The 57,671-nt window shown below is 54.5% G+C and carries 40 protein-coding genes and 2 pseudogenes (2 of these 42 only partly in view); 14 read left to right on the top strand and 28 right to left on the bottom strand.

Going from position 1 to position 57,671, the window contains the following annotated elements; translation table 11 throughout:
* Window positions 1-680, top strand: the 3' portion of a protein-coding gene (locus ACLD72_RS16310; RefSeq protein ID WP_410996858.1) for a phosphodiester glycosidase family protein. 466 nt of this gene lie to the left of the window's left edge; the window shows 680 of its 1,146 coding nt (coding positions 467-1,146); its start codon lies off the left edge, out of view; its stop codon occupies window positions 678-680.
* Window positions 681-1,222: 542 nt separating this feature from the next.
* On the opposite strand, the gene ACLD72_RS16305 is transcribed toward ACLD72_RS16310, so the two are convergent.
* From ACLD72_RS16305 to ACLD72_RS16275, 7 genes are all read right to left on the bottom strand, one after another.
* Window positions 1,223-2,335: a sugar ABC transporter permease gene (locus tag ACLD72_RS16305; RefSeq protein WP_410996954.1), complete on the bottom strand. Its 1,113-nt coding sequence runs from the start codon at window positions 2,333-2,335 to the stop codon at window positions 1,223-1,225.
* An 82-nt stretch (window positions 2,336-2,417) separates the two neighbouring features.
* A complete protein-coding gene (locus ACLD72_RS16300; RefSeq protein WP_410996856.1) occupies window positions 2,418-3,929 on the bottom strand; it encodes a xylose ABC transporter ATP-binding protein in 1,512 nt (503 codons plus the stop codon).
* 50 nt (window positions 3,930-3,979) lie between these two features.
* Window positions 3,980-5,110 (bottom strand): D-xylose ABC transporter substrate-binding protein, encoded by a 1,131-nt coding sequence (gene xylF / locus ACLD72_RS16295; protein WP_410996854.1) that lies wholly within the window; start codon window positions 5,108-5,110, stop codon window positions 3,980-3,982.
* Between the two features lie 244 nt (window positions 5,111-5,354).
* On the bottom strand, window positions 5,355-6,926 hold the full coding sequence (locus ACLD72_RS16290; RefSeq protein WP_410996850.1) for a helix-turn-helix domain-containing protein: 1,572 nt from the start codon (window positions 6,924-6,926) through the stop codon (window positions 5,355-5,357).
* Between the two features lie 42 nt (window positions 6,927-6,968).
* On the bottom strand, window positions 6,969-8,414 hold the full coding sequence (locus ACLD72_RS16285) for a histidine kinase (RefSeq protein ID WP_410996848.1): 1,446 nt from the start codon (window positions 8,412-8,414) through the stop codon (window positions 6,969-6,971).
* Window positions 8,411-9,400: a sugar-binding protein gene (locus ACLD72_RS16280; protein ID WP_410996846.1), complete on the bottom strand. Its 990-nt coding sequence runs from the start codon at window positions 9,398-9,400 to the stop codon at window positions 8,411-8,413. The genes ACLD72_RS16285 and ACLD72_RS16280 overlap by 4 nt, the downstream gene beginning before the upstream one ends.
* Window positions 9,401-9,904: 504 nt before the next feature.
* Window positions 9,905-10,888, bottom strand: coding sequence for a Gfo/Idh/MocA family protein (locus ACLD72_RS16275; protein ID WP_410996952.1), 984 nt, complete (start codon window positions 10,886-10,888; stop codon window positions 9,905-9,907).
* A gap of 543 nt (window positions 10,889-11,431) precedes the next feature.
* On the opposite strand from ACLD72_RS16275, the gene ACLD72_RS16270 reads away from it, so the two are divergent.
* On the top strand, window positions 11,432-12,187 hold the full coding sequence (locus ACLD72_RS16270) for an SGNH/GDSL hydrolase family protein (protein ID WP_410996844.1): 756 nt from the start codon (window positions 11,432-11,434) through the stop codon (window positions 12,185-12,187).
* A gap of 421 nt (window positions 12,188-12,608) precedes the next feature.
* On the opposite strand, the gene ACLD72_RS16265 is transcribed toward ACLD72_RS16270, so the two are convergent.
* On the bottom strand, window positions 12,609-13,115 hold the full coding sequence (locus ACLD72_RS16265) for a CYTH domain-containing protein (protein WP_410996842.1): 507 nt from the start codon (window positions 13,113-13,115) through the stop codon (window positions 12,609-12,611).
* A gap of 376 nt (window positions 13,116-13,491) precedes the next feature.
* On the opposite strand from ACLD72_RS16265, the gene ACLD72_RS16260 reads away from it, so the two are divergent.
* Window positions 13,492-14,424 carry an aldo/keto reductase gene (locus ACLD72_RS16260; RefSeq protein WP_410996840.1) on the top strand — a complete coding sequence of 311 codons (933 nt, stop codon included), beginning with the start codon at window positions 13,492-13,494 and terminating at the stop codon, window positions 14,422-14,424.
* Between the two features lie 62 nt (window positions 14,425-14,486).
* Here ACLD72_RS16260 and ACLD72_RS16255 read toward each other — a convergent pair whose 3' ends face one another.
* The 3 genes from ACLD72_RS16255 to ACLD72_RS16245 form a co-directional block, all read right to left on the bottom strand.
* The gene (locus ACLD72_RS16255) at window positions 14,487-16,145 is read right to left on the bottom strand and encodes a DUF4173 domain-containing protein (protein WP_410996838.1); all 1,659 of its coding nucleotides are present in this window, start codon (window positions 16,143-16,145) and stop codon (window positions 14,487-14,489) included.
* A gap of 141 nt (window positions 16,146-16,286) precedes the next feature.
* Window positions 16,287-17,801 carry a PH domain-containing protein gene (locus ACLD72_RS16250; RefSeq protein WP_410996836.1) on the bottom strand — a complete coding sequence of 505 codons (1,515 nt, stop codon included), beginning with the start codon at window positions 17,799-17,801 and terminating at the stop codon, window positions 16,287-16,289.
* On the bottom strand, window positions 17,798-18,280 hold the full coding sequence (locus tag ACLD72_RS16245; RefSeq protein WP_458475965.1) for a PH domain-containing protein: 483 nt from the start codon (window positions 18,278-18,280) through the stop codon (window positions 17,798-17,800). The genes ACLD72_RS16250 and ACLD72_RS16245 overlap by 4 nt, the downstream gene beginning before the upstream one ends.
* Before the next feature lie 166 nt (window positions 18,281-18,446).
* Here ACLD72_RS16245 and ACLD72_RS16240 point away from each other — a divergent pair, with 166 nt between their 5' ends.
* From ACLD72_RS16240 to ACLD72_RS16225, 4 genes are all read left to right on the top strand, one after another.
* The gene (locus ACLD72_RS16240; protein ID WP_410996832.1) at window positions 18,447-18,641 is read left to right on the top strand and encodes a helix-turn-helix domain-containing protein; all 195 of its coding nucleotides are present in this window, start codon (window positions 18,447-18,449) and stop codon (window positions 18,639-18,641) included.
* Window positions 18,607-20,319 (top strand): ABC transporter substrate-binding protein, encoded by a 1,713-nt coding sequence (locus tag ACLD72_RS16235; RefSeq protein ID WP_410996830.1) that lies wholly within the window; start codon window positions 18,607-18,609, stop codon window positions 20,317-20,319. The genes ACLD72_RS16240 and ACLD72_RS16235 overlap by 35 nt, the downstream gene beginning before the upstream one ends.
* A 730-nt stretch (window positions 20,320-21,049) precedes the next feature.
* On the top strand, window positions 21,050-21,523 hold the full coding sequence (locus tag ACLD72_RS16230; RefSeq protein ID WP_410996828.1) for a hypothetical protein: 474 nt from the start codon (window positions 21,050-21,052) through the stop codon (window positions 21,521-21,523).
* Between the two features lie 354 nt (window positions 21,524-21,877).
* The gene (locus ACLD72_RS16225; protein ID WP_410996826.1) at window positions 21,878-22,810 is read left to right on the top strand and encodes an S-layer homology domain-containing protein; all 933 of its coding nucleotides are present in this window, start codon (window positions 21,878-21,880) and stop codon (window positions 22,808-22,810) included.
* Between the two features lie 125 nt (window positions 22,811-22,935).
* Here the strand turns inward: ACLD72_RS16225 and ACLD72_RS16220 are convergent, their stop codons facing one another.
* The 3 genes from ACLD72_RS16220 to ACLD72_RS16210 all read right to left on the bottom strand — a co-directional run bounded on the left by ACLD72_RS16220 (window position 22,936) and on the right by ACLD72_RS16210 (window position 30,505).
* On the bottom strand, window positions 22,936-24,816 hold the full coding sequence (locus ACLD72_RS16220) for a cellulase family glycosylhydrolase (protein WP_410996950.1): 1,881 nt from the start codon (window positions 24,814-24,816) through the stop codon (window positions 22,936-22,938).
* 67 nt (window positions 24,817-24,883) lie between these two features.
* On the bottom strand, window positions 24,884-27,781 hold the full coding sequence (locus ACLD72_RS16215) for a glycoside hydrolase family 9 protein (protein WP_458475961.1): 2,898 nt from the start codon (window positions 27,779-27,781) through the stop codon (window positions 24,884-24,886).
* Between the two features lie 279 nt (window positions 27,782-28,060).
* Window positions 28,061-30,505 carry a glycoside hydrolase family 6 protein gene (locus tag ACLD72_RS16210; RefSeq protein WP_410996948.1) on the bottom strand — a complete coding sequence of 815 codons (2,445 nt, stop codon included), beginning with the start codon at window positions 30,503-30,505 and terminating at the stop codon, window positions 28,061-28,063.
* 879 nt (window positions 30,506-31,384) lie between these two features.
* Between ACLD72_RS16210 and ACLD72_RS16205 the strand changes: the two are divergent.
* Both ACLD72_RS16205 and ACLD72_RS16200 read left to right on the top strand, forming a co-directional pair.
* Window positions 31,385-32,038 (top strand): annotated as a pseudogene (locus ACLD72_RS16205) (oleate hydratase); the annotation flags it as partial.
* Window positions 32,021-32,416 carry an oleate hydratase gene (locus ACLD72_RS16200; RefSeq protein WP_410996946.1) on the top strand — a complete coding sequence of 132 codons (396 nt, stop codon included), beginning with the start codon at window positions 32,021-32,023 and terminating at the stop codon, window positions 32,414-32,416. The pseudogene ACLD72_RS16205 and the gene ACLD72_RS16200, both read left to right, overlap by 18 nt.
* Before the next feature lie 227 nt (window positions 32,417-32,643).
* On the opposite strand, the gene ACLD72_RS16195 is transcribed toward ACLD72_RS16200, so the two are convergent.
* Window positions 32,644-34,029, bottom strand: a complete 1,386-nt coding sequence (locus tag ACLD72_RS16195; protein WP_410996944.1) for a helix-turn-helix domain-containing protein — start codon at window positions 34,027-34,029, stop codon at window positions 32,644-32,646.
* A 715-nt stretch (window positions 34,030-34,744) separates the two neighbouring features.
* Window positions 34,745-37,504: a glycoside hydrolase family 2 protein gene (locus ACLD72_RS16190; RefSeq protein ID WP_458475958.1), complete on the bottom strand. Its 2,760-nt coding sequence runs from the start codon at window positions 37,502-37,504 to the stop codon at window positions 34,745-34,747.
* Window positions 37,505-37,680: 176 nt separating this feature from the next.
* Here ACLD72_RS16190 and ACLD72_RS16185 point away from each other — a divergent pair, with 176 nt between their 5' ends.
* Complete coding sequence (locus ACLD72_RS16185) at window positions 37,681-38,613, top strand: ArsR/SmtB family transcription factor (protein WP_458475956.1); 933 nt, start codon at window positions 37,681-37,683, stop codon at window positions 38,611-38,613.
* Window positions 38,614-38,856: 243 nt separating this feature from the next.
* On the opposite strand, the gene alr is transcribed toward ACLD72_RS16185, so the two are convergent.
* Entirely contained in the window at window positions 38,857-40,011 is a 1,155-nt protein-coding gene (gene alr, locus ACLD72_RS16180) for an alanine racemase (RefSeq protein ID WP_410996812.1), read from the bottom strand.
* 124 nt (window positions 40,012-40,135) lie between these two features.
* Between alr and ACLD72_RS16175 the strand changes: the two genes are divergently transcribed.
* A complete protein-coding gene (locus tag ACLD72_RS16175; RefSeq protein WP_410996810.1) occupies window positions 40,136-41,380 on the top strand; it encodes a PucR family transcriptional regulator in 1,245 nt (414 codons plus the stop codon).
* A 172-nt stretch (window positions 41,381-41,552) separates the two neighbouring features.
* A complete protein-coding gene (gene ald / locus ACLD72_RS16170; protein WP_410996808.1) occupies window positions 41,553-42,686 on the top strand; it encodes an alanine dehydrogenase in 1,134 nt (377 codons plus the stop codon).
* 916 nt (window positions 42,687-43,602) lie between these two features.
* Here ald and ACLD72_RS16165 read toward each other — a convergent pair.
* The 6 genes from ACLD72_RS16165 to ACLD72_RS16140 all read right to left on the bottom strand — a co-directional run bounded on the left by ACLD72_RS16165 (window position 43,603) and on the right by ACLD72_RS16140 (window position 52,204).
* A complete protein-coding gene (locus tag ACLD72_RS16165; protein ID WP_410996942.1) occupies window positions 43,603-44,787 on the bottom strand; it encodes a pyridoxal phosphate-dependent aminotransferase in 1,185 nt (394 codons plus the stop codon).
* The gene (locus ACLD72_RS16160) at window positions 44,787-45,872 is read right to left on the bottom strand and encodes a D-alanine--D-alanine ligase (protein ID WP_410996806.1); all 1,086 of its coding nucleotides are present in this window, start codon (window positions 45,870-45,872) and stop codon (window positions 44,787-44,789) included. The genes ACLD72_RS16165 and ACLD72_RS16160 overlap by 1 nt, the downstream gene beginning before the upstream one ends.
* A 265-nt stretch (window positions 45,873-46,137) precedes the next feature.
* Entirely contained in the window at window positions 46,138-47,619 is a 1,482-nt protein-coding gene (locus ACLD72_RS16155; protein ID WP_410996804.1) for a PLP-dependent aminotransferase family protein, read from the bottom strand.
* 110 nt (window positions 47,620-47,729) lie between these two features.
* Window positions 47,730-49,610, bottom strand: coding sequence for a molecular chaperone HtpG (gene htpG / locus ACLD72_RS16150; protein ID WP_410996802.1), 1,881 nt, complete (start codon window positions 49,608-49,610; stop codon window positions 47,730-47,732).
* Window positions 49,611-49,695: 85 nt separating this feature from the next.
* Entirely contained in the window at window positions 49,696-50,904 is a 1,209-nt protein-coding gene (locus tag ACLD72_RS16145) for a PstS family phosphate ABC transporter substrate-binding protein (protein ID WP_410996801.1), read from the bottom strand.
* 10 nt (window positions 50,905-50,914) lie between these two features.
* The gene (locus ACLD72_RS16140) at window positions 50,915-52,204 is read right to left on the bottom strand and encodes an ATP-binding protein (RefSeq protein ID WP_410996799.1); all 1,290 of its coding nucleotides are present in this window, start codon (window positions 52,202-52,204) and stop codon (window positions 50,915-50,917) included.
* Window positions 52,205-52,409: 205 nt separating this feature from the next.
* Here ACLD72_RS16140 and ACLD72_RS16135 point away from each other — a divergent pair, with 205 nt between their 5' ends.
* Together ACLD72_RS16135 and ACLD72_RS16130 are read left to right on the top strand one after the other, a co-directional pair.
* A complete protein-coding gene (locus ACLD72_RS16135) occupies window positions 52,410-53,063 on the top strand; it encodes a YitT family protein (RefSeq protein WP_410996797.1) in 654 nt (217 codons plus the stop codon).
* A gap of 25 nt (window positions 53,064-53,088) precedes the next feature.
* A pseudogene (locus ACLD72_RS16130) lies at window positions 53,089-54,268 on the top strand (cellulase family glycosylhydrolase); the annotation flags it as partial.
* 397 nt (window positions 54,269-54,665) lie between these two features.
* On the opposite strand, the gene ACLD72_RS16125 reads toward ACLD72_RS16130, so the two are convergent.
* From ACLD72_RS16125 to ACLD72_RS16105, 5 genes are all read right to left on the bottom strand, one after another.
* On the bottom strand, window positions 54,666-55,601 hold the full coding sequence (locus ACLD72_RS16125; protein WP_410996795.1) for a GNAT family N-acetyltransferase: 936 nt from the start codon (window positions 55,599-55,601) through the stop codon (window positions 54,666-54,668).
* Between the two features lie 72 nt (window positions 55,602-55,673).
* Window positions 55,674-56,540, bottom strand: coding sequence for a GNAT family N-acetyltransferase (locus tag ACLD72_RS16120; RefSeq protein ID WP_410996793.1), 867 nt, complete (start codon window positions 56,538-56,540; stop codon window positions 55,674-55,676).
* Between the two features lie 12 nt (window positions 56,541-56,552).
* On the bottom strand, window positions 56,553-56,906 hold the full coding sequence (locus ACLD72_RS16115; RefSeq protein ID WP_410996791.1) for a VOC family protein: 354 nt from the start codon (window positions 56,904-56,906) through the stop codon (window positions 56,553-56,555).
* 40 nt (window positions 56,907-56,946) lie between these two features.
* Window positions 56,947-57,198 (bottom strand): zinc ribbon domain-containing protein, encoded by a 252-nt coding sequence (locus tag ACLD72_RS16110; protein ID WP_410996789.1) that lies wholly within the window; start codon window positions 57,196-57,198, stop codon window positions 56,947-56,949.
* Window positions 57,199-57,240: 42 nt separating this feature from the next.
* A protein-coding gene (locus ACLD72_RS16105) for a TetR/AcrR family transcriptional regulator (RefSeq protein ID WP_410996788.1) crosses the window boundary here: on the bottom strand, window positions 57,241-57,671 show its 3' portion. Its footprint extends 169 nt past the window's final position; only the last 431 of its 600 coding nucleotides appear in the window; its start codon lies beyond the right edge, outside the window; the stop codon is at window positions 57,241-57,243.

The following is a 57,671-nucleotide window of genomic DNA, read 5'->3' as shown; positions in this document are numbered from 1 at the left end:
AACGCAAGTCGTTTAAAGTCGGCGGCAAAACGTTTAGCGTGCAGATGGTTACGATTTCGCTGATGGACCCGAAGGTCCGGCTGGACGTTGTGCTGGCGGGCGATAAAGTCGGCAAGGTCGAAGACTTAAGCAGCATCGCCAAACGTCATGAGGCCGCCGTCGCCGTGAACGGCACTTTTTTCGATGCCTATACATCAGATGCCTATAAAGCGCCGTACGGCTATATCGTCAGCGGCGGCGAAATAAAAAAGACAGCTTCCGGCGACAAGCGGACGATTTTCACCTATGACCAAAACCTGCTGGCCCAGCTTATTCCGGGCAAGGAGTTCAGCGAGCGGTATGCCGAAGGCCGGATGGAAGGCGCCTTGCAGGCCGGACCACGCTTGGTTGTAGACAGCAAAGTAGCGCTCGACGTCAAGGCGGAAGGCTTCAAGGACCCGAAAATCCTAACCGGCGGCGGCGCCCGCAGCGCCCTTGGCCTAACCCGCGACCACAAGCTGATCCTGCTGACGACCGGCGGCGCAACGATCCCGCAGCTCGCGGAAATCATGAAGCAGGCCGGCGCCTATCAAGCGATGAACCTCGACGGCGGCGCTTCCAGCGGGCTGTACTACAACGGCAAGTACTTGACAACGCCGGGCCGCAAAATCAGCAACGCGCTGATTGTGAAATATCAGTAGGGCGCGAGCGAGTGCTAATGCGGAAGCCTTGTTCTGCATAGCCATGGGCGGATGGATCTCACTTACCAGCAGGTAGATGCACCCCTTTCCGGTGGGCAAATGCAAAAGTGCATGCGAACTTCGTCGAAAGCCCCCGAAACGGACGGTTCAAATGCATAAGTGCAGTTCATTTCCGCCGTAAAATCAAAATTCGCCCCAATGGGCTCGCGGCAACTGCACTTTTGCAGGCGAACCGCCTCGGGGAGCGGAAATTCCCCTAAATCAAATGCATTTTTGCATTTCGTGCAAACCCGCATCCAATATAAACGGCACTTTCGCGCACAGGGGAATTCCCGGCGGCCGAAAGTGCCATTTTCAAAAGTGCCATTTTTCCTATGATGCCGATCGGTGCAGCGGTTCGGTGCAGTGTCTAAGTGAAGCTGCTTACTGCTTAGTCCAGCGTTGAAGCAACAACTTGGTGCAACAACTTGGTGCAATAGCTTGACACAACAACTTGATGCACTAATTTGGTGCAATAACTTGATACAACGGTTTAATGTAGCTTAGTTTACGCCCTTGCGGCGGTTTGAGATGTCTAGCCAGACGGCGAAGACGAGGATCGAGCCTTTGACGACGTACTGCCAAAACGACTCCAGCCCCATCAGCGACATCCCGTTGTCGAGCGAGGTCATGACCAGGGCGCCGATCAGCGCGCCCAGCACCGTGCCTGCGCCGCCCATGAGCGAGGTGCCGCCGATAACGCAGGCGGCGATCGCGTCCATTTCCGCCATGTTCCCGGCGGTGATCGTGGCCGAGGCCAGCCGGGACGTCAGCACGATCGCGGCGATCGACGACAACAGGCCGCTGAGCAGGAAGATCAGCATCGTTTTGCGGCGGATGTTGATCCCGGAGAGGCGGGCCGCTTCCAGGTTGCCGCCGATGGCGTAGATGTGGCGGCCAAAGGTCGTTTTTTTCGAGAGGAAATAAAAAACGGCGGCCAGCACGATCACAAAAATGATCGGGAACGGGATGCCCTTATAAGCGTTCATGACCAGCACGAACAGCACCACCAGCAGCGAAAGCGCGGCAACCTTGATGACGTCGGCGGCGAGCGATGCGACTTCAAAGCCGTATTTTTGCCGGGAGCGGCGTCTATTCAACGTGCTCCAGACAAGGAGGCCGACCGCCAGCACGCCAAGCACGATGCCGAAGCCCGGGGCAAAATACGCGTTGCCAAGCAAGGCCAGCACCGGGTCCGACACCGGGATCGTCATCGAGCCGGTGATGCCCATCAGTGCGCCGCGGAACACCATCATGCCGCCCAGGGTGACGATGAACGCCGGGACCATTTTGTAGGCGACGAGCCACCCCTGCACCAATCCCAGCACGGCCCCGGCTGCCAGTGTGGCGAGGATGACGACGATCGCTGGCAGGCCCAGCCAATTGCTGAAAATCGCTGCGATCCCGCCGGTCAGCCCGACGATCGACCCGACCGAAAGATCGATATGCCCGGCTACGATCACGAGCACCATGCCAATCGCGAGGATGGACGTGACGGACATTTGCGTAAACAAGTTGGACAAGTTCCGCGCCGTCAAAAACGTCGGGTCCAGTATGCCAAACAGCACCCAAATGAGGATCAAGGCGCCGACCATCGTGTAGGCCCGCACGTCCATTTTTCCGAATAGGCCGCTCCATAGCGCCGATTTGGCGTCAGCGCTTTCCGTGTGCGGCTGAACATTTTTTTGCAGCTCCATGCTATTTCCCTCCTGTTGCGGCTTGCATGATATTTTCCTGGGTCGCCTCGCGCCAATGAAATTCCCGGACAAACCGGCCTTCGCTCATGACCAGAATCCGATCGCTCATTCCGAGCACCTCCGGCAGCTCCGAGGAAATCATGATGATCGCCACACCTTGGCTGACCAGCCGATTCATTAAATGGTAAATCTCGTATTTTGCCCCGACGTCAATGCCCCGGGTCGGTTCGTCCATGATAAGGATTTTCGGATCGGACATCAGCCATTTGCCGATGACGACCTTCTGTTGATTGCCGCCGGACAGCGTGCCGACGGGCGTCTCCAGCGAGGCCGTCTTAGTCTTCAAATCCTGCACGTACTTCTGTCCCCATTTCATCTCTTCGTTGTCGTTGATGACGCTGAACCTGGACACTTTGCCCATCGTCGCCATCGTCGTGTTCGTTTTCACATCCATCCCCAGCACCAGGCCCTGGCGTTTGCGGTCCTCGCTGACCAGGGCGATGCCCGCTTTGATCGCGTCCGCCACAGAGCGGATTCGCACCGGCTTCCCTTCGATCCGCACCTCTCCGGTCGAGCGGCCCCCGTACGCACCAAACAAGCTGCTGACGAGCTCGGTGCGCCCGGCGCCCATCAGCCCGGCGATGCCAAGTATTTCTCCTTTACGCAGCGTAAAATGGACGTCCTTGATCACTTTTTGATGGCGTTTTTCCGGATGCCAGACGTTGTAGTCCCGTACCTCCAGCACGGTCTCCTGCGGAGTGTGCTCCACCCGGGGATACCGCTCAGTCAGCTCCCGGCCCACCATAAGCGACACGACCTGGTCATCGTTCGTCTCCTTGCGGTTAAGCGTCGCCACTGTGCGCCCGTCGCGCAGCACCGTAATCGAGTCGGCCAAAGCGAACACTTCCGGCATTTTGTGCGAAATGTACACGCAGGATACGCCTTCCCGGCGCAGCTGATGCAAAATCCCCATCAAAATCGCCACTTCGCTTTCGGTCAAAGCCGCCGTCGGCTCATCCAGAATCAAAATCCGCGTATGCTTGGACAGAGCTTTGGCGATTTCCACTAACTGCTGCTGGCCGATGCCGAGGCTGGCGATTTTCGTTTCCGGGGAAATGCGCAGCCCGACCCGGTCCAGCCAGATGGACGCGTTATGATACAGCTCATCCCACTGAATGGCGCCGCGTTTTGTCGGTTCCGTTCCCAAAAAAATATTTTCGCCGACCGTCATTTCCTTCACAAGCGCTAGCTCCTGGTGAATGATGGCGATGCCGGATTTTTCCGCGTCCGTGATGTTATGGAACTGTCTTTTCTCGCCGTCGATGATGATGTCGCCGCTGTAGGTTCCTGCTGGATACAGGCCGCTAAGCACCTTCATCAGCGTCGATTTGCCGGCCCCGTTCTCGCCGCACAAGGCGTGGATTTCGCCCTTTTGCACCTGCAAATTGACGCGGTCGAGGGCTTTGACGCCCGGAAACTCTTTGCTGATATTCACCATTTCCAACACATGCATAGGCGTTTGCACTCCTTTTTTAGCCAATACCAAAGGCGGGTTCACACCTTTTACTGCTGCGGCCATTGATCCTTCGGCACGTTTTTGTACACGTCCTCCAGCTTGTGGAACCCGTCCTCAATGACCGTGTTCAGGCTGCTTTTGTCGACCGGGATCGGGTCCAGCAGCACCGACGGAACGTCGATTTTGCCGTTGTTCACCGTTTTGTCCGCGCTGATGTTCTCGCCTTTGGCGGCCGATACGGCCATTTCCGCGGCTTTGGTGGCAATCGATTTGATCGGCTTGTAGACCGTCATCAGCTGTGTGCCCTCGGCGATCCGCTGCACGGCGGCCAAGTCGGCGTCCTGCCCGGAAACCGGAACTTTGCCGGCCATGCCCTGCGCGGTCAACGCCTGGATCGCCCCGCCGGCGGTGGCGTCGTTGGCGGCAACTACACCCTGAACGTCATTTTTGTTTGCGGTCAGCGCGTTCTCCATGTTTTTCAGCGCTTCCTCCGGCTTCCAGTCCTTGGAGAACTGGTCGTAGACGATCTTGATGTCGCCCTTTTCCTCCAGCGGCTTAAGCACGTTCATCGCGCCTTCCTTGAACATGTGCGCGTTGTTGTCGGTGTCCGCCCCGCCGATATACACGATGTTCCCTTTTTGTGCCGCAGCGGTGACGGCCTGGGCTTGCAGCTCGCCGACACGGACGTTGTCGAAAGAGATGTAGTAGTCGACTTCAGCATTGTTGATCATCCGGTCGTAAGCGATCACCTTGATGCCTTCCTTATGGGCCTTTTCCACGATTGGCGCGGTCGCTTCCGCGTTGTGGGCGATGACGACGAGTACGTCGACCCCTTGGGAAATGAGCTGCTCCGCTTGGCTAAGCTGCGTGGCGTCGTCGCCGTTGGCGGCCAGCACCTTCACTTCGCCGCCAAGCTCCTGGACCTTCGCGCTGAAAATATCCCGGTCCTTCTGCCAGCGCTCTTCTTTCAGCGTGTCCATCGACATGCCGATCACGATTTTCCCGTCGTCTCCGGCGCCTCCATTCGCCGCCCCGCCCGAGTTATTCGGCGCATTGCCGGAACCGCTGCCCGCGCCTGCGCCTGCGCCGCCGTCCGAAACGATGCCGCAGCCCGCCAGGGAAGATGCCAGCAACAAGGCTGCCAAGCCAAACCGGAAACGTTGACTGAATTTTTTCATATTTACTTCGCCCCTTCTCGTTTGAATGATTACGCTTACAAATAAATCTTAGCACCGGGTCATATGCCGCAGGGCGACTAATGCCAGCACTGGTTTGCCCGCGAGCAGCATTTCCTTGCTGCCGGATGAAATGAAATTCATCGCCTGCGCTTTCACAGCACATTTTTGTCGGCCGGACAGCAAAAAAGTCCTTGCCGGAGGACAAGAACTAGAGGATGGTCTTTTCTGTTTCGGAAAATCCCGTTTATTTGCTGTGCTGGCGGTATTCCGTCGGCGTCATGCCGGCTGCCTTTTTGAATACCCGGCTGAAATAGTTCGGGTCCTTGTAGCCTACCTCGTAACAGATCTCCTTGAGGCTCAGGCGCCCCTCCGCGATCAGCCGTTTGGCTTCCTCAATGCGCAGCCGGGTGACGTAATCGCTGAAGTTTTCGCCTATCTGCAGCTTGAACAATTTGCTGAAATAATACGGGCTAAGATTAACGTGTTCCGCCGTCTGCTCCATGGAGATTTCCTCCTTGTACCTTTCGGCGATGTACAAAAGCGCACGCTGCAGCACATGAGAGCGGCCGCGCTCCTTCGCCTCCCTGAGCCCGTCGATCCAGGCGGCAAGCCGCCGCTGGGCCGCTTCACGCAAAGAGGCCGGATCGTCAAAGCCGCTCAAGAAGGAAATCAACTCGCCGCCATCCCCCGTCTGCGTGCTTCGTGCCAAATACAGCAGCAGGCCGATCACGTCGCCGCGCAGGCGCGGAAAATGCCGGGGCTCGCCTTTCGCAAGCCGCTCGAACAGCCGGTCAAACCGCTGCGCCGTTTCCTGGCGGTCATGCCTTAACAGCGCGTCGAGCAGCCGCTTTTCCTCGTCCGGCGGGAGCGTGGGCCGGCCCGAGCTTTCGGCGATATCGTCGTAATGGCGGACGCTGGCGACATCCTGCTCCTGATCGTCCGCGCAGACGCGGACCGCCTCCCGGTAGGAACGGCCGAGCCCGTCCCAGCCCTCGCGGACCGAGCCGATTCCGACCGCCAGCGGCAGTCCGAACCGCTCCTCGATCCGGCTCTGCAGCCGCTCGCCCAACTCCAGCGCGGCCACGCGCTGCGAATATCCCAGCCGCCCGGGCGGAAACGGGATAAACAACGCCAGTTGATGGCCGACCACCGGGCTGACGAGGCAGGACATGCCGGGTTTCGTCCATTGCTTAACAGCCTCGTGGAGCTCTTTTTTGACCAGTTGGAAATCAGCCCCAGCCTTTGGAGAGTGCCGCGAAAAAGACAACACCATCGCATACCCTTTATGCCAGTCCAGATTGAGCAACCCCGCTAGTTGCGATAGTTCCACCTCCTGCACGCATTCCAGCATCAGCATCAGCGACAGCTCGTTTTCGGCGAGCGGCAATAGCTGCGCCAGCTTCTCCTGCATCATCAGCCGCTCATCACGGGCGTGCCGCGCTTCCTCCGCCTCGGCGATGAGATTTTTCAGCACATCCAGCACTTCCTCCCGCCGGGCCGGCTTGAGCAAATACTCGCGCACCCCGAGCGCCACTCCCTCTTTGGCGTAGGCGAAATAATCGTGAGCAGTGATGATGACGACCGGCGTTCCCGGCTGCCGCGCCAAAATTTCGCGCACGGCCTCCAGGCCCGGAATCCCCGGCATTTTAATATCCATAAAAATAAAATCAGGCCGCTCCTCCTCCGCCAGCTGAATGGCCCGCCGCCCGTTCTCCGCGTGAAGAAAGCGGAACGTCTCCGGCAGCATATGGCTGATCATCAGCTCCAGGCCTTCCCGTTCCAGTGCTTCGTCATCGGCAATCAGCAAGGTATACATGATTGGAATCCTCCATTCTTTTATAAATCCGCAGCCTCCCGCCTACGACACCATGGCCGCCGTACGGTACGGCAGCGTGAATTTGACGGTCGTACCGGCCCCTTCTTCGCTGTCGATGTCGATCTGCTGGCGGCCGTCAAAAAACAGATGCAGCCTTTTGAACACGTTATGCGTGCCGAGCCCGGTCGATTGCCCTTTTCCGCCAAAACGCGGCGCTTCCTCGCGCACCGACCGCAGCAGCCGCTCCACCGTTTCGCGGCTCATGCCGGCGCCGTTGTCGCAGATTTCGATCTCCACGTTGCCCTCCTCGCTGAGGCGAATCGCCAGCTGCAAAAGCGCCCCCTCCTCCATCTGCTCGATGCCGTGCACGAAGGCGTTCTCCAAAATCGGCTGCAGGGTGAGACAGGGAACGATGCCGTCCAGCGCCCGTTCGTCCACGTCCAGCTCGAATTTGATGCGGTCGCGGAACCGCGCTTTTTGAATGTTCATGTATTCGCCGACATGCTCCACCTCTTCGCGCAGCGGAACCGCCTGGTCCAGCTTTTGCAAATTGTACCGGAGCAGCCTGGAAACAGAGACGGCCAGATCGCTCGTTTTCGGCGCCCCTTCAATGTAGGCCAGCTTGGAGATGGAATTCAGCGTGTTGAACAAAAAATGCGGATTGATTTGGCTCTGCAGCGTCTTCAGCTCCAGCTCCTTAACCAGCCGATCCTTTTCCAGATTGTTGATGTTTTCGGCCATCAAGCGCTGGATGTTGTCGATCATCCCGTTAAACGCCCGGCACAGAATACTGATCTCGTCGTTGCGGTCGCTTTCTGGGGCTTTCGTGTCCATCCGCCCTTTGGAAATCTGTTTGGCGGTGGCGACGAGCCGGCGAATCGGCCCGGTGATGCTGCTCGACAGCCATATCGCCAGTAAAATGCTGAACGCCGCCGCCGTCACCACAAGCATGATGCCGAGCCTGTTCAGCTTGTCCGTTGCGTACATCATGTCTTCATAAATCGGCTTGTACTGCTCCAGCTCAAGATCGACCAGCTCCTGGGCTTCCTCGCGGATGAAGCGCTGCGTTTGCTCCGCTTCGATATATTTTCCCGCCATCGTGTTTGAATCTTCACCGCCAATCTGATCGATCATATCCTCGGCCTGCTCCAGGAACGTATCGACGATGTTACGGTAATTGACAAGCGGCAAAGCGCTCCCGCCGATCGTTTCCAGCCCGTCGAGGTCGGTCCTTAAGGTTCTGACCGCGTTCAGGTGGCGCTCGACCTCGGGCAGACTTTCCGTATCCACCTGCATGATGAACCGGTTCATCGCCCGCATGATCTCGCCGACCTCGGAGGAAACTTCCTTATACAGCAAAATGCGCTTCATCATCAGGTGGTAGCTTTCCTGCACGTTTTTGCCGCTTTCGAACAAGAAAAAAGACACCGAGCTCATCAGCAGCACCAGCAGCGGGATGAACAATAACAGCTTGCGGCGGATGCTCATAAGCTTTCCCCCTCCTGCACATTACGCTGGTCCAGCACTTTAACCTCCGTGTAATATTCCGGCTGAAGCGGGTTTCCCTGAAAATACTCATACAGCAGCCGAACCGCCGTGTCCCCCATCAGGTAAGGCTGCTGCGCGACCGTCGCCGCGATCTCGCCCTTGCGGATCGCCGCTAGCGTTTCCTTCTGATTATCGAAGCCGATAATCATCAGATGCTCGCGCTGCAGGCTTTTTGCCGCTTGCAGCACGCCGAGGGCATCGGTGGCGCTGGTGCCGACCATGACCTCGATCTCGGGATGCTGCCGCAGCATCTCCGCGGATTGCTGGATCGCCTCCATATGCGAGATGTTGGAGCTGCGCACGGCAACGATGTCGAGCCCGGGATGCTCGGCCACGACCCGCTTCAGCCCGTCCAATCGCTGCAGCTGGCTGGCGGACTGATCGCTGCCGATAATCACGCCGAGCTTGCCCGAGCCGCCGGTTGTTTGCACGACCAGGCGGCCTAGCCGCTCTCCCGCGGCCAGGTTGTCGGTCCCGACATAAGCCAGCCGCCGGCTGTCCGGCGCGTCGGTGTCGATCGTCACGACCGGGATGCCGCGCTGCACCGCCTTGTCAATGACCGGCGTGAACTTCTCCTCGTTCAGCCCCTGCACGATAATCGCGTCGGCGCGGGCGGCGATCGCTTTTTCCAGCAAGTTTAGCTGCTCCTCCATGTTGTTGCGCACCGCGCCGGTAAATTCGATGTCGATGCCGTATTTTTCCGCCGCTTGGGACGCGCCTTTTTCGACCATCTCCCAGTAAGGGTGATACCGTTCCTGCTCGATCAGCACGATATGATAACGGTGCTCGCCGCTTGCGGGATTGCCCTGCAGCTCCTGGACGATGCTGCCGATTTTCCCGGAATAACGGGCAAAACCGATAAACAAATAAACCAAAATGACGATGCACACGGTAATGCCCGCCAACCATGTTTTGTCCTTGATCATCTGCGTTCACCTCACGCCTATCCTAATTTATGATTGAAAGCGGTTGCAATAAAAATGAAAGCTGCCTCCCACTGCCCGGTTGCTTCAATCTGCTCATTCCCCCCCACCTCTCATTGGAAAAATTCCAATAGATTGATGGGAATCGGCCCGAATTTTGAGCTCCTATTGGAAAAAATCCAATAGATTTCTCGCAAACCGCCCATTTTGCGCCCTGCCAAACCTAATCTATTGGAAATATCCAATCTAACCGCCGTATTTTCCATTAAAATTCCAATTCTATTGGATATTTCCATTAGAACCATCCGTCGGACCACGCAAACCTTGCCTGCCACCAAACTAATATTAGCTTGTAACTCGCCATCCACCTGACTTATTGACTAACCACCCGCCAAACTTACCGCTTACCACACATCACACTTTTCATTTAGTCTCCAGCGAGGCGCCAAAAAGGCCCGGGCGTACGCCTGGGCCTACCAAAGCAGCCACAGATCTCAGGTTGGCCGGCTAATCTTGATCGGCTGCGTACCGCAGGCCAAACTGACGTCTTGCTTCCTCCATCAGCTCGGCGACGGCCAAGGAGCGGGCGTGTGAGTTGACCTCGCTTTCCCGCCGGCCGCTTTGGAGCAGCTCGATGAAATCCAGCGCCTCGTAAAACATCGATTCCTGAGGTTGGGAACGCGTCAGTTCTTCGGTCGTCCCGTCGCGGTACAATATTTTCACATCGTAAGGCTGGTTGATCTTGTCGATCACGATCGTCCCGTTTTCCCCCTGGATTTCCGTCGGCACATAGGAGTCCGTTATTTTGGAGTACATGATAACGCCGTCCATATCCGGGTACCGCGCAATAAGACTGCCTTCGCCGTCCACCCCGGACGACAACATCACCGCGGACGCCTGAACGGATTCCGGCTTGCCGAACAACGTCACCATCGGGTAAATGCAATAGATGCCTAGGTCCATTAAGGAGCCGTTGGAAAAAGCGGGATTAAAGGCATTCAGCACTTTACCTTCCTTAAAAGCGTCATACCGCGATGAATACTGACAGTAGCTGGAAAAATATCTCCGCACCCGGCCGATTTTGTACAAATTGTCCTGAACCGCCCGGAAGTTCGGCATCAGCGTCGACTTCAGGGCCTCCATAAGCAGGACGCCGTTGCGGCGCGCCGCCTCAATCATCCGCCGGACTTCAGCCGCATTGGAAGCCATCGGCTTTTCGCACAGCACATGTTTTCCGTGATCCATCATCAAAATCGCCTGCTCGGCATGCAAAGAATTCGGACTGGCGATGTAAACGGCGTCTACGTCAGCGCTTTCGGCCAGCACCTTGACATCGGTGAACACCTCGGGATCGCCAAATTTGGCGGCAAACTCCTTGCCTTTCGCCTCCGTGCGTGAGTATACCGCTGTCAAAACAAACTGCTCCGTTTCCAAAGCCGCCTGGATAAAGCGCTCCGTGATCCAGTTCGTGCCTATGGTGCCGAATCGTATCAACGTTGTGTCATCCCCTTTTTTGAATGAATGGTATTAACCGTATTCTCTCACTCCCTGTCACCTCTTGTCTACTTGCGGGTACAAAAATCGCAACATTAAGCGTTTACATGGGATTCGACGCATCGAAGGTTACTTGCGCACCGTAAGAAAACTAATCTAAAATAGAAAGTAGCAAGCGTCTATAAGTACGTGTTCAAAAAGGTCGGTTTTCAGCACCGAAGCTTACGCTTCCGAAGTGCGTTTTTTCAAAACGCTTTAGGTTGGATGAAACTAGGGACTGAGTAGCGGAGCTTCACGTTTTCGTAGAAAACGGCTTCGGAAGCATAAGCTTAGGGAGCCTACGTGAGCAACTGAAATGTTTCCGCAGGAAACATACTTCGGAAGCATATGCTTGGCCCGGTTGAATTCAAGATTTGATGCCGAGTTACTTCTTGATTCACTTCGTGATCAAAAGCGGGCTTTTTGAACTACCTCTATAAGACGCATATTACGGACCGAGCGACCTACCCAAGGTTTCGAGGCTGGAAAGAGGTGAAATCTGTGAGCGAGGACAGCAGCGGAATTTTCAACAACGAATTCAAGTACATGGTGAGCGGCGATTCCATTTCCAAAGGCGTTATTTATGATGAAACGAAAAACAAATACGTCGTTTTGGAGGACAATTATGTATCTCTCCTGCAGAAAAAATTGAGAGGAGCGATCCATAACACGGCCAGGTTCGGCAACACGCTGGTCAAGGGGTTAACCAACCTGAAAAAGGACGTCATGAAGGATCGGCCGAATTTTGTCCTGATCGAATATGGCGGCAACGACTGTGACTTCAACTGGAACGAGATTGCTGAACAGCCCGACGCAGAGCACAGCCCGAAAACCGACTTTTCGATGTTTGAGAAAATGCTGACGGAAGCGATCCAATTCGTAAGAAGCCAGCAAATTACCCCGATCCTGATGAGCCTGCCCCCGCTTAATGCTGACAAGTATTTCAAATGGGTCAGCAGAAACAATCCGGAAGCGGAACAAAACATCATGAAATTTCTCGGAAGCGTTACGAAAATTTACTGGTGGCAGGAAAGATACAATTCGACCATCCTCAAAGTATCGGAACTGACCAAAACGAAGTATATCGATGTCCGGGGAGCATTTTTGGAACACCCCGATTTTACGAAGTTCCTTTGTTCCGACGGCATTCACCCCAATCAGGACGGACACCGGATCATCTTCGACAAAGTGCTTGAATTCATGCGCACGAATTATCGTTTTTTGCTTCGGGATGGCGGCAATTTGGCGCTGGATTGAACCGGAGGGGGCGGCTGGAGATGCTATAGCTTGGAGATGGCGCAGATAGAATCTGCCGCATACGAGGTTTCGCGGGCCATCGGAGCAGCAGCGAAAATAGAGGCAATTTAAGAAAAACGCCTGTCGGCGTCCTTTAATGGCTCTAACTTTTACTTTGGACGTTACTCTAAGGGACACCAACGACCTTATCCGCTTATTTCCCGGGTATTTCCCCGCCTAACGGACACAGGCGATCCTATTTCGCTCTAAACCCGTTTATCCAGGACGATTTGAGGTAAATAAGGTCTTCTGTGTCCGTTACATTCTGCAAACTCCCGTTTTTTCGCAAATAACGGCTCTGGTGTCCCTTAGCTCCCTAATTCCTCTTCTTCTCCTTCGGAATTTTAAAAGAGACCTGGCGGCAGGTCTCTTTTTTTTCGGATCATTGAATCCGCCGGCTTTGCTGCAGCTCGCGCCACACCTTTTTGTTGCTGTAACGCTTGTCGGTGCTGATATCCGGACCAAACCACCGCGGCGGCTGAAACTCCCGCGCCTCCGCTTCCGAAGTGAACTCCACCTCCAGCACCATCAAGTCGATTTGATCGTAACGGTCGATTTCCACGACAATCCCGTTCCACTCGGCGGTCACCCGCCGTTTCGTCAGCGGAACCGCCCGGTGGACTCCGGTGATTTGCTCGTAAAGCCCCTCCGAAATGGAAACCTCCACTTCTTCCCGGGACAAACCAAAGCCTTTTTTAAACGTATGCGTAAATGTCACGTTACCGGAGGCCACATCGCGGATCTTCCGCACCCGCAGCTCCTGATCCTCATGCAAAGCCAAATACGTCTGATCGATCTCCTGCTCCGAGCGAATGATCAGTTCCCCCTCCCGGATCAGCTCTTCCGGATACTTCGGCAGCAGAAATTTACGTTCTATCTCCAACGGCATAGCGGTTTTCCTCCAGTTATCAGCGGGCCCATGGGCCTTTTTTTCGGAATACATGTTACCATTATACGAATACATACTTAGCGGGACAATCACTTAAAAAAGCAGCTAGCGGCTATCGGCCAAGGAGCTCGCGAGAAATGCCTGCCGGATTACGGTATAATAAACCAATAAGTGCGAGTTCAAAAAGGTCGGTTTTCAGCGCCGAGAAGGTTGGATGAAGCCAGGGACTGAGGAGCGGAGCGTACGTTTTGGGTACGTGAGCACCGGAAGGCCCGGCTGAATTCAAGATTCGATGTAGAGTTACTCCTAGAATCACTTCGTGATCAAAAGCGGACTTTTTGAACTACCTCTATAAGTGGAAAAAGGAGGAAATAGTATGGCAGCACACGTTAAATTAGGCAAAACCGATTTATCCGTGAATCCGATCGGGCTTGGGACCAACGCGGTTGGCGGGCACAACATCTATCCGAGTCTGGACGAGGAAGTTGGGAAGCAGGTCGTGCGGACCGCCCTGGAGCAGGGCATTAACTTCCTGGATACAGCGTACTTTTACGGGCCGGAGCGGTCGGAGATCCTGATCGGCGAAGTCGTCAAAGAGCTCGGTGCCCGCGACCGCGCCGTCATCGCCACTAAAGGCGCACACCGGATGGCGGGCGGCAAAATCGTGTTCGACAATTCACCGGCCTTCTTGCGTCAGGAGGTCGAAAACAGCCTGAAACGGCTGCGGACCGACTACATCGACCTGTACTACATTCACTTCCCCGATGAAGCGACTCCCAAAGACGAAGCGGTCGGGGAGCTGAAGAAGCTGAAGAATGAAGGTAAAATCCGGGCGATCGGCGTATCCAACTTTTCCATCGAGCAGTTGAAGGAAGGCAATAAGGACGGATACATCGATGTGCTGCAATCGGAATACAATCTGCTCAAGCGCGATGTGGAGCAGGAACTGCTGCCGTACTGCCGGGAGCAGGGCATCTCCTTTGTTCCGTATTTTCCGCTGGCGGCCGGCCTGCTCGGAGGAAAATACGACAAAGATACCAAGTTCGCCGATTACCGGGCCAATCACCCGATGTTCCAAGGTGAAGCATTTGAGCGTACGCTGGAAAAAGTGGACCAGGTCCGCCGCATTGCCGACGCCAAAAACGCCGAGGTGGCCCATGTCGTGCTGGCCTGGTACTTAACCCGGGATACGATCGACGCCTTGATCCCCGGGGCCAAGCGACCGGAGCAGGTCGTCCGCAATTTGAAAACGCTGGACGTGAAGCTAACACCCGAGGAAATCGCCAGCATCGACCGGATTTTTTCCTAAACCATGTATGATGCAAAAAAGGGATGAAGCCCGGTTATCCGGCGTTTCATCCCTTTTTAGTTCTAGCGGCTTGCATCCTCCTGCAGCGCACGGGCCGCCCGGAATTTGGCCCAATTAAACCCCGGCCAGCCTTTGCCTTCGGTGGTCGTTGTCATCGATTCCCAGCGTTCATGCAGCTGGCGGTTTAGTTCCGGAGCGGCCGTGCGGCTGTAGTTTATTAGCCAGGGCAGCGCATCGGCGGAGAGATTATCCGTTAGGTAATAGGTGTCGATTTTACCGGTTGCTTCGTAGCGCTCGATGTTCTTTTTGGCGATAAAGAGGTCCATATTGGCATAGTTTACGACAACGTAAGCGGCCAGGCCGAGCGCGACAAAGCATTTTGCCAGCGGAATTTTCGCAAAGCGGATGCGCAGCCCGGCGCAGACGAGCAGCAGCGCCAAAAAGATCATAAAGGCGAAGACCAGAAAGCGGGTATAGGTATAGCCGTAGGCTTCCTGGTACAGGGCCAGCCGCGTAAATGCCGACAGCAGCATGATGCTGGAGCACCCGACGAGGATATACAGCAGGGCTTGATTCAGCGTCCGCAGCCCTTTCCCCGCTTCGCCGCCCAACGTTAAGGTGCCGATCAGTATCGCAAAATTGATCGACGTAACCGCAACGAGTTCAAAAAATCCGCTTCTCGCGTAATCGGCATACGAGCTGCCGTCCGGCAAAACGCCCCGCCATGCCCCGAACAAGTATGTAAATTGGAGCGAAACGAACAGCAAGTAAACGATGTTGATCGCGATCAGCACGGTCGCGGCAATAAGCGGATCGATTCTGAAGGGCGCGCTGCCCGGATACGTGGACGCGACCGTGGCGGATGCACCTGGCAGAGCTTCACTCCTCCCCGCCTTGCTTATGCCATTCTGGCCCGTATCACTCTGAACCGTACCGGTCTCACCCGTACCGCTCTGAACCGTGCCGGTCTGACCCATCCCGTCCGTCATCGCGATTCCTCCGAACCAGTCTGCGGGCTTTTCCCGCATCGGGTCGACGAATCCCCACAGATAGCCGAACAGCAGCAAGCCTAGCAGCAAAATCCAGATCAGGCGGAACATCACTTCCCCGAACGACAGGCTGTCGTTCAGCCAGTCCGGGATCGCCGCGAGCAGACGGTCAAAGCTGCTGTCCGCCGAGGACAACAGCCCGATCACGATGATCAGGAGCGGCAACGCGATCAGCAGCCCGAGCAGCACCTTGCCGGCCGCTTGTTTGCGGCGATCGCCCATCTTTTTGGTGGCCGTCGTTTGCACAGCGCGAAATGCCGTAGCCCAGTGCCGAAAGTTTTGCGGAAGCAGATGGTCAAGGACGTCAAAAATAATCATTAAATCGCCCCACGACCGCTTTTTCAGGTTAAACATATAAGTCGTCTGCGTAAAAATAAGGCAAGGCAGAGCCAGCAGATTCAGCGCAAAAAACAGCGGATTGGCAAACAGCGCATACGTCAGCGACAGCAGCATGACCGCCGCCAAGGACAGCCAGCCGAACCAGGTCATCGGACGCCCAAACCGGTCCTTGGCGCATAAATACAAATACAGGTAAAATAGGATGGTAAAAATCGGAATAGATACCCCGAAGCTATCCCCATAAAACAAATATTGATGCGCCGCGGCCAGCGCAAAACCGCCAAGCAGCGCCGCCAGCACTTTGCTGTGCGGCATGGGCCTGATTTCGTTCATTCCTTGAATCCCTCCGTAACATCAAGGTTCGTCGAACCTTTGTTTTCTACCGCCCATTTTAATGGATAAAATAAGAAGATAAAGAGAAGGTTTTTCACAAGAAATTTCGTATTTTAAAAATAGGCCTGCCGGACAGCATCATCATTCAATCCTTATTTCCTCCATTCTTCCCGCATACCATGCGTAAAACGTCTGGCCCCAAGCGGCCGGAATGTTGGGAAGCTTGTGCTGCAGGACGGGGCGGGCCCGGTTCACGATATGGACGGAAGCCAGCCCAAAGCGGCGCTGCAGCACACCACGGGTGACTTTCACTTCAATGATTTTCTCCCTTTTGCCGATAAACAGCCGGGAGTTCAGCCCTCCGGTCCGAAACTGCAGGAAAAAGCCATGGATGGCATATGCCGTATTCAAATGATTCAGGATATTCCGCACGATGGTCCAAATCAACAGTCCCGCCGAGGCGATCCACCACCATGCCGCGCCGAAAACCGGGATGTCCGGCATGAAGGGAAGCCAAGGAATCGACAAAGCAACCAATGAAAACCAGATCCAGCCTGACCTTACCAAGCTTATTCCCAGCGACGCCCGGGGCAGCGGGTTCATGTCGGAGGAAATCTCGTAGGAAGGCAGCAGCTCCGACACAAGGCGGTAGGCATCCTGCAACGGCAAAAAGGGATACAGCGAGTTCACATCCCGTTTATCTTCCCCTTCGCTGCCCGCGGTGATCAACCGTACTTCCGCCATACCAAGCAGCCGTTTCATCAGAGATTGGGTCACCTCTACGCCCTGCACTCTCTCTTTGGCAATGGAGAACGCCGTACGCTCGATCATTCCCTTGACGATATAGATCCGTTCCGCGTCCGAGGAAAGTTCAAAACCCCCGTACCTCACAAAAGTTACGGCGATCCCCAGGACGACGGAAACCGCCGACAGCAGCACAAAAACCACCGCCGCTGCCCACCAGGAACTCAGAAGCGCCGCCAGAACTCCCTCAGTTTTTTCCTCAAGATCAAAAAAATCATCGGCTTTCGAGTAAAGCGAAAAAAGAACTGGAATCAGAATAAAAAAACTCAGGGAGGTAAAAGAAGCTTTGACCAGCTCTTTCCGGGTGGGACTGAAATGTAGAGTCCGCTTGGAATCATGGGCATCTCCGGGCTCTATAGCCGCAGTTTCCTGATCATCGTCCGCTGTGCTTAAAGCGTCTTCCCTTTTTACCAACCCCGCCACCAGCTCTTCCAACCGGTCCGCTTCCGCATAGGAGACGACGCGAAATACGACGGCTGCATCTTCGCCCTCCATCCCGGTTTCAAACCGGATGGCGGTCACTTTGAAAATCCGGTGAAACAACGTGGTATGACGGTTTATATTTTGAATTTTGGCGAAGGGAATCACTCTTTTCGACTTGACGAAGACCCCTTGATATAGCCGAAACGAGGTGTCATCAAGCTGATACCGGCGCGTGGACCAACTCCACAGGATGGACAAGAGACTGAAGCCGGCGATGATCAGCAGGGCCAGCTTGCCGTATTTCACCCATGCCGCGTCCGAGCCTCCTTTAAGCACAAATAAAAAGAAAAAGAAATAAATCGCATTTTTTCCCAAGTTCCAGATGCCCAGCAGCATTACAAAAGGATGATACCGTTTGGCCTGGCTCATTCGTCGACCTCTTTCAGTTTGGCATAACGTGCAATCTGATTTCTCAATTCCCTGGCGATGTCCTGGTCCAGGACGGGAATCGTATGCGAAGACCCCATCGTCGTGACCGTTACCGAGCAGACCCCGTACCTTTTTTGCAGCGGGCCCTGCCGGGTGGCCACAGATTGGATTTTGGTCATGGGAATCAACTCGCTGGTTTCCGTAAAAACTCCGAATTTAAGCTGCAAAAACTGCTCCGAAATGGCGTAACGCCATCTGGCATACTTCACAGAAGGCTGGATAAAAACGGACCAAACCATCTGCGGCACCTCAAGGATGGCGATTCCGGCTAGAATCCATCCCACCCAGAACACCCAGGAAAAACGAAAGTCCAGATAAAATAGCGCCCCGATCACCAGAAATGTGACGATGCTTTCGATCGCCTCATGAATCCTCCAAATTTTCACCGCATCCTTGGATAATTGCTGCCGAGGTTCCATGATTTCGCTAGACAAAGAAGAACAACTCCTTTCCATTAAGTCTAAGTTTAGCAGGGGGTTGATATAATTTCCAATATACATTTATTGTTTTTCGATAAAATATTATTGAATCACATGATAGCTTATGCTAGATTGGGTTCCAGACGCAAGAAAGTAGGTGACGGGCATGATCAGAATCAAGCTTGATGTCGTAATGGCCCAGCGAAAAATGTCGTTAACCCGGCGTTCCCAGTTAGTTGGTATAACTCAAGCCAACCTGTCCATCCTCAAAAACGAAAACGGCAAAGCGTTCCGTTCAATGATTTTTCTAAAGGAGGCGGCTTCTTATGAAACTGCACCATCAATATTTGCTGCTGCATGAGCGATACGGCGCCAAGGACGAGGATTTCGCCGCGGTGGTGACGCTGGACGAGCTGGCGGCCGCCCTGGACTGCACCCACCGGAACGCCTTGACGATCATCCGCAACATGGAGGAGCGCGGCTGGATCGGGTGGGCTCCGCGACGAGGCCGGGGAGCGCGCTCTACCTTACGTTTCCTGGCGAAAGCCGAGGAAATCGCCGCCGAATCGGTCATGCAGGCCATCCACCGCAAGGATGTCCGGCAGGCGATTGAGGATATTCGCCGGCACGCCGGGACCTCCTCGCTGCAGGACCAGCTCCAGGGCTGGCTGCTTTCCTATTTCGGGCATCACGCCGAAACGCGCCGCGACAAGCAAATCGACACGCTGCGCCTGCCGGTCCGGCAGCGGCTATATACGGTGGACCCGCTGTACATGAACCTGCTGGCGGAGTCTTTTGTGTCGAGCCATGTGTTCGACGGGCTCATCCGCATGCAAAGCGCCACCGGGGAATTGCTGCCCGGCATCGCCCACGCCTGGGATGTGGACGACAGCCGCACCGAGTGGACGTTTTACCTGCGTAAAGGAGTGCTGTTTCATAACGGCAGCCTGCTGACGGCGGATGATGTCGTGTATACGTTTGAGCGGTTGGCCGGAAGCACGCGGCGCGCTTTGTACAGCTCGATTTTCAAGCAAATTAGGGCGGTTCGTGCGCTTCATCAAAATTCCGTCCGCATCGAGCTGAAGGAGCAAAGCGAGCTGTTCCTTCCCTGGCTCTGCACCAGCCGGGCCGCGATCGTCCCGCGAAATCTCGACGGGCGCGGGGAGGCGAGATTCGGCGTGAGTCCCGTCGGCAGCGGGCCGTTCAAAGTCGCCGAGATGAACGGCGGTCTGTGCGTGCTGGAGGCGTTCCCCCATTATTTTCAGGGGCAGGCGCATCTTGACCGGATCGAAATCGTGTATGTGCCCTGGAACATCTCCGGGGAACAGGCCGCCGGAAGCGACGGCGATTCCCTCTCCCCGTTCCACGTCATCCCCAACCCGACGGCAGCGGAGGGCGAAGGATGGAGCCAGATGCATTCCCGGGTATCCGTCCGCAAATTCGTGACCTGCAACACGCGAAAAAGCGGCCCGCTCAGCGACCCTGCGGTGCGGGCGCGGGTTTTTGCCGCGCTGCGGGGCGATGGCGACGGGCCGGCGCAGGGGGCTATCGCACCTGGACAGGACACCGCCGGGCCGGAGCTGCTTATCGCTACCATTGCGCCGTACCAGCCGGACGCCGACTTCGTCGCCGAGCGGCTGCAGGCCGCGGGCTACTCGTGCCGTGTGCTTTCCGCCTCGGCCGAGGAATTCAAAGGCGATATTCGCCTGAAGTCCGACCTGATCGTCTTTTCCCTGCTGCGGGACCAGGACGAGCAGCTCCGCCTGTTCGATCTGTATCAGACCGTTTCCGAACATGTGGAGCCGCATATGCAGATCGACATCGGCAGGCTGCTGCAGGCCGTAGCCCTGGAGGAACATCCGCAACAGCGGGCCGCCCTGTTCGAATCGATCGAAACGCGATTAATCGCGGCGGATGAGCTGTATATTTTATACGAAAAACCTGTCCAAACCGCTTTCCTCCCATCGGTGCGCGGCGTCGCCTTCAACAGCCAGGGCTGGGTCGATCTGCGGAATGTCTGGTTCCCGCCGAAGCTTTAAGCGCGCTAAAAAATGGCTCAACCTAATAATCTGTGCTTGACAGTCAAACCGGTAACCGATCGTGGCAAGAAATGCGGAAGGGCGTTGAAAGCTTAAGGATAGGGAAGGCCAGTGGGTTGGTCGGCAGATCAACACCCGCTGTCCGGACGCTTTGCACCATTATCCCGTTTGATCAGGAATCAGAGAAGAAGATAAATTCAGGCGAAGCAGATATGTTCGAGGTTGTTAAACGGAATTGTGAGAAAGAGGAAGATTCAGGAGAAGCAAAAAACACGCACATATGTTCGTTTTATTACATTATACCAAACATACATTCTCTCCTCAAGCTGAAAATATCACCTGAACCACCTCATTTTTTCCTTATCTCTTTTTTCTGAATCCCATACCCTAGCCCCAACTCCTGCCCCCTTAACAAAAGGGATAATCATGCAAAGCTGCATGCAAGTGCGGGGACACCATGACACGAACACTATAGTACCAAAGTCATAATTTATTTCGTCAAACACTGATTTCGGTTTTGAGCCCAAAAATTTGCCCAAATGCAGCAAAAATGTGATTGCAAGTGAAACATACCTCATCATGGTTACGTCAGGAAGGGCAAATACTTTAAATTAAAACGATAAGGAGGGATCTGATGTACACTGTGCGGGAACGGCGGTTATGGTCTGGGGGCCATGTTCGCGGACTGATTCGAGGCCTGATTCACTGATTGGTTCGAGGCCCCATTCTGGTGGCGGCCTTGCTGCTAGTTTCCGGCTGCGCGGGGAACGAAGCAAGCGGCGGAAACGGCCTGGGCAGCGAGCCGCCCCTGCCGGTGATCCGTACAGCTGCCGATACTGCCATTACGGTTATTCAGGGCTCGTACTGCTGGAGCAGCATCAACAGGTCCGGGAAAACAGGCCAGGGAGTTTGCGTGGATTACGCAAGCGCGAGTGAGCTGGCCCAGGGTAAGCCGGCCGAGACGGTACGCCCCGGGGATAAAATTACATTCCGGTTTAACAACGTAGAGCAGCCGACGGAAACCTCGGTGACTTTATTTAAAGACGGCCAGTCCGCACAGGTCGCGGTGGCGGACGGTTCCTTCGAAGTGCCGCATGAGCCGGGAACGTACGTTTACGATCTGTTTGCGGTATGGCTTAAGGATCCGGAAAAACGCGTTTCCGAAGGCACGTCCAGTTATGTTTTTTCCGTCCGGGTCGAATAACTATATGCCACTCCCCCATTGTCGAGATATAAGTAACGGGGGGATCTTACGAAATGCAATAGTGCATGCGGTTTTTATCGAAATTCCTCGAAACAGGGGGTCCAGATGCAAAAGTGCAGTTCATTTCCGGTTAAAAGATACTTTTTTATCAAAACGCTGATATTCAGATGCACTTTTGCATTTCAACTGCTCCAAGACGGCAATTTAGGTAGAATGGAATGCACTTTTGCATTTGATCCATTTGATCCCACCAGACCCTCCTTCAACATGTTTCGACTGGCTGGAAAAGTGTGTTTGATCCGCCGATTTCATGCTGCGAGGATTAAGTAACAACTCATTTACGGGAGGTAACCTATGAACAACACGAGCAAATTCACTTCCAAATGGGCGAGGCTGGCGCTGCTTACGGTCATCGCAATCAGCCTGATGGTTAAGGGCACGGCCTCCGCCTTCCAGGACGTCAAAGGAGACCGCGAGCAAAAAGCGATCGAGAGCTTGGAGAAACGGGGCATCCTCAAGGGCGGCCAATGGGGAAATTTCAAGCCAAACCAAAAAATAGACAACGCTTCGGCCCTCTCGCTGATCGTCAGCGCGTTCGAGCTGAACCTCGATAACCTGCGTTTCGTGAAAAAACCCGAAGCCGGCGACTACTACAGTAAGGTAAAAAACGACGCCGGGTACGCCGGAGCTTTTGTGATCGCGCTTTATCGCGGCCTCGATGTTCCGAAGGACATCGACCCTTCGGCCAAAGTGACAAAGGAGCAGTTTAGCCACTGGCTGTTCCAGGCGATCGCCACTCAAGGCGAATACGTCTGGCCGATGATTTATACCGAAATCAAGGACGGCAAATCGATTGATGCGGATCTGATGGGCAGCATTCAGAAGCTGCTGAACGCAGGGATCGTGACGCTGGACAAGAACAAAAAGTTCAATCCCACCGGACCGATCACGCTCAGTGAAGCCGCCGGCATGTTGGACCGGGCGCTCGGGTTTGTCGAAGACAGCAAGCCGGCCGATACGGTGACCGGAAACTTGTACGACTTCAGCTTGTCGAAAGACAAAGTGAATGGTGGCATCTACAAAGTGACGATCTCCGCCATGGCTCCCCATCCGGGATATGGTATCGAGGTTGCGAGCATCGTTTTTGACGGGGACAAAGCCGTGATCAACTATCGGATTAAACCACCGGAGGAAGGCAAATTTTATCCGCAGGTCATCGCCGAGGTTAAAGCGGTTACGTATATTCCGGATAATTATAAGCCGGTGCTGGGCGAAGGAACGAAGTAAATCCGCAAGGCCCCGTCCCAACGGGAGGAGGGAGTGAGATAGGCCAAATACAAAGACGATTCCAGATCCGCCCGCAGGCGGAAATGAAATCGTCTTTTTGCATGCAAAATTATTGTGTTTTCACTTTATTCTGGTTCTACTCCCCATACCAGCGAGTTCCCCAGGTACAGTGTTACCTTATCCCAGTCGGCATAAGCCGTTTTGGTAGGATCGAAGGAGTAGTCGTCCGCTTCGTTGAAATTAGACCAGTCGGATTTGGCCATCCGCAATTGAATATCACCGGTTTCCCCGCCGGCCGAAATCGAGCCCGCCGCAGCGGTAAAGCTGAGTTCAACATAAGTGTCGGTAAAGGTTCTTTGAATGTTTTCGGCTCCGATCGGCGCCCAATCCACCCAAGAGCTCACGCTTTGCGTGCCGTCTTTCGAGAAGTAATAGCGGAGTTTCAGGTCACTCAAGTTAACTGCAGTTGTACCGTTGTTTTTAATATTAAAATGCGGCTTGATCTGGTTGTCGGTCGGGTTGGTGTCGGCCGCCTTATACTGCACGACCAGATTCCCGTTAGGTACGCTTGAGCCTTCTTCTGGCGTCGCGGTAGACTCGGCTGAATTGCTGCTTTCTCCCGCGGAATTTACCGCACTGACAACATAATAGTAAGCCGTGCCGTTGGTAAGTCCGCGATCGGTAAAGGACGTGCCCGTGATCCCGTCGGCTGCGGTCGTGTACGGTCCCCCGCTAACCGTCGCTCGCTTCACATTATAGCTTTCCGCCCCGGCGGAAGCCGACCAGCTCAAGCTGATCTGTCCGTTGCCTGCTGTTGCCGCCAGTTTGCCTGGGGCAGCGGGCAACGTTTCGCCTAACGGCCGCATAATCCGATCCAGCATAGCTTGCTTCGGTTCGTTCCAGGTGACCCAATCGTCGAGCAGCAGCCCGCCCGTGTCTCCGGAGTTCGGGTTTACGCACCAATAAGTCCAATAAAGCTCGTTCTCGCCGATATAATCGACCAGGCGGTTCTGCCAGATGCCTTCAACGCTGCTCGTGTCCACGCTGCGGCCGCCGAATTCGCCCACGATGACCGGGGCGATGTTTTGCTTGCTGATATATCCCCAGTACGCGTCCCAGATGGCCGGCATGTTGTCGGGGAAGGAAGGATCCGAGAACCAGGGCTGGGAAGCGACGCCAGGGCCGTAATCATGAGCGGAATAAACCAGTTGATTCGGAACGTCCAGCTCAACCGGGTGATTCGCGACTCCTTTAAGGTTGCCGCCCCACCAGTACCCGTCGCTGTAGCCTTGCACATTTTTCTCGATCCCTTCGACGATGATCAGCCAATGCGGATTTACGGACAAAATGGCATTGCCCGCCCGCTCCGCAGCCAGCTGCCAATCGGTGGTCAGATCTCCCGTTCCCCAACTGACCGGACCGTGAGGCTCATTGTGCAAGTCGGCGCCAATTACCGTGTCGTTGCCGTCATACCGTTCCGCCAGCATTTTCCAATCATCGATCCAGCGTTGTTCGGAGTAGTCCGCGGTGTACCAAAGCTCGGATTGTCCGCCGGACCCGGGACGATGGCGGTCCAGGAAAATCTTCATACCGCGGTCTCCTGCTTTTTCGATGAGTTTATCCATGATTTGGATAGGTGTCAGCCCTCTTAAATCCGGATTTTTCTCGTAGTCGATGCTGTTGGGGGCGGATCCGGGGTCAAACATTTGGTTGCAGTATGGCAGACGGATCAGGTTGTAGCCGTGTTCTTGGATCTGATCCAGGACGTCATCCATAGATCGCGTCCACAAGCCGTGGGGCGAATAATTCGCCGTCTCGAATCCGAACCAGTTGATCCCGTTGAACACCGCCGGATTTCCGGCGGAATCGACGATGCGGTTTCCTGACGTATGGTAATAATTAGCGGCCGCTTCCGCATGACCCGGGGCCAGGCCGGCCATCCCGATTCCCATAGCGCCTAATACGAGCGAACCGGCCAGAATACTTTTGATGATCTTTTTGAACATACCTTTACCCTCTTTCCTCAAAAATACGGTTCTATAAAAGGAAGCAAAAATCAATCCGTTCCATCCATCAAGGCTCGATTCCCCAAACCAGCGAACCGTTCTGATACAAAGCGACATGGTCCCAATCGGTGTAGGCGGTTTTGGTTGGGTCAAAGGAATAGTCGTTCGCTTCGTTATAAGCCGTCCAATCATTTTTGTTGATGCGGGTCTGAATTTCGCCGCTGTCGCTGCCGGGAGCCAGGCTGCCCGCACCGGCATTGAAGGAGATTTCCACATACGAATCGGCATTCTCCTTAGCTTCCGCCATCTTCACTGTTTTGCCGCTAAGATTGCTGCCCCCAATCTGCGCCCAATCGCAATGGAACGTTTGCTCCTTGTCCCCATCCACCGTATACCAATAGCGAATCGTCAGTTCTGACAGAGGAACAGCATCCGTACCGTTGTTTACAATGCGGAATAACGGCTTCATCTGATTGTCGTCCGCATTGGTGTCCCCGGCTTTATACTGGAGCACCAATGTTCCCGGCTGCCCTCCTTGCCCGGCTTGGGGAATCGCGCTGATCTGTTCGGAGTCGACGCTTTCCCCGGCGCCATTGACGGCGCTGACCACATAATAGTAGGCCGTGTCGTTCGTCAAACCCGCGTCCGTAAAGTTGGTCCCAGTGATTCCGCTCTTCACCGTCGTGTAAGGGCCGCCGTCTACGGTTGCTCTTTTCACGTTATAGCTTATCGCTCCGTTGGCCGCGTTCCAGTTCAGCGCCACCTGAGCATTCCCCGCCGTCGCGGCCAGACCGGTCGGAACACCCGGCGGCTGTTGCGGCTCTTGCGGCGTTTCGCCGTCAGGCTCCTCACCGGCCACCTTCACTCCGTTCAGATAAAGGGGAATTCGGGTCGTCTCCCCTTTTGTGGCAGAAATCCCTTGGCGGCTCCAGTCATTCGCCGGATCCCAATGGCTCTTATACTGGGAGTCCTGCTTCGCGATCAGGCCGAATTGGAAGTCCCGGCTGCCGTAAACCTCGTTGCCCGACCAATCCAGCTCATAGTAGTAAAGCCCCGCCGCCGCGTTGACCGCATAAGGTCCGTTGACCTTGACGGCGCCGCCATAGCTTGCTTTTTGCTCATCGTAATAGGTCTCTAGCGTGACATCGTTGATGCTTTGGCCCGCTGCCAGCAGCTCGCTGATGTTGAAATAATAACGGGCGCTCATCGTCCCTTCCGTATGAGGCGGATGGACGGATTCATTATGGATGGTGACCGTAACCTGTGTCCGCTGGTCATTTTCCTGCTCGATTTTTCCTTCCACCCGGTACTCCGTTACGCCTTGTTCGGCGGGCGGGCTGTCGGCTGTGGCCGTTTCGCCGTTCCCGTATTCCAGATACAAGCCTGCAAGCGCGCCAACCAAACCGGCATTGTAGTCGATCGCTACCTCGTTATAAACGTAATCGGTCGTGACATCCTTGTGCATATCCGTCGCGTCCGGTCCGCCGACAAGCGCTCCCCAGAGCACATGACGGTGTTCCGCCGGGACTTCCATGTTGTTGGTCATAGAGCCATGTGCGGCCCGATGGTGAGGATGCTTGGCCGACTCGTCCGGTGTCGGGAACCCAACGATGTACGAATAGCCCATGGGGTTGTCGCCCATGATATAGTCCATTTGGCTCTTGGCCCATGCCGCAAACTCGGGACGGTCCTTGTATTTGTCATACACCAGCGCGCAAAGCTGGGCAGCCGCGTTGTACCGCGCCGAACCCCACGTGGTGAGAACGCCGAACCCGGCGGGCGACGTAGTCAAATACGTATTGTCGTTCGCTTCCTCGTGAGGAACCTGGCCGCCCGACCAATACTCCAGATTCCAGCGGGCGTAATAATCATATTGGGCATTATCCGGGAACAAGGACGCGAGCCGTACAAAAACCCCGCCCCATACCGTGTCCCAGCTGTGCGTCCAGATATTTTGCCAGCTATCCGCTTGGGAAGGAATGATTCTTTTCAGGTATCCAGTGTTTTTTCCCGACGCATCGACGGATACGATATCCTGAATATACGTGTTGTCACCAGTTGCGGTATACAACCAGACGGCCGCCCATGACAATTCATCTTCGTCATAACTGGAATTATAAAAGCCGTCACTGTTGCCGAGTCCTCTGTGCTGCTGGGCAAAGCGGTAAAGCGCAGTAGCGGTGTCCAGGCAATTGGCCGCATATGTAGGATCGGTATCCTTCGTATTGAGATACATCAGGGCAAGGGCGGCCGCAGCGCCGGCGGCCTGATCGCTGGCGGGCTGATCCGCGGTTGCGAACGTGGCCGGACGCGGGTACTTTGCGGGATCCTGCAGTTCGGGAGGGCCCCAATAGGTGTGATCGACCGTTCCCTGTCCAACCATGTAGTTGAAGGCGACGACCTCACCCTCGGCGTTACGGAATGTGGAGCGCAGAAAATAGTCGCTGAACCATTTCAGTTCTTCCAGCATGTGCACTTCCTGGCCGCTCTGTTCAAAAGCGTCCCTGAACTCGTAGAAGCTCCATCCCAGCGTCGATGCGGTATAGGATTGCGGCAAGCCGAATTTGACATGGTCGCCGGCGTCGTGGAATCCGCCGCTCAGATCAACGGACCCGTTGCCGTCGGGGTCGAGGATCGACAGGTTCTGCGCGATGAAATCATCCTGCAAATTCGTCAGGTTTTTCGCCGTCCCGTTCACGCCAAGCGGTACGTACATGTCGGATAGTTCCGAATCCCCCCGCCATTCCAAATGTCCGCCGGTAATCCCGGGACCGGATTTCTCCGCGTCGTAGAACCAGAGGGATTTTTGCAGGGCATCCGCATAATTGTAAGCTTCCGCGTCTGCAGCCGTTGCCGCCGGAAGGGCCAGGAGCGGAAATCCGCCGAAAGCAACCAGGCCGGACAGTGCGGTTTTTCCAATTAGATTTTTCCAGGCCTGCCTACGTGCTTTTTTGGCTTTGTTCATCATTCACAACCACCTTTCCAAAATAATATCGTTGGTTTCTCGAAAATAGAATTTCGCTCTCACCTCCCGTTCTGCAAGATTTAATCGAATAAAAGAAAAATTTGTAATAATAAGCAAAAACTTGGCACCTTCATATTATTTTTCTGTTCTGTTCTTGTATAGTTTAAATTCTTCCGCTAATAGGTTGAAATTCTTCTGAACTATGATATGAAAAAAGCGGAGAAGAACAGGCCAGCCTTCCCCGCTTTGTACGCCGTCAAGCGCATGTCGTTTCGTTTATTACGGTTCTACGCCCCAAACGAGGGTGCCGTTTTGGTAAAGGGTGATATGATCCCAATCGGCATAAGCCGTTTTGGTGGCATCATACGAATAATCGTTGCTCTCGTCAAAGTTGGACCAGTCGGTCTTGGATATCCGCAGCTGGATGTCGCCGGACTGCGCTCCTGCGGCAAGAGTCCCGGCTGCAGCCGTAAAGCTAAGCTCGATATAGGTGTCCGCGTCCGTCCCGGATGCGGTGCCGAACGTTTTTTCAATGTTCGACGCGCCCAGTTGGGCCCAATCGATCCAAGCGTTCAAATCCTGGCTGCCGTCTTTCGTAAAGTAGTAGCGTAACTTCAGTGTGCTCAAATCAACAGCGGTCGTCCCGTTGTTTTTGATATTGAACTGAGGGTTGATTTGATTGTCAGTGGCATTCGTGTTCCCGGTACGGTATTGCACCACCACATCCCCAGTGCCGGTTCCACCGCCGCTCGGGGTGGCGGCAACCTGGGCCGAATTCGCGCTTTCCCCGGCGCTGTTCACCGCGCTGACCACATAATAGTATGTTGTGCCGTTCGTAAGGCCGGTGTTCGTGTAGCTTGTGGCGGTTACGGCCGTCGCAACGGTCGTGTACGGCCCGCCGCTGGTCGTGGCGCGCTTCACATTATAGCTCGTGGCACCGCTTGATGCCTTCCAGCTCAACACAACTTGCCCATCACCCGCAGTCGCGGTCAGGCTGGTTGGCGCCGCCGGAACAGAGATCGTCGCCAGCGGCGTCGCGGCAACCTGGGCCGAATTCGCGCTTTCCCCGGCGCTGTTCACCGCGCTGACAACATAATAGTACGTCGTGCCGTTCGTAAGGCCAGTGTTCGTGTAACTTGTGGCGGTTACACCCGTCGCAACGGCCGTGTACGGCCCGCCGCTGGTCGTGGCGCGCTTCACATTATAGCTCGTGGCGCCGCTTGATGCCGTCCAGCTGAGCTCAACCTTTGCATTGCCCGCAGTCGCGGTCAGGCCGGTTGGCGCTGCCGGAACGTCAGGCGTCTCGCCGCCGTTAGCCGGAATGGCCGGATATGCATTTTGAACCAGTTGAACGAATTGGTCATGGAACCAGTGTCCGGAAATCGGAGCACCCGGCAGCGCGCCGGTCAGCGTGCCGTTGGCATTGGTATAAGTCGGGTCGCACATTCTGTCGAACCCTTTGCCTTCATTGTTGGGAATTTCGGTGCTGGAGCCGTCCGATTCACCCGGAGGTTTCACCCAGACGAAAGCGTCCAGATGAGAGGCCGAATAACCCGCCGGAGCGGCTTGCGGAGGCTGACCCATCCCGGCGCCGCTGGCATTACACCAGTTCCCGCGATGGAGACGCTTATCGATGCGTCCGGAATCGGCATACGCATCCACCGTTGTTCCGCTGGCACCGGTCGGCCGGTTCGGACCGCCCCACCCGTTACGGGAGGTATCGATCAGGAAGCCGATACTGGACGGCCAGCCCTTGGCCACGAATCCGGAATACAGTGCCGCGGTGAAATCCGCCTCATCAAAATAGGGATTCCATTCATAATACTTGGCGGATTTCAACTGCATCCCGTTGATCGTCAAATTCGGGTCGGTCAGATACGGTTCCTCCAATGGAGTCGTGTTGGCCGTATTGGTGATAAAGCCGTCCACGCTGGCAAGTCCGGCCGGAGTCCCGGCGACGACCGACGTAAAGAGGTCGATGGCCGGCTGCCGGTTGCTGTCCCAGCCTAACCAACCGGAGTGGCCGATGTCCATGTAGTTGTAGACGTTAGGAATGGCATGCAGCTTTTCGAGGGCATACCGCGTTGCATCCCGGTATATGTTGGTCGAATTGGCTTGCGCGCATTTCGGATCGTTCAGGTTCGTCACCAGATTCGGCAGCGAATCGGGTTCGACAACCGCGACAATCCGAATATCGGCGTATTTCGGATCGGAAAATACTTCGACGATAGGATCAATGTAGCTCGTTTTATAAGTCTGCAAGCCTGCCGCAGTCAAGGGCAACTCACCGTTGGATGCCAAAGCGTGACAATCCCGGCCCGGCAGGTTGTAAATCACGAAGGTGGCTACAATCGGCGTACTTCCCTGCTTCTGGGCAAGTATCTCGTCCATGGTTTCCACTAGGCTTTTCCGGCCGCCGTTCGCCTCACCGCCAGCAATAGCCGCCATGCGGTCCAGCCAAACAGCCGTCGGGTACGACTTGACCGTTTGCATCTTCGCCTTCAGCGTATTATCGCTAACTTGGGCGATGGAGGTATCAATCAGCGCCGCATAATCGGGATTCACATACATCGTCGCACCCAAAAAAGGATTATCGACATGAGCTTCGGCGGCATAGCTCCTTTGGATCCCAAAAGGCTGCAGCAGCGTCAGCGCCAAAGCAGCAACCGCAGTCATCGCCACCGTTCGTTTGAAAAGTTTCGAAAACATGGAATCACTCCTCATCATGGATTGTTTACTTCAGCTCTCCATACCAGCACACCGCTTCCGGTACCTGGTACGCCGTCACTTTGTTCCAATCGGTATAAGAGGCCACCATCCTTTGAAACACAACGTCCACCTTTCTGAAAAAGTAAGTTTAGCCCTCACCTCCTTTTTCGCATAGCATTATTCCAATCCGAACCGACGTTTCATCGGGCCGAAGGAATAACCGTTAAAACTTCTTGATATCCCGCTTCGATCTAACGCTTGTCCCATAAGCCGCTGCCGCTTGTCCAAATTTAAGTTGAAATCCACTGGAAAAGTATGCGCTTTCAACAGGAGGTGAAATGGAGGTTTGATGAGCAAAAGAAGAATATGTTGCAGAATAGTAAAATCTTGGCACTTTCATCTTATTTTTCTGTCCTGCTTTTGTACAGTTTAAATTCTTCCGTTAATGAGTTGAAAAACTTCTGATCAGCCGTATTGCTGTGACGTGTGGTGTCGCGCCGTGGCGCTCCGTGACGTCCCGTAATGCCCTGACGTGTGGTGCTGCCGTAATGCCGAAATGCAGTACGGACGTACAGCTCTTACAGCCGGCCCTAACGGACACCAGCGACGTTATTTCGGCGAAATTGAGAGCTTTTAGGATGTAACGGACACCACAGACCTTATTTCACATTTTCGTGCACCTTTTCGGCCTTTTTTAAGTAAATAAGAGCTCACCTGTCCGTTAGAATTTGAAACACCGTCTTTTCGAGCAAATAAGGTCGTTCATGTCCGTTAGCCTCATGCGCTCTCTCCTGCCGCCCCTTCACCAGCCTATGGATGTCCATGGCCTTCCATTTTTCCGGCAGGTATATTAGGAGCAAGCTACCTATCCGCCTGGAGAAAGGAAGATGACTTATGGGAACATATCAAAGAATTCACCCGCGGGTTCCGGAAGGAATTGCCAAGCGAAAAGCCTATCTGGCCGGCGGAGGCATCGCCTCTTTGGCCGCAGCGGCTTTCCTGATTCGCGACGGGCATATGCCGGGGAAAAACATCCACATTTCTCGAGGAGTCTAGCGTTTACGGCGGTTCGATGGACGGCGCGGGCAACGCCAAAGAGGCTACAACGCGCGCGGCGGCCGCGAGATCGAAGAGCATTTCGAGTGTTTTATGGAGCTGTTCGGCTTCATCCCTTCACTAACTAATCCCGACCGGACGGTGCTTGACGAATTCCGCGAATTAAATCTGGCGGAGCCGATCGAGTCGCACTGCCGGCTGGTCGAGAACGCCGGGCAAAAAGCCGATTTCTCCACGCTGGGGCTGTCGACCGCGCATGCTTTGCAGCTTGGCAAGCTGGCGATGCTGACCGAGGAGACGTTGGGGAGAACAACGATTGAACAGTTTTTCGAGCCGAGCTTCCTGGAAACGAATTTCTGGTATTTCTGGCGTTCGATGTTTGCGTTTGAGAACTGGCACAGCGTGGTGGAAATGAAACGTTATATGGAACGTTTTATGCATCTGATTTCCGGCATGAACCAACTCAAAGGCATTTTGCATACCGAATACAATCAGTTCGATTCCCATACGACCAACGTCATTCCGTGCATGATGCCGTACATCACTTCGCAGTTCATGCCGCGCATCATGGGCGACCCCCCGCAGGTCGTGCCGCAAGGCAGCGTTAACCTCGCATTCCTCGGGCAGTTTGCCGAGGTGCCTGATGACTGCGTGTTTACGGTGGAGTATTCCATCCGAACCGCAATGATGGCGGTCTACTGCCTGCTGAAGCTGGAAAAAGAAGTGATCCCCGTACATCCGAGCAAATACGATGTGCGCGTCCTGCTAACCGCGGTGCGGACCTGCCTCGGCAACAATCCGCTGCCGCTGGATAAATCGCTGGGCCAGCTATTATCCGGCACGGTACTCGCCAAGGTGCTGAACAGGTAGGGGCTTCGGCCGCCAATAAAAACAAGAATCCTTATCATATATAATATGGTAAGGATTCTTGTTTACATCAATGAAGTAAGCGCTCCCGTAACAGAATACCAGAAGGCTCGTCCCCCGTTAGAATTCATCCACCTACGCCATGACCATAAGTAGTAATAACAGGTTTGGTCGAGTTTCCGGTAGGATTAAGAATTGAAACAACCGGGTTTGCTGCAAATATCACAAAATTACAAAGGGCTATCAATAAAACCAGTTTCTTTTTCATTCAGTTTTTGCACCTCGCTAATTAGTGTTTTATACCGAAATTTTATATCTCCGTTTGCAAAACCTCGGTATTGTTCAAACAGCCCTACACATTTTAGCATATCGTGTCCGCTGTAAATTTCAATAGCGAATGCTAAACTATCCAAGACATATCTTAGCCCTCGATCAAAGTCGTTTTTCTTCAAATAATAGAATCCCAAACCCGATAATAAGCTTACATAACGATCATCAGTATAATGCAAGCTAATTTTCCCGACACGGCTTTGTTGTTCTTGATGCTTTAAAAAGGACTCATACTGTTGAAGTACAGAATCGATGTTAATATCGAATTTATTAGCTGCAATCACTATTTCACATAAAGCTATAAACACTTCATTTTCTCTCGTTGAAATATATTTCACGTACTCCGGTAGAACTTCGACTTGACCGGACATTAATTGATACAGGTAACGATTTCCCTCAGCCCATTCCTGATACTGGTTAATTACGGCCTTTTCGTCTTCATTCGGCTCCTTCACCCAGCCACAATCCGTATACAGCGAAACACAATGCAATGCATCCTCATATCTGCCAAATTGGAAATATGTTTCGCCTAATATTAAATAAGAATACAAAATGTAATAAATAATCTGTTTTTTAGTTTCTGGCGACTTCTTTCTTCCGTTCAACTCATAATGAACCGTTGCTCTGATTTTAAGTTTTTCCGCCAGTTCCGCTACCTTATCCCAACGGCGAAGTGAAGCAAATACATTGATTAATTCATTTAGCGCATCCAGTTGATAGGGTTCATCAAGCCGATCGACAAAATATTCAAAATGTGAAGCCAGCAATAAATTCTTATTTTGGTCCTTGGACAACCCTAACGTAAATAACCGGTATTGACAAAGTGCTAGACGCTCGGAATGCTGTCTCTGTTCACTTTCCGCAACCGCTTCATAAAGCATGACGGCCGCTTCCCGCTTTCCTTCTTGAAAAAACTGCTCAGCCAAATTAAACAGCAGTGGTATGTAAGAAAGATTATCCATCATCAATTTAACCACTTGCTCGATACAATCGAGCTTGTTCAAGCCGGCACAACGTTGCAAAAATGGACCAAGCCTGCGCCAATCCGGACTGGCCTGAAAAAAACATTCATTGATATACAACTCGTAAAAATATCCTTCGGGAAGTCCCATTCCCGCCGTAATCCGGTCGAGCTGCTGCATGGCAATAGGGCGATGACCGTTGATGATACCGCTTAACGTTCCGGAATTAATTTGCGATCGTTCGGAAAATTGATTTAACGTCATATTTTTTCTTTTTAAAAAACCTTCCAGCTGATCACGAATCGTTGTTGGTACTGTTTCCATTGTTTTCAATTGAGTGAGCACCTCCTTTACTCATTAATGGAATTAACAGCCATATATTTCTATATTATACTTTAATTAAACACTGGTCAACAGATAGAATAGGAAAAATATGTAACAATCTATGTAAGATAAATCATAGTTACAAGCTTCCGATTTCGTGCTGTGAAAGTTGGGATTGGGCTCAAAATAAAAATCAGCGCTTGGCTGCGGGACAAGTGCAATAGCGTAAAAGAGTGCTGAAAAAATCTAACGGTTGTGAGCGATGCTATTTGGGCAAAAACGAGCGGATACAAAATGTAACGGTTGCCAGCGAGCTTATTTCCTGTTTTATCAGCAGTAATAGGGCGGTTTCGCCTAAATAAGCGCGATGACATCCGTAAAAAAGAAACAGCGGCAGAAAGGACCCTAAAACAAGATCTCGTCTGCTACTGTTTCTCTAAAGTGATACGCGCTTCTGACCACAAACTATTCTAACGGTTGCCACAATCGCTATTTGTGCCAAAAACGCTGATTTGAAATTGTAACGGTTGCCATAGCGCTTATTTCGCCTAAAACTGGCCACTTTTACCTGAATTAAGGCAAATAACGTCAATCACAACCGTTAGAGTTTGGAAAAGGCCTTTTTTCGGAAAATAGCGGCGGCTACAACCGTTAGATTTCCGATGGGTATCCAGCGGGCTACCCGCCAGGTTACCCGGCCGACCTGCCAAACCGCTTAACGATAACGAACCAGAATATCCAGCGGGTAACGTCCAGCGTTTCGCCCGTACAGCGCCAGCCCGCCTTCGCCCGCCTGCAGCTCCAGGCGGAAGCTGCGGCTGCGGTCCAGCTTGGCGGCGATCCGCCCCGGCACCTTCACCTTACACAAATAGCCGTATGATCCCGCTTCATCCAAGCGGTTCGCCACCGGCTGGCAGTGCCAGGACAATACGCCACGGCTGTCCGCCGGGTCGTCGGGCAAATGAACGGTTCCGACCGCCTCCCCGTCGATACTGACGGTGACCTGCGATGTGTGCCGCTCTTCGTCCGTCATGTAGTACGTGTTCGGATTGTGCTCCACATCGGCGGCAGCGCCGTGCATAAAGTGGATGCCTGTCTCTCGCGCTTTAGCGCCTTCGATGTTGCGGGCCAGCACTCTTTTGGCGCTTGCTTCAAACACGATTTCGATATCGCCGATCAACTCTAGCCGCTCGCGCTCGGGAAGCCTTACCTCATAAGCGAACGCCCCGGCTCCCGCGCCGCTCACCTTGGCTCCCTGAATCGCATCCCAATGATGCGTGAACGATTGGCCGGCAAAACCGCCTACCGATAGGCTGATGTGGCCGCAGTCAGCATCATACTTTCCGTCTACCTTGCCGCCGCGCACGTCAAACGTAATGAAATTTCGGGTAATCGTTTCCCCCGCTTCATTCAATAAACGAACCGCCAGCACGGCCACGGCATCCTGATTAGGCATCGTCAGGCTCAACGGCGCAAGCGTCGCTACGCCGTAGCCGTTCCATTCGATGGAAACCTCTCCGCGGTCGGCCACTTTGCGCACGCCAAGCTGGTCGTAGCACAGCTCCCAGTCCAGCTTCAGCGTCCGGCCGTGGTAACGGTCGGAGTAACTGGAGCGCAGCAGGGAGACGGCAACCCGCTCGCCGCCTTGGACCGTTTGGCATGGAGGCGCGTCAATCACGATAAAGTCGGGCGAATGCAGATCGGCAATCGTCATGCCCGGTACAAAATCGCCGTAGCCGAAGTCTTTTTCCGTGCCGTCGAGCCGGTAATAACCGTTGAATTCATTCGTCACGTCGCGGAATTCGGTAAATACGAACCCGCACATTTTGTCATGGCGGCGGAATTCGTTCAGCATGTACCGGTAATGCCACGCCAGATCGCTGTCGCCCGCGCCGTGCTCGATGCCCCAAACGTTGCCGCATTCGCTGTTCATCAGCGGCGCGTCCGTCTGCACGTTCCCGCCGATATAATTGAGTTCGGACCCGGGATAGGTTTTCTCGACCACATCGCTCACGTGCTGCCGGACCTGTTCATAACCGTTGATATAAAAATGCCAAGTATTGAGATCCGTTTCAACATGGTCCCAGTTGCAGGCCGAGTTGTCCTCCACAAGCCGCGTCGGGTCGACTTCCTTGGCCCAACGGTACATTTGCCGCACCCATTCCTGAGTCTCCGGCAAATAATTCATGTTGCCCGATTCATCCCCGGTCAGGCTACCGGCCGCTTTTCCCGATTTCAGCCCCCACGTCTCATTGAACATCACCCAGGAAAAAATCGCGGGATGATTGTAGTCCCGGGCGATTACTTCGCGAGCTTCACTTTCGTAGGAAGCTCGCGCCCGCTCATCCGGCGCGCCCCAGAAGCAGGGCATATCCACCATCACAAGAATGCCCAGCTTGTCGGCCCAATACAGCTTACGCGGCTCCTCGGGTTTGATATGAATCCGCACAAAATTCAACCCGATCCGTTTCATGAGGTAAATCTCGTCCCTCATTTCCTCGTCACTCGGATACGTAAAATATCCGGTTTGGTGGTAAGACTGGTCGAGCGTGCCGTTCAGATAAACCGGTTTTCCGTTCAGCGTGATCCAGCGGTAATCGCGATCCCCGAACCGGGCGGTGCCGATTTCGCGGATTCCGAAATAAGTGCTGACGCAATCGCGGCCAAACGAACCGGACAAAACGATCTCCCCTTCATACAAATAGGGCGTTTCCGGGCTCCACAAACGGGGATTTGCCACCGTAAACGAGGTGCGGACCGTATTTTCGCCGGCCGTAAGCCGCACCCGTTCCGTGTGGTTCACCGCGCCTTCGGCAAAGCGGAAGGACAGCTCCGCTTCGGTATCCCCGCCGGAGATAATAAAAGACTCCACTTCGATCCGTCCGTCCATGTATGTCCGGAACCTGGCCTCCCGGACAAAGTTTTCCGGGCGCGCCTCCAGCCAAACGGGCTGCCAAATGCCGCGAATTTCCCCGTACCCTTGTTTGCCGCGAGCCTGGTAATCTTCGTCGCGATCCTCTACGCGCACGACGATTGCGTTTTCTTCAGCCTTTTTCCACGTGTCTGTCACTTCGAATTCAAAAGCGCCGTACCCGCCCTGATGCGATCCGGCATGAACGCCGTTGACCCAAACATCGCAGCGGTAATCGGCCGCCCCAAACCGCAAAAAAATCCGCGCCTGCCCAGGCTGCGGCTGCCAGTTAACAGCGCGCCGGTACCAGCCGATCCCTGGCTCGTTTATGCCAATGCCGGACAAAGGGCTTGACCAGGAAAAAGGAACCTGGATTTGCTCCCGGAAAGCCGGTGCTCCCTCGTTTTGCCAAGACTGGCCGATCCCCTCGTCGCTTGGATCAAAACGAAACGCCCACGCGCCGTTCAAATTAAACCAGTCTTTCCGCTCCCAATCGGGCCGGGGAAATTCCGGACGGGGAATTGCAGTTGCATCCGCGGTCATCGCTTGATTAAACATCGTCATTAGCCACACCTTTCTCCTAAAATCGCTATTAGTCCAACTTGTATGGATGATTCCATTTGCCCACATCATAGCACGGGTATTATATATTTGCAATGTATATTATAAATTTACAATACTCCTCTTTTATAGTACACTGAACACAGGTTTCATCCCTTATGCAGAAAGGATTTTTGTTAATGAGCGATCCCCACCGCCAAGAAACGATCCATTATCCCGCTTCGCGGATTCTCGATGTGGCCAAAGCGCTGTCCGGAGATGTGCGTCTGCGGATTTTGGAGGCGCTCGGCAAACAGCCGATGAGCATCAATCAGTTGGCCGAAGCGCTGGGCGTCGCCCAGCCGACGATCTCCATCAACGTGCAAACGCTGGAGCAAGCGGACCTGATCGTATCAACGCAAGGAGCGAACCGGGAAAAAATCTGCTCGGTCACCTGCCGCTCCATTCTGCTGGAGCTGCCGACCCAGCCAGGCGAAGGCCTGCATCACATTGAGGAAATCCATATGCCGATCGGCATGTATTCGATCTGTTCGGTCCAGCCCCCTTGCGGCATGGTCGGGCGCGACGGCAGTCTGATCGGCTCCCAGGACGATCCGCGGGTATTTTATATGCCGGAGCGGACAGAAGCGGCGCTGCTGTGGTTCGCCGAGTCGGGATACGTGGAGTATTATTTCGCCAACCCGCTGCCGCCGGGCGTGGAGCTTGAAGAATTAAGCGTACGGGCCGAAGTCTGCTCGGAGGCCCCAGGGTTCCGGGAGGCCTGGCCGTCGGACATCAGCGTAAGCATCAACGGCCACCCGGCCGGTACCTGGACGAGCCCCGCCGATTTCGGCGACCGCAAGGGCAAACTGACGCCCGAAAAATGGAAAGGCGGCACCGAATACGGCCAGCTTATCGAATGGCGCATTACCCGAGACGGCAGCTTTGTGGGCAATGCCCCAGGCTCCGCCACTACACTTGGCGCGCTTGATCTTAACTTCAACAATCCGATCCGCGTCCGCTTCGAGGTCCGGGAGGATGCCGTGAACAAGCGGGGCCTTAATTTGTTTGGCATTGGCTTCGGCGATTATCCGCAGGATATCGTGTTATCGTTTAAACGCAGCAGCCATTAAAAATAAGTTAATTAAAAAGCAAGCAGCCGCACCCATTCATCTTTCAGGGCGGGCTGCTTGCTTTTTTCGCGCGTCATAAAATATAACATACATTTAATAGATACCTATATTTTCAATCTGAATTGCTATTTCAAACGCGATAACCATCATTTTTTCGGTAAATCAAGCTAATATTCACTTTACTAAACCGTATTTTTCCATTATCATGTGAGTCAAATGGAACTTTTTCTAACATGCAAACATTTATTGGTAAAGGCGGGGGACCCTTTGCCCGATCAGGCATACGACTTCGTAATTGATTGTATCCATCAGCTCGGCAACTTCGTCAATGCCGATAAACGCCGGCTCCCCTTCGCCGCCGAACAGGGTCACGATATCGCCGATTTGCGCGCCGTCCACCGCAGTGATGTCGAGCATCGTCTGGTCCATGCACACGCGCCCGATGATCGGAACTCGCCGCCCGCGTACCAGCGCCGATCCCCGGTTGGAGAGAGCGCGCGACAATCCGTCCGCGTATCCGATCGGTACGGTGGCGACAACACGATTCGAAGGAGCTTGATAAGTGCGGCCGTAACTGACGGTCCGGCCCGGCTCGATCGGCTGGATGGCGGTTATTTTCGTTTTAAGCTGCATCGCCTGACGCAGCCGGTAAGCCGGGGTACTCAGCCGCTGCGCGGGATACAAACCGTAAAGAGCGATGCCGACCCGGATCATGTCGAGATGCATCTGCGGAAAACGCATGGCGGCGGCGCTGTTGCAGCAATGCTTAAGCGGAATCGGCACGCCGGCGGCTTCCAGCTCGTCGATGCAGCGGCGGAACCGCTGGAATTGCCGCTCGGTAAACCGGGGATCCGCCCCGTCCGCATCGGCGAAATGGGTAAACAATCCCTCAAGCGTGGTCCAGGGGGAAGACTGAGCTTGGCGGGCCATATCTACGGCCGCTTCGGCCGAGGTCAGCCCGATGCGGGTCATCCCCGTCTCCAGCTTGAGATGGATGCGGGCCCGCCGTCGCTGCCGCTGGGCGCTGTCCATAATTTCGTCCAGCACTTCCTTCGTATACACGGTCATCGTAATGTCATGCCGGATCGCGGTTTCGACGGCATGTGGCGGCGTGTACCCCAACACGAGAATCGGCTGGCGGATGCCCGCGGCTCTTAATTGCAAAGCCTCGTCCACCAGCGCCACGCCCAAATAGTCGGCGCCGCCGGCAATGGCGGCTTGTGCGGTCTGCACGGCCCCATGACCGTAACCGTTCGCCTTGACCACGGCCATCACCCGGCAGCGTTCGTCCGCCTGCCGGCGGAACAGCTTCGTATTATGGACGATGGCATCCAGGGAAACTTCCGCCCAAGTATCGCGGTAACCGACGGTATTTGTGTTTTCTTTTACCGATATCATGGAATGGCCGCCTCTTTCCGTTTTGGGATTTGGAATCATATAATAATTCGCAATTTAGAATTTAAAATTTGAAATTTGAAATACGCAAAAATCCGCTAATCTGGGAAACACGAAGGTGATGCCTATGCGCAGAGAACCAACATTATTTGACTTTTACGCCGACAATCTGGAGATGCTGGCCGAAACGATCGGTGAGGCGCTCGGCCGTCCCGTGACGATCGAGGACGCGAATCACCGGCTGCTCGCGTACAGTTCGCACGCCCCGGATACGGACGCCGCCAGGCTGGCAACTATCGTCGGGCGGCGCGTGCCCGATCAGATCATCAGCAGCCTTTGGCATAGCGGCGCCATCCGCCGTTTGCTGGAAAGCGAAAAACCGGTGCACATCGCCGCCATTCCCGACGTCGGGCTTAGCGAGCGGGTGGCGGTTGCCGTCCGCTCCAACGCTGCGGTGATCGGCTTCATCTGGGTGCTGCAGGCGGGCAAGCCTTTCACCGATGAAGAGATGTTCTTGCTCGAGGCCGCGGCGGTAGCAGCACGGAACAAGCTGGTGCAATGGCCCATGCAGCGGCATAAGGAAGCAGCGGCGCACAAAGATTTTTTCTGGCAGCTGCTGACCGGACATATCCGGACTGAGACCCACATTCGCGAGAAAGCCCAAAACATCGGAATCATCCTGCCGCCTCTTTTTCATATCACTGTCCTGGAATTCACCTCCACCATCCAAGAACGGCAACAGCAGCAGGCCCTCGAAAGCTTCGCTTCGTCTGCGGCCCAATGCCGCATCGTACTGTACGTAAGCGATAAAAACCAGCTGATCCTGCTGTCAGCCCCCACCGTACACAAAACCAAGGCCGCGATCGTCCACCAGCTTGAGCTCGCCGCCGGAAATTTGCGGGCTCGGTTTGGAGAGCATTACACTGGACTGGCCAGCGGCAATCTTTATGAAGAATACGGAAGACTTGAAACGAGCTACCGGGAAGCGTTGCTGCTGCTTCAAATGAAGCGGCGTTTGCCGGAGGAGACGTCCCGCCTCCATTATTATGCCGATCTGGGATATTACCGCTACTTGCCGCTCATCTGGGAAGAGGCGGGCAAGCACAGCTTCGAAAACGAAAGCCTGGCCAAGCTGCGCGCTTATGACCGGGAGCATCACAGCGAGCTGGTTCATACGCTCGAGGTATTTTTGGCCTATGACAGCAATGTCAAAACCGCCGCGGACGCGCTGCACGTTCACGCCAATACGTTAAACTACAGGCTGAAACGAATCGGCGAGATCGGAGGCATCGACTTGACCGATATGGAGCAAAAAGTGACACTTTACCTGGACTTCAAAACGGAGAAATTCGGCGGCGACCGCGATTTGTGAAATTACACAAACCCGGTCCCTTTTTTTGTTGGATCTCCATAAACACAAAGAATTTTACATGTCCTATACTGGTGTCAGATTAGTTTACAGCTATGCCGTTAAGGGAACAACTTATGACAAACCGGCATGTTTGTGTTAGTTAAACTGACGAACTGACGAGGAGGAAGACAAAATGATCATCGGTGTCCCCAAGGAAATCAAAAACAACGAAAACCGGGTGGCGCTGACGCCTTCGGGTGCGTATTCGCTCGTTAGCGCAGGCCATCAAGTGCTTATTGAAAAAAACGCCGGCACCGGCAGCGGTTTTACGGACGCCGAATACACCGCCGCGGGGGCCAGGCTGGTTGGGCAAGCCGCCGATGCCTGGTCGGCGGAGCTGGTCATTAAAGTGAAGGAACCGCAGCCTTCGGAATATGCCTATTTCCGGAAGGATCTGATCCTGTTCACTTATTTGCATTTGGCGCCGGAGCCCGAGCTGACGGCGGCGCTTCGGGATAAAGGGGTTACCGCCATAGCCTACGAGACCGTTGAGGTGAACAAAACGCTGCCGCTGCTGACGCCGATGAGCGAAGTTGCCGGGCGGATGGCCGTGCAGATCGGGGCGCAGTTTCTCGAGAAGCCTTACGGCGGCAAAGGGATTTTGCTCGGCGGGGTTCCCGGCGTGAAGCGCGGCAAAGTGACGATCATCGGCGGAGGCGTCGTTGGGACGAACGCGGCCAAAATCGCCATCGGACTTGGCGCCGATGTGACGATCATCGATGTGAATCCCGAACGGCTCCGCCAGTTGGACGATATTTTTGGCGCCCGCCTGCAAACGTTGATGTCCAATCCGCAGCATATTGCCGAAGCCGTGGAAGAATCGGACCTGGTGATCGGTGCGGTGCTGATTCCCGGCGCGAAGGCGCCAAAGCTGGTGCGGGAAAACATGGTCAAGGCGATGCGCCCGGGATCGGTGATCGTTGACGTGGCCATTGACCAGGGCGGCATTTTCGAGACGGTCGACCGAATCACAACGCACTCCGATCCCACCTACGTCAAGCATGGTGTCGTTCACTACGCCGTCGCCAACATGCCCGGCGCCGTGCCGCGGACTTCGACGTTCGCCCTGACCAACTCCACCTTGCCCTACGCGCTGGAGCTGGCTTCCAAGGGGCTTTACGCTGCGCTTAACGATCGCCCCGCACTGCGCCGCGGCGTGAACGTGGCGGGCGGCGCGATCACCTACGACTCCGTGGCGAAGGACCTGCACTACGACTATGTGCCAGTGGAGCAGGCGCTGGAGTTAAGCGGAAGCCTCTCACGGTGATGCGCGGAGCTTCTGCTGATGGGCTGGAGCCTTGCTCGGTGATGTGACGGGCTTCGGCTGATGCGGGCTGGGGCCTCGCACGGTGTCGTGCGGGGCTTCGGCCGCTGTGTGCTGGAGCCCCGCTCGGTGACGTGCCGGGCTTCGGCTGATGCGGGCTGGAACCTCACACGGTGACGTGTGGGGCTTCAGCTGATGTGGGCTGGGGCCTCGCACGGTGACGTGACGGGCTTCTCCTGCCGGTGGTGGAAGTTCGCTGCTAACGACGACGTCCCCTCCCGGCTGGGCGCCCGAAACTAACGCTTAGCACTATTGCGGGAGCTTCTCCGTGACGCATAGCGGTAATTTATACCGCTATGCGCCAAAATAGCCGCCGTGGCGCAATATAGCGGAATTTTTGGGCGTTATTTTATCAAGCTGGCCTCCCTGGGACACCTTGAGGCTGGTTTAATAAAAAATAACGCCCTTTTTTTCCGCTAAGCCAGGGAAACCAACCTTTCGGGACATAATAAGGCCATAATTTACCTTTATTTTCTGCCAGTCAAGCCATCTCCGCCATCGTACCGCGAAAAAGTGCGGATTCCCGCTCGCCACACCTATTGAAAAATACTGAGCACTCGACTATTTGGCAAAATGGACATGATCGGCGGCTTGGCTCTGACAATGAATTGCAAATCATTCCAGTCGCTCGATGGGGTGATCGCTTTGCCACTCGCCAGACGGAGTGATCACTTTGTTACACGCTTAATGGGATGAACGCTCCGTCACTCGCTCAATGGGGTAAACACTCTGCCACTCGCCAGACGGAGTGATCACTTTGCCACATGCTTAATGGGTGAACGCTCCGTCACTCGCTCAATGGGGTAAACACTTTCGCCACTCGCTCGATGGGGTGCACGCTTTTGCCACCCTAGAGCGATCAGATCACGCCGGCGCCAATACCTAGACGGCGCATCACAGGCTCCATGCGCTCAAGCGCCATGTTCAGGCTTTGCGTTCCCGCCGCGTAGGAGAAGCGGATATGCCCTTCGCCGCCGGCGCCAAACACGTGGCCGGGGACGGCGGCGACGCCCGCTTCCCGGAGCAGCAGCTCGGCGAACTCGCCGGAGCCGAGCCCCGTGAGCGCGATGGAAGGAAACGCGTAGAAGGCGCCTTGCGGCTCATGGCAAGAGAGGCCGATCTCCCGCAGTCCTTGGACGAAGCTGCGCCGGCGCCGGTCAAACGTTTCCTTCATCCGCTCCTTCGCCTCGAGGCCGTGGCGCAGCGAGGCGAGCGCGGCCACCTGGCCCAGCGTCGGCGCACACATCGCCGTGTACTGGTGGATTTTTAACATGCTGGCCATGAGGTCACGGTTGCCGCAAGCGGCGTAACCGACACGCCAGCCCGTCATGGCAAACGCTTTGGAAAAGCCGCTGACCACCACCGTGCGTTCCTTCATGCCGGGCAGCGAAGCAATGCTGAAGTGTTTCCGGCCGTAAGTCAGCTCAGCGTACACTTCGTCCGAGATGACGATCAGGTCGTGTTTGATCGCCAGTTCCGCCACCGGACGCCAATCCGCTTCCGTCATAATAGCCCCTGTCGGATTTCCCGGGAAATTGACGATCAGCACTTTGGAACGAGGTGTGATCCGCTTGGCTAAAGCAGCGGCCGTCAGTTTAAACTCCTGCGTGGCTGTCGTTTCCACCTCGACCACGTTTCCGCCGCATAATTGGGCGATGGACGAATAAGCCACATAGCCGGGGGCCGGAATGAGAATTTCGTCCCCCGGGACCGTGCAAGCCCGAAGCGCCAGATCAACGGCTTCGCTGCTGCCCACGGTTATCATCATTTCGCTTTCCGGTTCATAGCCCAAGCCAAAGCTCTCCTTCAAATAACCGGCAAGCGCTTCTCTCAACTCCGGCATACCGCTGTTCGCCGTATACCCCGTCCGTCCTTCGTTCAACGCACGGATGCAAGCTTCACACACCGGCTCCGGCACGGTGAAATCGGGTTCTCCTACACCAAGTCGAATCGTATCGGCTCTTTCCCCGCTCAAATCGAAATATTTCCGGATGCCGGACGGCGGCACCTGCCGTACCTGCGGGGCGATCCAATCACGGAACATCATGACACCACCTCCAGCCGAATTTTTCCGTCCTCGGGGAACAGCTTTGGCAAACTCGCTTCTTTCGACGTTGGCTTCGCCTGCTTTGCCGCTTCTTTCGACGTTGGTACTGCCTGCATTGGCGCTTCCCCCAGCGTTGACGCAACACCTTTCCGTTCCAGCAACGACAACTCGATGATCCGGTCCAGCAGCTCTGCGTAGGATAGGCCGGCCGCCAGCGCGCTTTTGGGCAGCAGGCTGGTTGCTGTCATTCCCGGCAAAGTGTTCACTTCGAGCACATACGGCACACCGTCCTTAAGGATCATGTCGATTCGCGCATAAACGCCGCACTTCAGAATCCGATAGCAGGCGAGCGCCACATCACGCACGCGAGCTTCCACTACGGAAGGCAAAACGATCGGATGCTCCTCCGCCCCGCCCACGCTGTATTTGGCGTGATAATCGAACCATGCCGCTCCCGTTGCCCGGATTCCCAAAATCGGCAGCAGCTCTCCCCCTAAAACGGAGCAGGTGATTTCCTGGCCGTGAACCATGGATTCAACTACCACCGATCGGTCCCAGCGAAAAGCCTCCTCAAGCGCAAAACGCAGTTCCCCTTCGTCATCAGCCCGCCGCACCCCAATGCTGGAGCCGCCGCCGTTGGGCTTTACAAATAAGGGATAAGCCAGACTCGAATCCAGACTCCCATGCCCGCAGCTACCACGAGATCCAGACAGTGTTTCGCTCCATAACGAACGTTCAAGGCAAACCCATTCCGGCGTAGCGATCCCTTCAGCCCGCAGCAGCCGCTTCGACAAGTCCTTATCCATGCACAGGCTGCTGGATAAAACGCCGCTGCCGGAGTAAGGAATGCCTAACGTCTCCAGCACGCCCTGCACCGTCCCGTCCTCACCGAAAGCGCCGTGCAGCGCAAGGAGCGCGAAATCAATCCCCTTCACTTGGTCGATCAACTCTTCCCGCCGGGTAATCTCGATCGGCAGCACTTCATATTTGCTGCGGTCCAATTGAGCAGCCATTTCCTTGCCAGTCATCCGCGAAACTTCACGCTCCGAGGAGATGCCGCCCATAATGATGCCTACCTTCATGCCCCATCGCTCCTTTAATCCTTGACCATTTTACGCCATTTTGCCGGACGTTTGACCGACGTTTGACGGACGCTTGACGGATGTTTGCCGGACGTTTGATCGACGTTTGTCGGACGCCTCAATCCCTACCATGCTCCTGCCCTGCATAATCCCGCTATGGTATTGCCCGGTTTCCGGCTAATAACGCAAGTGACCGGCAGCAAGCTGCTTCATTCCCGCTGCATCAATCCCGCCGTATCATTCCCGCCGTATCATTCCCGCCGCATCATTCCCGCCGCATCATTCCCGCCGCGGTTTCCCCGATCATGCGGATGCCCTTCCCGATATCTTCATCGCTCACCCGCGAAAAGCCGATCCGCATCGTATTCCTGCCCCCGCCGTCGGTATAAAACATATCCCCAGGCGTAAAAATCACCCCTCGACGGGCGCAAGCTTCAAGCAACTCCCAAACGTCAAACCCTTCCGCGAATTCGACGAACAAGTGCAGCCCGCCGCTTCCGGACAGCCGGGAATACGGGATAAACCGCTCGCAGCACGCCTTCGTCCACTCGTATTTTCGTTTATATTCCGCTCGCGCTTTTTTCAAATATTTCTCCAGATGGCCGTTTTGCAAATACTGATACAGCACCGACTGGTCCAGGGTCGAGGTATGGATGCTGCGCGCCCGTTTGACGCTTTCCAGCACATCGACCAGCTCCCGGTCCGCCAGCACCCAGCCGACGCGCATCCCCGGGAACAGCACCTTGGAGAAGCTGCCCAGGTACACCACACTGTTCCCTTGGCCCGCCATGGCGATCAACGGCGCCACATGCGAGCCGGAATAACGCAATTCCTCGTTGAAGCCGTCTTCGATCACCGGCACCCGGTAACGTGCGAACAACTCCAGCATGGCCAGCCTTTTCTCGGCCGAAGTGACGATCCCGGTCGGATTATGGTAAGAAGGGACCAAATAAGCGCAATCGTACGACCGCTCCGCCAAAGCTTTTTTCAAGCCTTCCAGGCCCATCCCGTCCTGCTCCATCGGAATGCCCGTAATGTCGAACCCGTGCATCCGTAAGTTTTTGATCGCCGTATGGTGCGTCGGATTCTCGCAAATAACCGCCCCGCCCGGCTGCCCGCCGAGGGAGGACAACACGATGTCGAGCCCCTCGGTAAAACCGCTGGTGATCAGCATATCCTTCCCCGTCAAATCGACGCCCTTGCGCTCCATATACTGCAGCAAAACGTCGATCAGCGGCTTATAACCTTTGGCGTAACCGTAATTAAGCAGCACGTTGCCTTCAACCGCCATCCGGTCCAAAAAAGCGCGTTTTACATGATCCAAATCAAACAGCTTCTCATCAGGGGCAATGCTGGTGAACGAGATCGTTCCTTTCTCCGCCCGGATGCCGCGCTTTCGGCGCTTCATATGATCAAGCTCCACCGCCAGCCGCGCCTGGCCGTTCATTCGTTCCAACCAGTCCATCTTCCAGGGCGGCACGGTTTCCGCAGCCGAAGCCAAAGCCGCAGCATCCGGGGCCACGAAACTGCCCTGGCCCGATAAGGCATAGATGTAGCCTTCTTCCTCCAGGCCCTCGTAGGCGGAGATGACGCTGTTGCGGCTGACCGCAAGCAGCCCCGCCAGCTCCCGCGTCGACGGCAGGCGCTGATCCTGCTGCAGCGCTCCTTTGGCAATCAGTCCTTTGATGTAATCCTTCACCTGAACGTAGACCGGACGGTCCGCGCTCAGCTTCAAATCGTTAAACATCGGTTCATCGCCCCCAACCTCATGATGACATCCTTATCCGAAAAATAAAAGAACCACCGTCCCGCGATTTTGTTCAGGAGGTGGTTCCTTTCCTATCCAATTGGCCGTTCTTACACCATCACTTTGCAAATATCGTTCGTAAATTCGACCGGATCGGCGATCGGCAAGCCCTCGATCAGCAGCGCCTGATTGTACAGCAGGTTCGTGAACAAGCCGAGCTTCTCCTTATCGCTTTCGTAAGCTTTTTGCAGCGACTTAAACACCTCGTGGCCCACGTTGATTTCCAGCACCTTGTCGGCCTTCACGGCTTGCCCGTCCGCGCCGGGCATGGCGCTCAGCACCTTTTCCATTTCAATGGACAGCTCGCCTTCCGTCGACAGGCAGACCGGATGCGATTTCAGCCGTTTCGAAGCTTTGACTTCCTTCACTTTGCCCAAGAGCAGCTCCTTCATTGCGGCAAACAGCTCTTTGTTGTCGTCCGCTTCCGCTTTCTCCTCGGCGGCATCGGCATCGATCCCCAGATCGCCGCTCGACACCGATTTGAATTCCTTGTCCTTGTAGCTCATGATCATTTTGATCGCAAATTCGTCGATATCGTCGGTAAAATAAAGAATTTCGTAGCCTTTATCCAGCACCAGCTCGGTTTGCGGCAGCTTCTCCAGCCGTTCCACCGATTCGCCGGCCGCGTAATAAATGTACTTCTGATCCTCCGGCATCCGCGCTACGTATTCGTCCAGCGTGACCAGCTTCTTCTCTTTGGAGGAAGTAAACATCAGCAGATCCTGCAGCACATCCTTATGCATGCCGTACTCGTTGTACACGCCAAACTTCAGCTGACGGCCAAACGACTCGTAGAACTTCTCGTATTTCTCGCGTTCGTCCTTGAGCAGGCTTTGCAACTGGCTTTTGATCTTGCTTTGGATGTTCTTGGCGATCATTTTCAGCTGGCGGTCATGCTGCAGCAGTTCCCGCGAAATGTTCAGCGACAGGTCCTCCGAGTCGACCATCCCTTTGACGAAGCTGAAATAGTCCGGCAGCAGGTCGGCGCATTTGTTCATGATCAGCACGCCGTTGGAGTACAGCTCCAGGCCTTTTTCGTATTCCTTGGTATAGTAGTCGAACGGTGTTTTTTCCGGAATGTACAAAATCGCGTTATACACGACCGCGCCGTCCGCTTTGATATGGATATGCGAGACAGGTTTATCAAACCCGTAACGTTTCTCCATATAAAAGTTTTCGTAATCCTCGTCCGTCAGCTCGGATTTGTTCTTGCGCCAGATCGGCACCATGCTGTTGACGGTTTGCTCTTCCGTGTAATCCTCGAATTCGCTTTCACTGCCTTCCTTCGGCCGGCTGCTCGTGATGTCCATCTTGATCGGATAACGGATAAAGTCCGAATACTTCTTGATGATCGATTTCAGGCGATACTCATCGAGGTATTCGTCGTATTGCTCGTCTTCGGTGTTTTCTTTGATTTTCAAAACAATTTCCGTACCGACCGTATCCTTCTCGCACGGTTCAACGGTGTACCCGTCCGCGCCCTGGGATTCCCACTTATAAGCCTCACCTGTGCCCAGCGCCCGGCTGGTCACGGTGACGACGTCGGCGACCATAAACGCCGAATAAAAGCCGACGCCGAATTGGCCGATAATGTTGTGCCCGTCCTTGATCTCATTTTCGTTCTTGAACGCGTACGAGCCGCTTTTGGCGATGACGCCGAGGTTGTTTTCCAACTCCTCTTTGGTCATGCCGATCCCCGTATCGGTGATCGTCAGGGTGCGGGAAGCCTTGTCCGGCTTCATTTTAATGAAATAGTCGTCCTTGTTGAACACCAGCTTGTCATCCGTCAACGCCCGGTAGTAAATTTTATCGATGGCGTCGCTGGCGTTGGAAATCAGCTCCCGCAGAAAAATTTCCTTCTGTGTGTAGATGGAGTTGATCATCATCTCCAGCAAGCGTTTGGACTCCGCCTGGAATTGTTGTTTGGCCATGGAAACAGGTCTCCTTTCGTTGAAACAGCCTGATCTCAAAATATTAGCACTCCAAACACCAGAGTGCTAATTCCTATTTTTTATATTATCGATCCTCATTTTCCATGTCAATATCGGAAGCCGGAGAGATCGGCGTATACCCGGTTTTCTCGACCAAAGCTTGGCCCTGCGGAGACAAAATCCACTCGATCAGCCGGCTCACGTTCGGATTGTCGCTGCCCGCCGTCACCGCGTAAAACTCCGCAGCCAGCGGATATTCCCCGCTGCGGATCGTCGTTTTGTCCGGCTTTACCCCATCGATCTCCAGCAGACGGATTTGCCCGTTTTGCGCCATTTCGGTCGCAAAGAACAAAAACGAATACCCGAGGGCGTTCGGATAATTGCGGTAATCGGCCGTTTGCGCGATAATCCCGCCCATCCCCGACACTACGTCTTTCTGCGGGGGCGCCATCAGCTCTTTTCCCTCCATAAGCTTCTGCAGCATCGTTTGGCTCCCGCTCCCCTCCGGCCGCTGGAAAGCGCGGATCTTGCCGCTTCCGCCGCCCACCTCGCTCCAGTCGGTAATCTCCCCGGCGTAAATGGCCTGAATCTGCTGCGTGGACAGTCCCTGTACCGGGTTGTCCGCATGGACGAAAAACACGAAGGCCTCGCGACCGATCGGCGTCAGCTTCAGCTCAAGCCCTTGTCTTTTCGCCTGGGCCAGTTGGAGGCTGGAAGGAGCGGCGGTAAAAATGACGTCGGCCCGCCCATCCAGCAAATTTTTGTAGGCTCCCGGCGTCGTATTCGCCATCACTTCGCTGTCGTAAAGGGCGTATTCCTTGCGGGGGTACACCGCCTGCGCAAAAGCCGAATAAAGCGGATAAAGCGCGGTGGCCCCGTCCATTTTCGGCAGGTCTTCAAGCAGCGTCAGCGACGAAGGCTCCGCCAACACCGCCACTTCCCCGTTATTTTGAAAAGGCCGGTACTGCTCCAGGTCCACGTCCTGATCGCTGACGATGGCGAAGCTGTTGTGATAAGCCTGGTTGATTTCGTACACTCCCACGGCCACGCCGCACGCCGCAATGCAGCCCAGCAGCACATAGTTAACCGCGGCCGCCCGCCCGGGCAGAAACGTACGCGCAATGACAAACAGAATAAGTATACCGGTCACCGCCAGCGCGAGCGGCGCATAAAACTTCTGTCCTCCCATAAAAGCGGTAATAAACGCCGTCACCGCACCCACAAACAAAATGCTGATCACCGCCGCCAAGCAGCCTAGAACTTTCAGCAAAATCCTCCCGCCTTGTTTCATCATGTTTTCCTCCTTACTGTGCAGCCTCCAAATTCTGTATCTTATACAGCGGCAGACTGATCGTAAATTCCGTGCCTTCGCCAGGCTCGCTGTTTACCGCGACCGTTCCGCCTAACGACAAGATCGCTTGGTATGAAAACGTCAGCCCTAGCCCGGTTCCGCCTGATTTGGTCGAAAAATAAACGGAGCCCAAGCGCCGGGTCTGCTCCTCCGTCATCCCGATGCCGTTGTCTTTGATGGACAGCGTGACCACCCCGGCAACCGCCTGCAGCTTGAGGATGACCCTGCCCTGCCGGTGGGGCGCCTCGGCGCAAGCTTCGACCGCGTTTTTGATGAAATTGACGAGCACCTGCTTCATTTTATCGGGATTGGCCATGATCCATAAAGGCTCTTTATCCGCGGGATACTCGATTTCCATCTCCACATTGTGCATATTGGCGAACGGATTCATGACATCTCTCGTTATTTGCAGCAGCTCCTGCAGATTGGTAGGCATCTCTTTATCGGTAATCGGCTTCGAGATCGCAAGATACTCCGACAATATGTATTCCGTACGTCCGATTTCGCTCATGCAAATGTCGATGTAACGGTTTGTCTTTTCCCGGTCGGCCGCCCCTTCCTTGATCAAAGTCAAAAAGCCCTTGACCGCCGTTAACGGATTGCGCACCTCGTGAACCAGCGAGGCCGCGACATGGCTGATCGCCCGCACCCGCTCCTGCTGCGCGTAGTTGATATACAACTCCTTGTCGGTGACCGCTTTTTTGAATAACGTTATCAGCAGCCAGCAGCCGATCGAATTTTGCACGGGGATAACGAAGATATGAAAAAACAAATGGTCCAAAACCGACTCCGGGTTGTACAAATACACCATACCGATGGGAATCGCCGAAAAAAACAAACCTGCCGCGATGATGACGGGCAGCTTGCGGCTGGTCCGCTGGTAAATCCGGCACAGGACGAGCGAAACCGGGAATGTAATCAGCGTGATGAGCATCGCAACGAACGTACCGTCACCCCCCAGATACAGCCGGTATAATAAAAATTCCGCCAACAGGATCAGACCGGTCTGCAGCCCCCCGAAAATTAGGCCAAAAAACAGGATGGTATATCTGATGTCGTATGTATATCCGGGAACGGCACTGACGCCGAAGGTCATCGACAAGAAAAGGCAAATCATGCTCGTGGCGATGATGAATTTCGGCGTATAATTTTGCGTGCGGTCGCGATAAAACAAGTTAAACATGACTAAAGGCATATGGGCAAAAAATAGCTGGAGGACAATTTCCTTAAGATAAATCATCATGCGCATTCACCCCTCGTCGAAAGACATGGTCGACCCGTCGGTTTCACCCTAAAATATTCCATATCCCTCCGGTAAATCCTCTTTCCTTTTGGGGGTTCTCGCAAGTTTCTTGGTTCAAAAGAAGGCATGGGCGGTTGTCCCGGTGCATAGGTTGTATAAGCAGGACTAGCCTGCGACTCCATTACCTGCAAAAGGATGATTCCCAGTGAACCGCAATCGTCAAGCTTACCGGGCTTTTCTTCTACGCCGCCTTTGGAAAAAAACATCCCACATCCTCGCGGGCTCCCTGATCCAGGGCTGCGCTATGGGCGTTTTTTTGTTTCCGCACTCCATTCCTTCCGGCAGCGGCGCAGGCCTTGCGATGTTGCTGAATTACTGGTTTCATCTGCCGCTGAGCATCGGATTTTGGCTGGTCAACATCTCGTTCCTTTTGTTTGCGGTGCATTATCTGGGGCGGGTCAGCGCGTTCGGGACGATTATGGTCATCACCATAACCGCGGTTTCCGTCAATTTTTTTGAAGTGTATGTCAAAACGCCGTTCGGCAGCTTATGGATCAATTTGCTGGTCGGCTCCGTCATTTTGGGCACCGGCATTTCCATCCTGTTCAGGGAGCGGGTGACGAACGGGGGGATCGGTTTTGTGGCGCTGGCCATCGCGAAAGCGCGGAGAATCAATCCCGGGACCTCGCTGTTTATCATAAACGTCCTCATTTTTTCGCTGACCGCGATCGTGATTGATTGGAAGATTATTATCCAAGCCCTCATCTGCCAGTGGATATCGACCCGCGTCATCAAGTGGCTGCACAATCCCTCTTTGTTGGGAAAAGTGGGTTTCCATCTGGCATGGCGCAAAAAATAACCCGAACAACATGTAAAATTATTACTACAAAAGCATCCGGATTCCGGTCACCTGGGATAGCCATATCGGAAAAGCGCCGGACTACACCATCGAGCCGGCCTATCTCGATCGGGTCGAGGAAGTGGTTGACTGGGCGCTGGAGGCCAAGCTGTACGTCATGATCAACGTCCACCACGATTCCGGCACAGAAGGATTTGGATGAACTGTACAAAACGATGCAAACGTTAAACGATCCGAACCTGATCGCGACCGTTCATTATTACGGCTTTTGGCCGTTTAGCGTAAACGTCGCCGGATATTACAAGTTCGAAAAGGATACGCAGCAGGATATCGTCACGACGTTCGACAACGTCCACAACACGCTGGTCGCCAAAGGCATTCCCGTCATCCTTGGGGAATACGGGCTGCTCGGCTTCGACAAAAACACCAATGTGATCGAACAAGGGGAAAAACTGAAGTTTTTTGAGGCTTTAACCCACTATATCCAGCAGAAAAAGATCACCCACATGCTGTGGGACAATGGGCAGCATTTCAACCGGCTTACGTATAAATGGTCCGATGACGAGCTGTTCCAAATGATGAAGGCGAGCTGGAAAAAACGCCCCGCTACCGCGGAAACCGATCTGGTGTACTTGAGAAACGGCGGACCAATTCAGGACGCCAAGGTCCAGCTTAATCTGAACGGAAACCAGCTTACCGAACTGTTTGCGGACGGGCAAAAATTAAAGAAGGGGGCGGATTACGAGGTAAGCGGCCAGGAACTGACGCTGAAATCCGGCCTGCTCACCCGCCTGACAAACGGCAGCGGCCTGGGGCTGAAAGTGGCCTTGTCCGCCCGTTTCAGCTACGGCCCGGACTGGCGGCTGAAAGTGTATGTGTACGATACGCCGGTGCTGAGCAGCGCGTCGGGAACGACCGAAACGTTTGCGGTCCCGGCCGCGTTTAACGGCAATCTTGTGGCGACGATGGAGGCGGTTTATGCCGACGGCAGCAATGCCGGTCCGCAAAACTGGACCCCTTACAAGGAATTCGGCTATACGTTTATGCCCGATTACGAGACAGGCGTCATCAAGCTGCAGCCGGAATTTTGGCGCGAAGTGAACAACGGCGAGGTGACGCTGAAGTTCCACTTCTGGAGCGGAGAAATCGTGACCTTCAAAGCCGTTAAGAGCGGTACGAGCGTGTCGGGGACGAGCGTGAAGTGAAGGACAAGGGTGAGTTCCACGTAATAGTGGCGCACAAAAGAGCCGCGAATTTCACGCGAAATGCAAAAGTGCAGGCGATTTTTGTCGAAGCTGCTCATTTAGGGCGGTTCAAATGCAAAAGTGCAGTTCATACTCGCGGAATTAACCATAATTTGTAAAAATAGTACGAATCAAATGCACTTTTACATTTCGCACGCCTCAAAATGGAGATATGCGAAAAATGAGATGTACTTTTGCAGTTGGTTCGCATCGATAAAGTTGGTACGCTCGGATTAAGCAGCTTTACTCTGCGTATCCGCCGAGCGAAGCATCCGTTTAAGACATGCGAGTTTGGATTAAGGCGTTCTTCCCTGGGTATGTCCCGGGGAGAGCGCCTTTTCTTCAACCTTTTGCCTTTTTATCTAGCCTGAGCCAGCTCATACGTCAATTCAACCAGAGGCTTGCCCCAGTCATTGCTCGGATGCTCCGCGGCTTTGACGAAGCCCGCCCGCGTGTACATCCGGATCGCCTGCTGCTGATCCTCCGTCGTTTCCAGGAAAACTATCGGGTAGCCCTTTTCCCGGCAGTATTTCATCGCTTCGTCCAGCAGCCTGCGCCCAAGTCCGATCCCGCGGTACTGCGGATGCACGACAAACCAGCGCAGCTGGGCTTTGTCCGGCGAATGCTCGACGATGGCGATCGCTCCCACCATGTTGCCGTTCGCTTCCGCAAACCAAAACCGGTCCTTGCCCGGGCTGTAGTTTTCAAAAAACTCGTAAAATGTTTTGCACACGTATCCCTCAAACCGGTGGTTGTAGCCCCGTTCCTGATAAATCCAACCGTGCAGATGGACCAGATACCCGGCGTCCCCGGGCCGCAGATCGTTGCGGATGACGATTTCCTCCCCCGTCAGCACCGGTTTCTCCGACAGCGCCGCTTCAATCGAATGCATCCCCTGGGTGAGCTGCAATTGCTCCTGCTCCGGCAGACGGCTGATCATTTGATAAATTTGGCCGTCGGACAACCCGTTGAGCCGGGCCAACGTCTCTTTCCCCTGATCGGTCAGGAACAGATAATACAGCCGCCCGTCCTCTTTAGACTGCTCTCTGTAGGCGAGGCCCATTTTTTCGAAGCGTTTGATGATCCGGCTTAGATAACCGGGGTCGATACTCAGCAGCTCGATCAGCATTTTGGCCGTACAGTTTGGGGTATTGCCGATTTCGTAAAGCACCCGGGCCTCCGACAACGAAAAATCGCTGTTCAGCATGTGCTGATCCAACAGTCCGAGGATATTCGTATAAAACCGGTTAAATCTGCGGACGGCCTGAATGATAGGGTGATGGACGGAATTCATGGGTTACCTCCTAAAAAAGCCATAGAATAGTAACTCCATCATAAAGCATTTAATTTGACTTAGTCAACTAATTCATTTGACGTTATCAACTATATGACGCCCAGCCGGCAGACGATAATAAGGGATCATCAGCGAGGGCACGAATCCCAGCTTCTGGGCCAGCCTGTACGAGCCTTCATTTTCCCGGCGGCAGGACCAGACCGGCTCCAAGCCTTGCCGCAGGCAGTAATCGATCAGCGCCGAGCATACGCTGGCCGCAAAACCTCTTCCGCGGTATTTTTCAGCAGTCTCTATGCCGATTTCCAGCTCTTTTTCAGTGATGAACGCAGAAAATGCCGTAGCGGCGATTTCCCCCTGGCAAATCAGGCTGAATCCGATCCCCGCCCGCTCAAACTCCACTTCGTCCTTCCAGAAAAAACGCGGCACAACCGCCCCCGGAGCCGCAAGGAACATCTCCTTCGTCGTTCTGACGATCTCACAGCCCGCCAAATTTGCCGGTTTCCCGGCAGTCCGGTATTTGTCTTGTTCAAACCGAAAATTGACCCGCGTATATTCGGCTACTTTAGGGGACATGCTGTCGATTTCTTCCTGTAACTCCGCGCGCCTCGCTACCAGCTCCGAGCCGAGCATTTGACGAATCCGCTCGTTCCAGCCGGCCGGGTAGGCCTGCAGCCATTCGTGGCCGCTGCGCGCCTGGGCTTTGTCCAGTAAATATTGCTGCAGCCACAGATTGAAGTCGGGCTTGTCCGCAGCGCCGAACAACAAGGACATCCCGTAAGGGTGAACGACATAAAATACGCTTGGGCTAACGTCATCGTCGGCGTAAACTTGCCCCGGCGTTTTCCCGTGGATCACGGATTCGGCAAATAAAGTGTTAAAACCCACTTCCCGCAGCGGCTCCTCGGTTTTCTTGTAATCCCGGACGTCAAGCAGAATCATCGGTTTTCCTCCTCACCTCTTGATATAATCCGTAATGCCCAGCCGGTTTCCGAAGGGATCTTCAAATTCGACCGCCGTCCCCGTAGCTATTGCAAAGGGCTCGGAAGTGAATGCAACGCCCTTTTCCCTAAGCTCATTAAATTTTCGCCGGGCATCGTCAACTAGAAACCATATTGCCGGTTTGGCGGCGGGAAAATGGGAAGTATCTCTAAGAATAACAGCAGGCTCTTCCCGGCCGATCCGATAAGCCAGCATTCCTTTTGCCGAAAAGTCGAATTTCACATCCAATCCCAACATTTGCCCATAATAGTATCCTGCCTGCTTAAGATCGCCAACGGGCAGAAAAAAATTATCGTAGCCTTTCACATATACCCCTCCTTTAGGATTCGGCTTACCCAACTCCTGATCATTTGCCGTTAACCAGGTTTTTCCAAGCCGGCAGCCGGGCCATCATATTTCTTGCGGCAGCTTCCGCAGCTTGCCGGTCTAATCCTTGGGTCCGTATGATAAAAGCGGTTAAGGATTCCAGCTTCTCGTCATAAGACTGCATCGTTCCGTCAGGACGCGCGCAATGCACGCAGTAGTTTTTCGCGGTATCCCCCATGGCAAATTCGGACGGTTCGTTCATCGGCATTCCGCAAGCAATACATGTTTTCATTGTCCATCGCATCTCCTTGCATTTTTTTATGGCAAAAGATAGTTATCTTTTGACAGCGATCATGCGCCAATAATGCTCCAACAGTTCTTGACCGTAACGCTCCAGCACGGATCCGCCCGGGGCAAAAAGGTCATTATTGGCCAAATAATAATGAATCAAGCCGATCCAGGTGTTGAACAGCAAATGCAGCGGGTACACATCTATGGCACCGGCATTCATTTCCCGCTCGGCCGCTTGGCTTACATGCAAAGATATCGTTGATTGGATCGCAATCAGCACGTTTCGGGAGCTATCCGGCAATAGCCTGCTTTCGATCACCAAACGGGTATAAAAGGCTTCAAACTCCGCCAGGCCGGTAAGATGCGCCTTCAGCACGTCCCGCAAGCCCCCGCCTTCCGCAGCCAGTTCATGCAATCGCCAGGATACCCGCGAGCCGAATTCCTCGATAACGGCATCCATCAGCGCTTCCTGCG

This window comes from Paenibacillus lacisediminis (assembly GCF_046567315.2).
The sequence above is the reverse complement of the archived record's forward strand: the minus strand, read 5'-3'. Positions and strand labels throughout refer to the sequence as shown.

Bases quoted from the DNA above. Each gene is read 5' to 3' on its own strand.
- ACLD72_RS16190 (WP_458475958.1), bottom strand. From the start codon at position 37,504: ATGACGATGTTTAATCAAGCGATGACCGCGGATGCAACTGCAATTCCC.
- ACLD72_RS16175 (WP_410996810.1), top strand. From the start codon at position 40,136: ATGCGCAGAGAACCAACATTATTTGACTTTTACGCCGACAATCTGGAG.
- ACLD72_RS16235 (WP_410996830.1), top strand. From the start codon at position 18,607: ATGAAACTGCACCATCAATATTTGCTGCTGCATGAGCGATACGGCGCC.
- ACLD72_RS16215 (WP_458475961.1), bottom strand. From the start codon at position 27,781: ATGAACAAAGCCAAAAAAGCACGTAGGCAGGCCTGGAAAAATCTAATT.
- ACLD72_RS16225 (WP_410996826.1), top strand. From the start codon at position 21,878: ATGAACAACACGAGCAAATTCACTTCCAAATGGGCGAGGCTGGCGCTG.
- htpG (WP_410996802.1), bottom strand. From the start codon at position 49,610: ATGGCCAAACAACAATTCCAGGCGGAGTCCAAACGCTTGCTGGAGATG.
- ACLD72_RS16240 (WP_410996832.1), top strand. From the start codon at position 18,447: ATGATCAGAATCAAGCTTGATGTCGTAATGGCCCAGCGAAAAATGTCG.
- ACLD72_RS16160 (WP_410996806.1), bottom strand. From the start codon at position 45,872: ATGAAGGTAGGCATCATTATGGGCGGCATCTCCTCGGAGCGTGAAGTT.
- ald (WP_410996808.1), top strand. From the start codon at position 41,553: ATGATCATCGGTGTCCCCAAGGAAATCAAAAACAACGAAAACCGGGTG.
- ACLD72_RS16265 (WP_410996842.1), bottom strand. From the start codon at position 13,115: ATGCCGTTGGAGATAGAACGTAAATTTCTGCTGCCGAAGTATCCGGAA.
- xylF (WP_410996854.1), bottom strand. From the start codon at position 5,110: ATGAAAAAATTCAGTCAACGTTTCCGGTTTGGCTTGGCAGCCTTGTTG.
- ACLD72_RS16220 (WP_410996950.1), bottom strand. From the start codon at position 24,816: ATGTTCAAAAAGATCATCAAAAGTATTCTGGCCGGTTCGCTCGTATTA.
- ACLD72_RS16185 (WP_458475956.1), top strand. From the start codon at position 37,681: ATGAGCGATCCCCACCGCCAAGAAACGATCCATTATCCCGCTTCGCGG.
- ACLD72_RS16280 (WP_410996846.1), bottom strand. From the start codon at position 9,400: ATGATCAAGGACAAAACATGGTTGGCGGGCATTACCGTGTGCATCGTC.
- alr (WP_410996812.1), bottom strand. From the start codon at position 40,011: ATGATATCGGTAAAAGAAAACACAAATACCGTCGGTTACCGCGATACT.
- ACLD72_RS16290 (WP_410996850.1), bottom strand. From the start codon at position 6,926: ATGTATACCTTGCTGATTGCCGATGACGAAGCACTGGAACGGGAAGGC.
- ACLD72_RS16145 (WP_410996801.1), bottom strand. From the start codon at position 50,904: ATGATGAAACAAGGCGGGAGGATTTTGCTGAAAGTTCTAGGCTGCTTG.
- ACLD72_RS16210 (WP_410996948.1), bottom strand. From the start codon at position 30,505: ATGAGGAGTGATTCCATGTTTTCGAAACTTTTCAAACGAACGGTGGCG.
- ACLD72_RS16285 (WP_410996848.1), bottom strand. From the start codon at position 8,414: ATGAGCATCCGCCGCAAGCTGTTATTGTTCATCCCGCTGCTGGTGCTG.
- ACLD72_RS16255 (WP_410996838.1), bottom strand. From the start codon at position 16,145: ATGAACGAAATCAGGCCCATGCCGCACAGCAAAGTGCTGGCGGCGCTG.
- ACLD72_RS16260 (WP_410996840.1), top strand. From the start codon at position 13,492: ATGGCAGCACACGTTAAATTAGGCAAAACCGATTTATCCGTGAATCCG.
- ACLD72_RS16165 (WP_410996942.1), bottom strand. From the start codon at position 44,787: ATGTTCCGTGATTGGATCGCCCCGCAGGTACGGCAGGTGCCGCCGTCC.
- ACLD72_RS16300 (WP_410996856.1), bottom strand. From the start codon at position 3,929: ATGCATGTGTTGGAAATGGTGAATATCAGCAAAGAGTTTCCGGGCGTC.
- ACLD72_RS16110 (WP_410996789.1), bottom strand. From the start codon at position 57,198: ATGAAAACATGTATTGCTTGCGGAATGCCGATGAACGAACCGTCCGAA.
- ACLD72_RS16125 (WP_410996795.1), bottom strand. From the start codon at position 55,601: ATGAATTCCGTCCATCACCCTATCATTCAGGCCGTCCGCAGATTTAAC.
- ACLD72_RS16250 (WP_410996836.1), bottom strand. From the start codon at position 17,801: ATGAGCCAGGCCAAACGGTATCATCCTTTTGTAATGCTGCTGGGCATC.
- ACLD72_RS16120 (WP_410996793.1), bottom strand. From the start codon at position 56,540: ATGATTCTGCTTGACGTCCGGGATTACAAGAAAACCGAGGAGCCGCTG.
- ACLD72_RS16195 (WP_410996944.1), bottom strand. From the start codon at position 34,029: ATGGAAACAGTACCAACAACGATTCGTGATCAGCTGGAAGGTTTTTTA.
- ACLD72_RS16305 (WP_410996954.1), bottom strand. From the start codon at position 2,335: ATGGACGTGCGGGCCTACACGATGGTCGGCGCCTTGATCCTCATTTGG.
- ACLD72_RS16155 (WP_410996804.1), bottom strand. From the start codon at position 47,619: ATGTTTAACGATTTGAAGCTGAGCGCGGACCGTCCGGTCTACGTTCAG.
- ACLD72_RS16245 (WP_458475965.1), bottom strand. From the start codon at position 18,280: ATGGAACCTCGGCAGCAATTATCCAAGGATGCGGTGAAAATTTGGAGG.
- ACLD72_RS16140 (WP_410996799.1), bottom strand. From the start codon at position 52,204: ATGATGATTTATCTTAAGGAAATTGTCCTCCAGCTATTTTTTGCCCAT.